Consider the following 56513-nt stretch of genomic DNA (forward strand, 5'->3'; position numbering starts at 1 on the left):
AGGACTTCTGCGCCGGCCAGCAGATGAACCGGCTGTTGCAGGGCGACGTGGGCTCGGGCAAAACCATTGTGGCCTTCATCGCCATGCTGATGGCGGCCGACAATGGGGCCCAAAGTTGCCTGATGGCCCCCACCGAAATCCTGGCCGACCAGCACTACCAGGGCCTGAAGGTGTACGCCGACGCGCTGGGCATCCACTTGGGCAAGCTCACGGGCAGTACCCGCACGGCCCAGCGCCGCGTGCTGCACGAGGAACTGCGCAATGGCACCATGCACATGCTGGTGGGCACCCACGCGCTGCTGGAAGACGTGGTGCAGTTCCGCAACCTGGGCCTGACGATTATGGACGAGCAGCACCGCTTCGGGGTGGCGCAGCGCTCGAAGCTCTGGCAGAAGAACCCGCACGTCATCCCGCACGTGCTGGTGATGACGGCCACGCCCATCCCGCGCACGCTGGCCATGACGCTGTACGGCGACCTCGACGTGAGCGTGATTGACGAGCTGCCGGCCGGCCGCAAGCCCATCGTGACGGTGCACCGCTACGACGCCAACCGCTTGAAAGTGTTCGAGTTTATTCGCCAGCAGGTGCAACTCGGCCGGCAGGCCTACATCGTTTATCCGCTGATTGAGGAATCGGAAACGCTGGACTACAAGGACCTGACCGACGGCTACGAGAGCGTGACGCGCGCCTTCCCGGAGATGCAGATCAGCATGGTGCACGGGCGCATGAAGGCCGAGGAAAAGGACTTCGAGATGGCCCGCTTCGTGAAGCAGGAAACCCAGATTATGGTGGCCACCACCGTAATTGAAGTGGGCGTGAACGTGCCCAACTCGTCGGTGATGGTGATTGAGTCGGCCGAGCGGTTTGGCCTCTCGCAGCTGCACCAGCTGCGGGGCCGCGTGGGCCGCGGGGCCGACCAGAGCTACTGCATCCTCATGTCGGGCTTCAAGCTGAGCAAGGACGCCCGCACCCGCCTTGAAACGATGGTGCGCACCAACAACGGCTTCGAAATTGCCGATATTGACCTAAAACTTAGGGGCCCCGGCGACCTGATGGGCACCCAACAAAGTGGCGTGCTCGACCTGCTCATCGCCGACTTGGCCAAGGACGGGCGCATCCTGAGCGAGAGCCGCGCCGCGGCGCAGTCGCTGCTGGCGGAAGACCCGGACTTGGCCAGGCCCGAGAACGGCAACATCCGCCACCACATCGACAGCCTGCCCGCCACAGCCGTGAACTGGAGCCGGATTAGCTGAGAAACAGACCCAAAAGAAGCGGCCCTCCTGGAGCCGCTTCTTTTGGTTTAAAACAGAGCCAAGGCGCTGGTAATGGGCATTTGCTGCGCGTTGTTGCGCACCAGCAAAATTGAATTATTGGTATTGGGGGTGCGGGAGTTAGCGGGGGCCGTCAGTTCGGAGAATGTAGCGACGGTAACTGGCGGGTTGGGGCGCGACCAGCGCCCGACAATCACGAAACTTAGGAGTAAAAAAAGTTTTCCTATGGTTTTCATACAGTAAAATGCCCTCTGGCATAGAATGAATAATTCTTGGAATATTTACAATCAATCGACCTCTAAATCAATAGGCATCCTTTGCATTGGCAAGTTACGATGTTTGCCGGAAAGGTATGCCCATTTGGATTATACCTTAAACGGTGCCGCTATACGGAAGTTTAATTGTATTGGTTGTATTTATGCTACCTTTTTGTTACCCGCCCGGGGGCCCCGGCTGCCCTGCCCATGTGCCACACGGGCCCCAGGCAAGCACTACATTTGGCTTACGGGCCCGAAGAAGCGGACGGGCTTTCCAGTATTAATCTAATTTTTAATAAATGCGATACCATCGAATTGGTGCTATTATGGTCACGGCGGGGCTGCTGCTTACAATGGCGCCGGCCCGGGCCCAGAAGGTCAAATCCGTTCCGTTCAGCTACCAGCCCGAGCAGGGTGCCGACCGCTACGACAGCCGCGTACCCGTCAAAACGCTGCCGTTAGCCGATGGCAGCGGCTTCATCATTCTGGCCCACCAGGCCAACGGCGGCTACGCCGTGGAGCGCTACGACCAAGCCCTGAAAAAGCAATGGGCCGCCGCTCTCCCCGTGGCCCCCGGCGAAACCGTGGAAGCCTTCGGGCTGGGCCCCGAGCAGGCATGGGTGGTGCTGCACCACACCGACGAAAGCGGCCAGAACCTGACCGTGCACCCAGTGGGCCTGCGCAACGGCCAGCCGGGGCCCCCGGTGGTGCTGGTGGCGGCCCCGGCCCGCGACCGCCGCCCGGGCGTAGCCATTTCGCCCGATGGCGCGCACCTGCTGGCTTTCGCCTACCAAACGCGCGAAGCACAAATCAGGGCCCTGGATGCGACGCTGTTTGACCAGAAGCTGGGCAAGGTGTTGAGCCGGACCTATGACTTCCGGGCTACGCGCGACTTCTTTTCGCCCAACGTGCTGGTGGCCAACGATGGGGCCCAGTTGGTGACGATGATCAGCGACGGCATGAGCAAGCTGACTGTGCGCCGCTACCCGGCCACGCCCGACCTGCCTACCCAGGCCACGCCGGTGCCGGTGCTGGGCGTGCCGGTGGGCGGCATCTTCGGGGGCCGCACCATCCGCATCCGCGACGCGCGGTTCAAGCTGCTGCCCGACGGCCAGCTCTACGCCGCCGCGCTGGTGGCCGACTACGATTCGGGCGAGCTAACGGGCCTAAAAATGGTGCGTTTCGATTTCGACAAGAACGACATTAAGCTGAGCGACGAAGTGCCCTTCGATGCCGCTTACCTAGCCGCCGTGGGACAAGCCACGGGGGCCCCAGCGCCCAAGCGGCTGGAGGACATTTACCTGGCCGACCTACTCCTCACGCCCGAAAAAAACCTCGTGGTGCTAGCCGAGCGCCACTACGAGGAAGGGGGCCCCGAACTGCCGGTGCACGCCCGCGAAATCCACGCCTTCGGCTACAACAGCTTCGCCCGGCCGAGCTGGCACAAGCTGATAGCCAAAGACCAAACGGCCCCGGCCATCGACAGCTACACCGGCATCGGCTTCCGGGCGGCGGTGTTCAACGAAGACATCCAGCTGGTGACGCTGGAAACCCTGGCCGGCAAATCGGATCTGTATTTGCGCCACCTGCCGGCGCTGGGCGGCGTCACCTCGGCCCCGCAGCGCCTGAAATTAAACGTGGCCGACGATAAGCAGCTGGCTTATGTGAAGGACTTTACCACCTGGCTGGGGCCCAAAACCATCATCGGCATCAGCCGCCCCAGCAAGCGCTCCGCTGCCCTGCAACTGAACAGGGTAGAGATAAAATAACCACTTTGCCAAACGCAAAAAGGGCCGCTCCTGAAACCCAGGAGCGGCCCTTTTTGCGTCTAAACCCGCGGCAAAACAGATTCGTCACCGAAATCTGTTCTTACTCGTTAAATCCACTTAATCTGCGGTTCAGACATTAATAGATGTAGTCGTTGGCCTCGATCAGGCCGGCGGCCACGCGGCGGCGGGCATCCTTCACGTTGAAGAGGTCGGCCTTGGTGAAGCGTTTGAGGCCCATGCTCAGCAGGCGCTGCTCATCGCCCTCGGTCATGCTGGCAATGGCTTCCTTACCGGCTTTCTCCACGATGTCGATGGTGTCGGAGAGGTACACGCGGGCCATGTCCAACTCGCGGCTCAGGGCCTCCTCGCCTTTGGTGGCAATTTCCTTCTCCACGCGCAGCAGGGTGCTTTCGGCCACGTAGGTTTTGATGGCCATGTCGGCGATATTAGTCAGCACTTCCTGCTCTTTGGCGAGGGAGTTCATGTACTTCTGCACGGCCGTACCGGCCACCATCAGGATGGCCTTTTTGAGGCCCGCAATGGCTTTTTTCTCGGCGGCAAACGGCGAATCGTCGCTCTCGCCCATGCTCGGGATGGCCAGCAGCTCTTGCTGAACGGCCTGGGCGGGGCCCATCAGGTCGATTTCGCCCTTCAGGCCCTTCTTCAAAATCATGTCCACCGCCAGCATGCGGTTGATTTCGTTGGTGCCCTCGAAGATGCGGTTGATGCGCGAGTCGCGGTAAGCGCGGTCCATCGGGTAGTCGGCCGAGAAGCCGTAGCCGCCGAAAATCTGCACCCCTTCGTCCACCACGTAGTCGAGCACTTCCGAGCCTTCTACTTTCAGCATGGCGCACTCCACGGCGAATTCGCGGGCGGCGCCCAGCAAGGCCTCGTTGCTGCCCTTGCCCTCAGCCAGCAGCCGCTGCTCCATGCGGTAGATGTCGTCGCCGGCGCGGTAAATGGCCGATTCCACGGCGTACATGCGGATGGCCTGCTGAGCCAGCTTGTAGCGAATGGCGCCGAACTTACTGATGGGCAGCTTGAACTGTACCCGCTCGTTGGCGTATTTCACACTGTGGACGGCAGCACTTTTGGCCCCGCCCAGGCAGGCGGCGGCCAGCTTGATGCGGCCGATGTTGAGCACGTTGAAGGCGATGAGGTGGCCCTTGCCAATCTCGCCCAGCACGTTCTCCTTGGGCACCAGCGCGTCGCTGAAAAATACCTGCCGCGTGCTGCTGCCTTTGATGCCCATCTTGTGTTCCTCGTTGCCGAGGCTGAGGCCAGGCGTGTCCTTGTCCACGATGAAGCCGGTGAACTGCTCCCCGTCAATTTTGGCAAACACGATAAACACGTCGGCAAAGCCGCCGTTGGTAATCCACATTTTCTGGCCGTTCAGCACGTAGTGGGTGCCTCCGGCGTTCAGAACGGCCTTGGTTTTGGCCCCCAGCGCGTCGGAGCCCGATCCGGGCTCGGTGAGGCAATAGGCCCCCATCAGGGTGCCGTCGGTGAGGCCGGGCAGGTATTTTTCCTTCTGCGCGTCGTTGCCAAAGTACAGGATGGGCAGCATGGCGATGCCCGTGTGGGCCGCAAAGGCCACCGCAAACGAGTGGCCGCCGCCCACACCTTCCGTCACGCGCAGGGCCGTGGGGAAGTCCATATCCAGGCCCCCAAACTGCTCGGGAATGCTCACGCCGAACAGGCCTTGCTGGCCGGCTTTCGCCATCAGGCCGCGCATGAGGCCCTCCTCGTGGTTGTCGAGGCGCTCCAGCAGCGGCGTTACTTCTTGGGCCACAAAGTCCAGGCAGGTCTGGTACATCAGGCGCTGCTCCTCACTGAAATCGGCCGGCGTGAAAACGTCCTGCGCATCGGTCGGCTTGATGATGAATTCGCCGCCCTTCACGACAGCTTTTTGGGATACTTCCATGACGGTTTTAAGTGAAAAGTTGGAGTAGATGGAGAAGAAAAGTGTTAGGCACGCCTACTATTATGGCGAATAAGGGCCCTAGAAATTTAGTACTGCAAGATAAACAAAATTTGTTAGGCGTGCCGACTATTTGGCAAAAAGAAAACCCCGGAAGTGGGGTGATAAGCTATAGCATTACAGGTATCCAAGTCCCTTATCTTCGATACTTGCTACTTCGGGTAATGATTGTAGGAAAGAAGTCAATATCAAGCGCTGCTCTTCTGTTGGGGTTTTATAGTGTTGGCTTCCATCGAGTATAAATGCGTAGCCCTCAGCACTACCAGCCCGAAAGACAAAAAGCCCTTGTGCATTAGCGAAAGCTGAGAAAATCTCTTTTACCTCATCTGCGCGTCCTTCGGTCAATCCTGGGTGAAACTTACAATTCATCCACCATTGCCGGGTTTTAAACTCCCGAAGTCGCAGCTTCTTGCGCAGTCGCTTTTTCATAAGAACAAGTGGAACAGTCCGTTAAAACAAAAAAGGCTATCATGTTGAGCCTGCCTAAGCTTCTCTAGCGAACGGCGCAGTAGAGATGCTTCAGCAGACTCAGCATGACAGTCTTTTCCTTTTTGCTGGGGGCCCTACTTCAGCAGCTCGTATATGCCGGCCACGCCCTGACCGCCGCCCACGCAGGCCGTGACGATGCCGTATTTCTGGCCCCGGTCGCGCAGTTCGTCGAAGAGCTGGATGGAGAGCTTGGCGCCCGAGCAGCCCAGCGGGTGGCCCAGGGCAATGGCCCCGCCGTTCACGTTTAGCTTCTCGGGGTTGATGCCCAGCTCGCGCACCACGGCCAAGCTCTGCGAAGCGAAGGCCTCGTTCAGCTCGAACAAGTCGATGTCTTCCAGCTTCATGCCGGCTTGCTTGAGGGCTTTCGGCACGGCCTTGATGGGGCCCATGCCCATGATGCGCGGGTCGACGCCCTCGGTGGCGTAGGTGACCATGCGGGCAATGGGCTCCAGGTTTAGCTCCTTCACCATCCGCTCGCTCATCACCAGCACGAAGGCCGCGCCGTCGGAAGTTTGCGACGAGTTACCAGCCGTGACGCTGCCGTTGGCGGCGAAAACCGGGCGCAGCTTGGCTAGGGCTTCGATGGACGTATCGGCGCGGGGGCCCTCGTCGGTGTCCACCACGTAGGAGCGGCTTTTCTTCTTGCCGGTGGCCTGATCGAGGTAGGTTTCCTCCACCGTGATGGGCACAATGCTCTTGGCAAACTTACCTTCCTTGATGGCCTTTATGGCCTTCTGGTGCGAATTGTAGGAGAACTCGTCCTGGTCCTGGCGCGAGATTTTGTAGTCCTGCGCCACGGCTTCGGCCGTCAGGCCCATGCCCATGTAGTAGTCGGGGTGCTCGTTGGCGAGCTTGTAGTTAGGCACCGTTTTCCAGCCCACGGTGGGCACCATGCTCATGCTTTCGGTGCCGCCGGCGATGATGCACTCGGCCATGCCGGCCGTGATTTTGCCCACCGCCATGGCGATGGTTTCCACGCCCGAGCCGCAGTAGCGGTTCACGATAAGGCCCGGCACGTTGATGGGCAGCGCCAGCAGCGAGATGAGGCGGCCCATTTGCAGGCCTTGCTCGGCCTCGGGCACGGCGTTGCCCACAATCACGTCATCGACGCGGCTGGGGTCCAGCGCGGGCACCGACTTGACGAGGTGTTTGATAACCTCAGCGGCCAGGTCGTCGGGGCGGGTGAAGCGGAACACGCCGCGGGGCGCTTTGCCAACGGCCGTGCGGAAGCCAGCTACGATATATGCAGTATTAGCCATAGTATTGGTTCTGATTGAATTAGTTGCGCAGCGGCTTGCCGGTGGTGAGAATGCTCTGAATCCGCTCCAGCGTCTTGCGCTCGCCGCAAAGGCTGAGGAAGGCGTCGCGCTCCAAGTCCAGCAGGTACTGCTCGCTCACCTCGGTGGGCGAACTCAGGTCGCCGCCACACATCACGTAGGCCAATTTATTGGCAATCAGCTCGTCGTGTTTCGAGATGTAGTTGCCCTGTTGCATGGCGTACACGCCGGTGCGGAACATGGCCAGGGCCCCCTTGCCGTGCACCTTCACGTTGGTTTTCTGAGTAGGCTGGGTGTAGCCGGCGTCGGCCAGCTCCAGGGCAGCGGCTTTGGCCTGGGCAATTACGCGGCTGCCGTTAACCACAATTTCGTCGCCCCGGCGCAAAAACCCCAGGTCGAACGCCTCGGCGGCCGAAGTCGAAACCTTGGCCGTGCTGATGGTCATGTAAGTGTTGCGCAGCAGGTTGTATTCGGGTTCACCGTCTTCGTACTTAGCAGCGGTACGCAGCGTCATTTCCTTGGTGCCGCCACCGCCGGGGATCAGGCCCACGCCGAATTCGACCAGGCCCATGTAGGTTTCGGCCGCGGCCACCACCCGGTCGCAGTGCAGGTTCAGCTCGCAGCCGCCGCCCAGGGCCAGGCCGTGGGGGGCCCCCACCACCGGGATGCTACTGTAGCGCAGCCGCATCATGGCCTGCTGGAACTGGCTGATCATCAAGTTCAGCTCATCGAATTCTTGCTCCAGGGCCTGCATGTACACCAGGCCCAGGTTGGCGCCGGCCGAGAAGGCGGGCGCGTCGTTGCCCACCACCAGGCCCCGGTAGCCGCCCTCGGCCATGTCGATGCCCTTGAGCAGGCCCTGAATCACGTCCTGGCCCATGGCGTTCATCTTCGAGTGGAATTCCACGTTCAGAATGCCGTCGCCGAGGTCGATGACGGAGGCGCCGCTGTTTTTCCACAGCACCTTGCCGCTGGCCCGCAAGTTGTCGAGGATGATGAAGTTCTCCACGCCCGGCACCGGTTGGTACTGCTGGCTCTGCTGGTCGTAGAACTCACGCACGCCGGCGGCGTTTATCTTGTAAAAGGCCTGGTGGCCAGCGGCCAGCATTTCCTCTACCCACGGGGCCACGGTGCGGCCGGCGGCTTTAGCCAGGTCGATACCCGCCTGCACGCCCAGCGCATCCCAGGTCTCGTAGGGCCCCAATTCCCAGCCAAAACCGGCGCGCAGGGCGTCGTCAATCTTGTACAGCTCGTCGGCGATTTCGGGCACGCGGTTACTTACGTAGGCGAACAGGCTGCCGAAGCTGAGGCGATAAAACTCGCCGGCCTTGTCCTTGCCCGCCACCAGTACCTTGAAGCGGTCGGCCACCTTGTCGATGGTCTTGGTCATCTCCAAGGTGGCAAACTTCACCTTCTGCGAAGGCTTGTATTCCAGCGTGTTGAGGTCCAAGGCGTGGATTTCCGACTTGCCACCTTCGCCTTTCACCTTCTTGTAGAATCCCTGGCCGGTTTTGTCGCCCAACCACTTATTCTCGCCCATTTTCTTCACGAAATCGGGCAGCACGAACACGTCTTTCGCCTCGTCGTCGGGCAGGCCTTGGGCCAGGCCATTGGCCACGTTGATGGTCGTGTCGAGGCCCACCACGTCGGAAGTGCGCAGCGTGGCAGACTTGGCGTGGCCAATCACAGGGCCCGTCAGCTTGTCGATTTCCTCCACGGTCAGGCCCAGCTTCTGCATGGTTTGCATGGCGTCGAGCAGGGCAAATACGCCCACGCGGTTGGCAATGAAGCCCGGCGTGTCCTTGGCTAGCACGGTGGTTTTGCCCAGGTACAGGTCGCCATAGTGCAGCAGGAAATCAACCACTTCTGGCTTCGTATCGGGCGTCGGAATTACTTCCAGCAGCTTCAGGTAGCGCGGCGGGTTGAAGAAGTGCGTGCCGCAGAAGTGCTGCTTGAAATCGTCGGAGCGGCCCTCGGCCAGCAGGTGAATCGGGATGCCGCTGGTATTGCTCGTGATGAGCGTGCCCTTCTTGCGGAACTGCTCCACCCGCTCGTAGAGGCTCTTTTTGATGTCGAGCCGCTCCACCACCACCTCAATTGTCCAGTCGCAACCGGCAATTTCCTTGAGGTTGTCGTCGAAGTTGCCGGTTTTGATGCGGCTGGCCTCGCTCTTGCGGTAAAGCGGCGAGGGATTGGCAACGATTGCGGCCTGCAACGCGGCGTTCACGATGCGGTTGCGCACGGCGGGGCCCCCAGCTCCAAGCCTTTGGCCTGCTCGGCGGGCAGCAGTTCTTTGGGCGCAATGTCGAGCAGCAGCACCTGCACGCCAATGTTGGCGAAGTGGCAGGCGATGCGCGAGCCCATGACGCCGGAGCCCAAAACGGCTACTTTTTTGATGATTCGTTTCATTCAGTTCGGGTGAATGGGTGGGTTGGCAATTGGGAGCGGCGGGCCGGGGCCCTACGCCGGGTTTTCGAGGCGCAGCGGCTTCAGTTCGAAGCCGTCGAACATGGTTTTACCCTCGATGATGCCCGTAATCTGGGCCGTCACTTTCAGGAACACGTCGAGCTGCGACTGCGGGATTTTCTCCCGGATTTTGGCGTTGAAATGCCGCACCGTCTGGCGCGAAATCTCCTTTTTCTCCAAGCCCAGCGGCGTCAAGAAAATGCGCACCGAGCGTTTGTCCTGCGTATCGGCTTGCTTGTAGATCAGGCCCTTATCCTCCATGCTGCGCAAAATGCGCGTGAGGCTGCGCGTTTCCAGGCCCAGCAAGGGCGCAATTTTGGTGGCCGGAATGCCGTACTCCTGGTCGATGTTGAGCAGCACAAACCCGATGCTGGTCGTGATGTCGTTCTGGGCCGCTTGGGTGTTGTACATCCGCGAAATGGCGTGCCAGGCCACTTTGATGTTGTAATCGACGGTTTCTTCGGGTTTCATGGCGCAGGTTAAGTACGGTAAACTTACGAAAGAATTTGTTCGGCTTGCATACTACTTTCTCAAAAATCTGGGGCCCCGGCGCAGGGGCAGCCCAGCTAAAACAGCCCTTCGATGAGGTCCTTGTTTTTTTCGGTGATGACCTTGCGCTTTACCTTCATGGTGGGCGTCATTTCGCCGGTTTCTACGGTCCACAGCTCGGGCAGGAGCGCAATTTTTTTCAGCTGCTCCCACTGCGCAAAGCTCTCGTTGCATTTGACAACCAGCTCGTGGTAGAGCTTCACTACTTGTTCGTTGCGCACCAGCTCTTCGTTGGGCGCGTCGGGCACGCCATGGCTTTTGCACCAGGCTTTCAGGTCGGGGAAGGAAGGGATGACCAAGGCGGCGGCGTACTTTTTATCAGCCCCCACTACCATTGCCTGCTCGATGAGCGGCTCTTCTTTGAGCTTGCCCTCAATGACTTGCGGGGCAATGTACTTGCCGCCGCTGGTTTTGAACATCTCCTTTTTGCGGTCGGTAATCTTCAAAAACCGGCCGTTCACCAGCTCGCCAATGTCGCCGGTGTGTAGCCAGCCGTCGGCGTCGATGGTTTCGGCCGTGAGCTCGGGCTTGTTGTAGTAGCCCTTCATCACGGAGGCCGAGCGGGTCAGGATTTCGCCGTCGGGTGCAATTTTCACCTCCATGTTATTGATGAGGGGCCCTACGCTGCCGATCATGTTGTTTTCGCGCTCGTAGCCGTTCACGGCAATTACGGGCGAGGTTTCCGTCAGGCCGTAGCCCTCCATTACCCGGATGCCGGCAGCCCAAAACACCCGCGCCAGCCGCGGTTGCAGGGCCCCGCCGCCGCTCACGATGCAGCGCAGGTTACCGCCCAGCGCCTCGCGCCATTTGCTAAAGATGAGCTTATTAGCCACCGCCAGCTCAGTGTTGTACACGAAGCCCTGGTCCTTCTGGGTGTCGTATTTCAGGCCCAAATCCAGGGCCCAGAAGAAGAGCTTGTGCTTGAGGCCGGTTTGCTCGTGGCCCTTGGCCACGATGCGGTCGAACACTTTTTCGAGCAGGCGCGGCACGGTGGTGAAGATTTCGGGCTTCACTTCGCGCAGGTTTTCGGCCACGGTTTCCAGGCTTTCGGCGTAGTAAATGCTCACGCCGCTCATCATGTAGAGGTACGTGACCATGCGCTCGAAAATGTGGCACAGCGGCAGGAAGCTCAGCGCTTTGTCCTGGGGGCCCACAGGCACGAACTCCTTAGAGTTTAGGCAGTTGCTCAGGAGGTTACCGTGGCTAAGCATCACGCCTTTGGGCTGGCCGGTGGTACCGCTGGTGTAGATGAGCGTGAGCAGGTCGTCGGGCTCCACTGCGGCTTTCAGGGGCTCCAGGTCGGCGGGGTTGCCCTGCTGGCCCAATTCCAGCAGCTCGCTGAAGTGCCGGGCCCCGTCTACTTTATCAAACGTGAACACGTTTTCGGCCGGAATATTCAGGCCCGCCGTGGCCTCCTGCACTTTGTGAAACAGCTTTTCATCGGACACGAACACGGCCCGCACGCCGGCGTCGGTGAAAATGTACTTATAATCCTCGACCGTAATGCTGGGGTACATGGGCACGCTGGTGGCCCCTATTTGGGCGATGCCGAAGTCGGCCAGCAGCCACTCGGGCCGGTTCATGCTGATGAGGGCCACTTTATCGCCGCGCTGCAGGCCCAGGGCCCGCAGGCCGAGGCTCACCAGGTTGGCTTGGTCCTGCACCTGTTGGGTGCTGAGGGGGGCCCACTGGCCGTCGATTTTGGCAGCCAGCGCGTCGGTTTTGGCGAACGTGGCGAGCTGGTAGGGCAGGATATCGAAAGAGCGGCGGACGTCCATCAGCGGGTGGGATAGGGCTAGTGCGGGGTGAAACTGCGGTTAAATAAACGAGGTTTTTTGGCGATGGGGCCCCAGCGGGGTGCAACGGCGGCCGGGGCCCCGTTTTAAATTGCCCCAGCCGCCGCGGGAGCGTGTAATTTTGCGGCCCTTGCTTTTGGTATTTTCATGAATCTGGCCCTGTTTTTTGACCCGCTCGCCGACGACGAGCCCGCGGCCACCCCCACCCCGCCCACTACCCTGGCGGCCTACGCCAAGCGCTTCACCGAGGCGTTTCCGGACTGGCGCGGGGCTGACCTGGCCCTCCTTGGCCTCGATGAGTGGCGTGGCGCCGCCGCTGGGGCCACCGGCCGGCTACCACGGCGCCAACTGCGTGCGCGAGCGGTTTTACCAGCTCCAGAAAGGCACGGGGGCCCTGCGGCTCGTCGATTTGGGCAACCTGCGCCCGGGCCTCAGCCTGGAAGACACCTACCAGCGGCTGCGCGAAATTGTGGCCGCACTACTCGAAGCCAACACGGTACCCGTGCTGCTGGGCGGCTCGCACGACCTCGATTACGGCCAGTTTCTGGCCTACGAAACCCAGGAGCGTCCGGTGAGCTTCGCCATCGTGGATGCCCGGCCCGACATGGCCGAGCCGGGCCCCGCCACGCCGGCCGAAACCAGCCACCTGCGCCGCCTGCTGGTGCACGAGCCCAACTACGTGTTCAGCCTGGCCCACCTCGGGCACCAGCAGTACCTCACGCCGCCTGAGGTGCTGCTGGCCCTCGACAAAATGCACTTTGATATGATGAGCGTGGGAGCCATTCGCACCGACCGGCGGCAGGCCGAGCCGCTGGTGCGCCAGGCTGATTTCCTGAGCATCGACCTGGCCGCCCTGCGCTGGACCGACGCACCTGGCTACGCCCCAGCCAACCCCTTCGGCCTCAGCGCCGACGACGCCACGCAGCTGTGCTGGTACGCCGGGCACAGCGAGCAGCTTACGTCGCTGGGCCTCTACGGCTACCGGCCCGAGCACGACGCCCACGGCCTGGCCGCTGCCACGCTGGCCACCATGCTCTGGTACTTCGTGGAAGGCTTTTACCACCGCCGGCCCGAAACCGGCTTCGGCACGTTCCGCTTCCTTACTTATACGGTGGTGCTGCCGGGCAACCCCGATAAGTTGGTGTTCTACAAGTCGCGCCGCGCCGACAAGTGGTGGATGGAGGTGGAAAGCCTCGGCGACAGCACCGTGAAGCGCGTGGTGCCGTGCTCGTACGAAGATTACCTCCACGCCTCGCAGGGCGACTTGCCCGAGCGCTGGATTCGCCTGCAAGCCCTGCTGGGGTAGGAATTTGAGGTGAGATTCGGGGTGGTCCGACGACGGGAAAAGTTACCGGACCACCCACGCCTCCGCCGGGGCCCTAAACGCCAGCCCCTACTGCTGCGTTAGCTACCCATGACCAAAGCCGTTTTTATTGCCGCTGCCGAGCCCTACAGCGGCAAGTCCATCGTTGCGCTGGGGCTGGTGAACATGCTGCTGGGGCAGACCCGCAGGGTAGGTTACTTCAAACCCATTATCGACAACGACCCGGCGGAGCGGTTGGACGCGCACCTCGACACGATGATGCGCCATTTTAAGCTGCCGCTGGCCGTGGCCGATACCTACGCCTACACGCGGCCCGAGGCCCTGCGGCTGATGGAAGCCGGCGCGGAGGGGGCCATGATCGACGCCATCATCCGCAAGTTCAAGCGCTGGGAGGACGATTACGACTTCACGGTAGTGGAAGGCAGCGACTTCTTGGGGCCCGGCACGGCTTTCGAGTTCGACGCCAACGTGTCGATTGCCAAGAACCTGGGCGTGCCGGTTATCCTGGTGGTGTCGGGCGAGGGCAAGAGCACGGCCCAGATCATCAGCGCGGTGCTGACGCTGCTGCACAACTTCGAGGCCCGCGAGGTGCCGGTGCTGCTGGCCGTGGCCAACCGCGTGCCGCCCGCCCAGGCCGCCGACGTGGAAGCCCTGCTGCGCAGCCAGCTGCCGGCCGGCGTGCTGCTGGCCGTCATCCCCGAAGACGCCGACCTGCTGCACCCCACTATGCGCGAAATCCAAGCCGGGCTGGGCGGCCAACTGCTGTTTGGCGCAGCGGGCCTCGACAACCAGGTGGATAACTACATCATCGGGGCCATGCAGGTGCCCAATTTCCTCAATTATCTCACCGACAACGTACTGATTGTGACGCCAGCCGACCGCGGCGACATCATCCTTTGCGCCCTGCAAGCCCACCAGTCGGCCAACTACCCGCGCGTGGCGGGGATCGTGCTCACGGCCCGCGGCGAGCCCGACGCGGCCGTGATGCGCCTGCTCGACGGGCTGTCGGGCGTGGTGCCCATCTTGGCCGTGGACACCGGCACGTTTGCCACCACTACCCGCGTAGGGGCCATTAAGTCGCGCATCACGCCCGATAATCCGAAGAAGATTCAGCTGGCCATCAGCACTTTCGAGCGTTGCGTAGACGTGCGGGCCCTGGAAGAAAAGCTGGCCGGCTTCCAGTCGGTGGGCCTCACGCCGCACATGTTCCAGTACCGGCTGTTGCAATGGGCCAAGCGCCAGCGCCGCCACATCGTGCTGCCCGAAGGCAACGACGACCGGGTACTGCGGGCCGCCGCGCTGCTGCTCCAGCAAGACATTGTGGACCTGACCATTCTGGGCAACCCCGCCGACGTGGCCGCCTCGGCCAAGCGCCTGGGCATCAGCCTGCCCGCGGGCCACGCGAGCATCATCGACCCAGCGGAATCGGCGTACTACGCCGACTATGTGGAGACGTTTTACCAACTGCGCAAGGACAAGGGCGTGAACCAGGATATGGCCCGCGACCTGCTGCGCGACGTGTCGTACTTCGGCTCGATGATGGTGTACCAAGGCCACGCCGACGGCATGGTGTCGGGGGCGGTGCACACTACGCAGCACACGATTCGGCCAGCGTTGCAGTTCATCAAGACCAAGCCGGGCGTATCTGTGGTATCGTCGGTGTTTTTCATGTGCCTACCCGACCGGGTGGCGGTGTTCGGCGACTGCGCTGTAAACCCCAACCCCACCGCCGAGCAGCTGGCCGAAATCGCCATTTCCTCGGCCGACAGCAGCCTGGCGTTTGGCATCGAGCCGCGGGTGGCGATGCTTTCGTACTCGTCGGGTACCTCGGGCGCGGGGGCCGAGGTGGAGAAGGTGCGCCGGGCCACCGAGCTGGTGCGCCAGCTGCGCCCCGGCCTGAAGGTGGAGGGCCCCATCCAGTACGATGCGGCCGTGGACCCACTGGTGGGCCGCCAGAAGCTGCCCGACTCCGAAGTAGCTGGTCAGGCCAGCGTCTTCATCTTCCCCGACCTGAACACCGGCAACAACACCTACAAAGCCGTGCAGCGCGAAACCGGGGCCCTGGCCATCGGCCCGGTGCTGCAAGGCCTGAACAAGCCCGTGAACGACTTAAGCCGCGGCTGCACCGTGGACGACGTATTTAATACGGTGGTCATTACGGCGATTCAGAGCCAGCAGGGGTAGTTACGAGGTGGCCTAAGCGCCTATTTGAATAGACCAAAAACGGCCAATCTGCGCTCGGCGTGACGCTCTTTTCAACATGACAAGACAACTCATGAACATCTTCGTCGTCAACTCTGGCAGCAGCTCCCTCAAATACCAGCTCTTTCGCTGGCCCAACGAGCAGCCGCTGTGCAGCGGGTTGGTGGAGCGCATTGGCTCGGCGCAGGCGGAAATCACGCACCGGGTATTTGACGTGCAAGCCCCAGGGCCCCCGGCCGCCGAGCAGCGCTCCACCCTGGCGGTACCCGACTACGAGGCTGGCCTGCGCGAAGTGGTGCGCCTGCTGACGGACGGGCCCGGGGCCGTTATTGGGGCCCCGGCGGAGGTGGACGTGGTAGGGCACCGCGTGGTGCACGGCGGCGAGTTTTTCACCGGGCCAACGCTTGTTAACGCGGGGGTAAAAGCCAAAATCAAGGAGCTGTTTGGGCTGGCCCCGCTGCACAACCCGGCCAACTACCAGGGCATCGAAGTAGCGGAGCGGCTGTTTCCGGGGACCCGGCAGGTGGCGGTGTTCGACACGGCGTTTCACCAGACGCTGCCCGAATATGCGTTTCGCTACGCGCTGCCCACGGCGCTTTACACCGAGCAGCGCATCCGCAAGTACGGCTTCCACGGCACCAGCCATCAGTACGTGGCGGACCAGGCCACCGCTTATTTGCAAAACCCCGACGCCCGGCTCATCACTATCCACCTCGGCAACGGGTGCAGCATGGCGGCGGTGCGCGGCGGCCGGTCGCTGGATACCAGCATGGGCTTCAGCCCGCTCGCCGGCCTGGTGATGGGTACCCGCTCGGGCGACCTCGACCCCTCAGTGCTGCTGCACCTGCTGGGGCCTCTGGGCTACACCGCCGAGCAGGTGGGCACGCTGCTGAACAAGGAAAGCGGCATGCTGGGCCTCGCTGGCGCCAACGACCTGCGCGACGTGGGCCGGGCCCTGGCGGCCGGCGACGCGCGCGCCGCAAGGGCCCTGGACATCTACGCCTACCGCATCCGCCAGTACATCGGGGCCTACGCGGCGGTGCTTAACGGGCTCGATGCCCTCGTGTTCACGGCCGGGGTAGGCGAGAACGATGCCCTGGTACGGGCCCGCGCCTGCCAGGACCTGGAGTTTTTCGGCCTGGAGCTGGACGCGGCCCGCAACGAGGCCCGCACCCCGGGCCTGCGCGACATTAGCCGGCCCTCGTCGCGGGTTCGAATCCTGGTCATTCCCACCAACGAGGAGTTGGAAATTGCCCGGCAGTGCGCCACGTTGTAGCACCGGCGGGCCCATTACCGGGTTTTCTCCAACTCCCCAAAGACGGCGGCCCGGCGTAATTTTGGGCCCCAACGCCACTCCTGGCGACCGTACCACTTACCCCTCGCATGCTTCCCGAATACACCCGCGGCCAGCTGGCCCTGCGCAACGGCCAGGACCGCGACGAGATTTGGGTGGCCTACCAGGGCCGCATCTACGACGTGGGCCGCTCGCGGCTGTGGAAGCGCGGCAACCACTACGAGCACTGGGCCGGCCAAGACCTGACGCCCGAGCTCGACAAAGACGCCCCGCACAACGCCAAGGTGTTTGACAATTTCCCTGTTATTGGCCTGCTGAAATAACTCTCTTTGCGATGATGACCACCGAAGCACCTTCTGAATTCACCAACCTCGAAACGCTGCCCACCGCTGAGCTGCTGGCCGGCATGAACCGCCTCGACCAGACCGTGCCCCAGGCCGTGGCCCGGGCCCTGCCCCAAATTGGGGCCCTGGTGGAAGCCACCGTGGCCCGGCTGCAAGCTGGCGGGCGCTTGTTCTACATCGGGGCGGGCACCAGCGGACGGCTGGGCGTGGTGGACGCCTCGGAGTGCCCGCCCACGTTTGGCGTGCCGGCCGGGCTAGTGGTGGGCATCATGGCCGGGGGCGACGGCGCCATCCGCCAGGCCGTGGAGGGCGCGGAGGATAACGCCACCCAGGCTTGGGTCGATTTGCAGGCCCACGGCGCCAACGCTAAGGACGTGCTGGTGGGTCTGGCCGCCTCGGGCCGCACGCCCTACGTCATCGGGGGCCTGGAAGCGGCGCGTGCGGCGGGCCTGGCCACGGGCTGCATCGTGTGCAACGCCGGCTCGGGCGTGGCAGCGGCGGCAGAGTTTCCGGTGGAAGTGGTGACGGGCCCCGAGTTCATCACCGGCAGCACGCGCCTCAAGGCTGGCACGGCCCAGAAGCTGGCGCTCAACATGCTCACCACGGCCACCTTCATCCGCCTGGGCCGGGTGAAGGGCAACAAGATGGTGGACATGCAGCTCTCCAACGAGAAGCTGGTGGAGCGCGGCCAGCGCATGCTGATGGACGAGCTGGGCATCGGCCAGCCCGAGGCGGCCGCGCTGCTGGCCCGCCACGGCAGCGTGCGGGCCGCGCTGGGGGCCCTGGGCAAGGCCTGAACCCGGGCCGGAACGCGGAAATGCCTGCGCAGCGTTGGAGCAAGGGGGCCGGTTTTAGCCGGCCCGGCGGAACCGAATGCGTCCTGGCGCGTTTCCAACTTGCTTTCTACCCCGCTTTGCCATGCACACCATCGAGCCTTTCTATAACTGGATTGACCAGTATTCGGCCACCGACGACCCTCAATCGCCCCTCTACGGGGCTGAAAATAGCCTGGAGCTTTTCACCAACAACATCTACGGCTACCTCATTCACCCGCAATGGGATAGCATGGAATCGGACACGCTGTTTCTGAAAATCCTGTTCGCCGATTACGAGGACGGTGTGGCCGTTATCGAGTTCATCGGCGAGTGGAACGACGCTATCGAGAACGACGTGATGCACCTCAAGCGCCACATCGTGGACCCGCTCGTGGCCGAGGGCATCCGCAAATTCATCCTCATCGGTGAGAACGTGTTCAACTTCCACGGGGCCGAGGACGACTACTACGCCGAGTGGTTTGAGGACGTGGAGGATGGCTGGGTGGCCGGCATCAACTTCCAGGACCACGTGCAACGCGAAATGCACCAGTACAATGTGGATAACTACGTGAACTTCGGGGGACAACTCGACGACCTGCCCTGGCGCACGTTGGAGCCGCGCCGCCTTTTTGAAGTCGTGGACGGCCTGTTGCAGCGCCGCTTGAATTAGGGCCCCACGGCCGGGCGACCGGTAGCCCCAGCGGGGCGGCCCAGGTGCCAGGGCCCCAATTAATTTATTTGCCCAAACGAAAGGGGGCCCCACATCAGCTGTGCCCCCTTCTGTATATATAAGCAGCCGAAGCTGGGGCCCTAATTCCGGCGGAGCATGTCGGCCACCGCTTCTACCCACTGCGGCTCCGAGTTCAGCGACGGCACCAACTGCCAGTGGCCGCCGCCAGCTTCTTCGAATAATTCCTTGAATTCTTCGCCCACTTCGATGGTCGTTTCCAGGCAGTCGGCCACGAAGGCGGGGCTGAAGGCCAGCACGTTTTTGATGCCTTTGGCGGGAAATTCCTTCAGCACTTCGTCGGTGTAGGGTTGCAGCCAGGGGTCGCGCAGGCGCTTTGCAAGCGGCTCTGGAAGCTGACGGTGTACTGCTCGGGCTTTAGGCCCAGGCCCGCCGCTATTAGGCGCGACGTGGCGAAGCACTGGGCGCGGTAGCAGTACTGGTTCTGGTCGGTGAGGGTATCGCAGCAGCTACCGAAGCGGCAGTAGTTGGTGGGGTCGCCCTTTTTCACGTGGCGCTCCGGAATGCCGTGGTAGCTGAGCACCACGTGGTCGTAGGGCTGCTTGTCCATTTCGGCCCGGCCCCGCGCCACGATGGAGGCGATGAAGCCCGGCTCGGTGGCAAACTGGCTGATGAAGTTGATGCTGGGCACAATCCACCAGTCTTTCACGAGGGCCATCACCTTCTCCTGTACCGAGCCCGTGCTGGCCGAAGCGTACTGCGGAAACAGCGGCAGCACCACGATGCGCTCCACGGCGGCGGCGCGCAGCTCCTCCAGGGCCTTGGCGATGCTCGGCTTCTGGTAGCGCATGCCGAAGGCCACTACGTAGCCGTCGCCCAGCGCTTCCTGCACTTTCGCCTTCAAATCGAGGCCGTGGAAGAGCAGCGGCGAGCCCCGGTCGGTCCACAACTCCTTGTAAATCTTAGCCGATTTAGGGGCCCGGAGCGGCACCACCAACCCCTGGAACAGTGGGTAGCGGATGGCGGCCGGCATGTCCACCACGCGGCCGTCGGTGAGGAACTCGTTGAGGTAGCGGCGCACGTCGCTGGTTTCGGGCGAGTCGGGCGTGCCGAGATTGACCAGCAGGATGCCGATGCGGCGGGCGGTGATGGTGGCGGCGGCCGCGGCTGGCGTCGGCGCAGCAGTAGTTTCAGGAGCGACGGGGTTCATAGGGCAAAGGTCCGAAGGAATAAGAGCAGATTGATTCAAGCAGCCTTGGCCGCAGCGGCCGCGGCCAAGGCTGCCACGGCGGACGCGAGCTGCGCGGCCAGGGCCGCGTCCGTAAGGGCCCCGGCCGCATCGAGCCGGGCCCGCACGAATAGCACGGCGAAAGAAGCCGCCGGTACCACCGCCGCGCCCAGGGCCCCCAGCGTCAGCAGCAGGCCGGCGCGGGCTTTTTCACCGCCCGCTTCCGAGGGCGAGGCGCTGAGTACGCCGGTGGGCTTGCCGTAGAAGCTACCGGCCGAAACCAGCCAATCGAGGGCATTTTTCAGGCTGCCGGGCATGCCGTATGCGTACTCGGGCGTGGCAATCAGCACGGCATCGGCGGCGCGCACCTGCTCGCGGAGGGCCACTACGGCCGGCGCAACGGGGGCTTCAGGAACATCCAAATCCGGGTTGAAAAGCGGTAGGGCGAGAATATCTTCGTAAAACGTTGCGGAGCTTCTGGGCGAAACAGCGACCATGGCGGCACGCAGGAGTTGGCCAACGGCTGAGTCGGGACGGGGGCTGTCGGAAAAAGCGAGAACGTTCATCAGAGCTGGTCGGGCTTTCGAAACCGCTACGCCGGGAGGATGGTTTGGCCGGCGGCGCGTACTTGCCAACGGATTTTATTTTTCATACCCAATGCCTTCGCCCGACACCCTCGCCGCTTCTTCGCTCAACCTGCTGCTGTGGGCCGCCGGCCAGCGCGGCGCCAGCGTACCGGCCTTATGCCAGGCCATCGGGTTCGACCCCACCACTGCCGCCGGGCCCGATGCCCGCGTGCCCCTCGCCACCATCCAGCGGCTGTGGCCTTTGGCAATAGACGCCACCCGCGACCCGCATTTTGACCTGCACATTGGTGGCCTCGTCAACTTTTCGGCCGCTGGCACGCTCGCTTACGTGCTGATGCACACACCCACCCTCGGCGCGGCCATTGCCCAGCTCTGCCGCTACCAGGACGTGGCCTGCCAGGGCGTGCGCACCTTTCAAACGCCGGCCGCGGAGGGGCCCGGGGGCATTTGGCTGAACCTGGAGCTGACCAGCTCCGCCATCGTGCACCCGTGCTACGTGCTGAACTCGGAGCTGTCAATCTACCTCGCGGCGTTTGGTACACTCACCGGCCAGCCCGTGGTGCCCGGGGCCGTGCAACTGGCCTACCCGCGCCCGGCCGATATACAAGCGCACGAGGAAGCTTTTGGCACGGCGGCTTTGGCATTTGATGCGCCGGTAACCCGGGTGTCGTTCGATGCGGCCACCCTGGCGCTGCCGGTGCTGCACGCCAATCCGGCGCTATTCCCGCTGTTCGAGCAGCACACGGCGGCACTGCTGGCCCAACTTCCGGCCCACCAGCCGCCCACGCTGCCAGAACGGGTGCGGGGCGAAATCGTGCGCCAACTCAAGGGCGAGGCCCCCACGCTGGCCGCCGTGGCCGACCGCCTGTGCCTGGGCGTGCGCACCCTCCAACTCAAGCTCAAGGAGGCCGGCCACACCTACCAGCAGCTCCTCGACCACGTGCGCCGCGACCTGGCCCAGAGCCACTTGCGCGAATCCCAGTTGAGCACCACCGACATTGCCTTCCTGCTCGGCTACTCCGAGCCGAGCGTGTTCGTCCGCTCCTTTAAGAAATGGACGGGGCAGACGCCGGGCGCGTTTCGCCGGTAAATTCCCGGTTGCGGTCGACCCAGTACGCCAGCAACACGAACAGCCACAGCACCTGCGCGCCCCAAGCCAGGGCCCCCACGCTGGCCGGCGGCGGGCTGAAAAGGCTAGCCACGTGCGTCAGCACCAGCAGCGCCACCAGCGCCAGTAAGCCGTAGCGGCCGGCGCCGTTGCGGGGCCGGGTGTGCCGGGCGTATTGCCACAGGCCCGCTCCCAGCAGCGCAAATTCCACTACCTGCGTGGCAGCCAGGTGGTTCCACAGGCCCAGGCCCAGCAGCGGCGAGGCCCCCGGGTACAGCGGCAGGTCGGGCACGTGCACCACTAAATCGAGCAGCCAGTGGCTGGGTACCAGCAGGCCCACCAGTAGGGCCCCGCCGGCGTTGCGCCGCAGCAGCCAGTAAGCCAGGCCCAGCAGCAGGCCCGCCACCAGTTCGCCCACCAAGCTGTGGGTGAAGGGGTAGTACACAAAAGCCAGGGCGTTGGCGGCCGTGGCGTGGGGCACGATGCTCACGCGCTCCACGCCCAAAAGCAGCAGCGTGGGCCACACCAAATCGGCGAGTTGCGTGGCGAGGAACAACGTACCTAGCGACACACGGGGCTGAAGGGTCTTGGTGCCGAAGCCGACGCCGAAATGTCCGAGAAACATGGGGTTTTAGGAAAAGAATGTAAAGCAAAGTACTGTAGGAGAACGGAACAAAGGTCCGGGCCCGCCCCGGGGCCCTCGCTGACGATTTCCGTAAATCGGATTGACCAAAAGCGAAATTCGGCGCGTTCACCCCGGCGCTTGCCAGCCGCTTACTTTAGGGCCCCGTAGCATTTGCGCCGCGCAAGCTGTACCTTTGCGCCCTCATTATCAAATCTATCCCTCTGTGAATCCCGAACTTAAGCCCCACCGGGCCGGCTTTGTAAGCATCATCGGCAAGCCCAACGTGGGCAAGTCGACGCTGATGAACGCCCTGGTGGGCGAGCGGCTCAGCATCGTCACCAGCAAGGCCCAGACCACCCGCCACCGCATCCTCGGCATCCTCAACGGGGCCGATTTCCAGCTTATCTACTCTGACACGCCCGGCATCATCCAGCCCAAGTACGAGCTGCACAACGCCATGATGGCCTTCGTGTACTCGTCGCTGGAAGACGCCGACGTGGTACTCTTCGTGACGGACATCTACGAGAAGTACGACGAGGAGCCCGTGGTGGAGCGCCTGCGCAAGATGGTGGATACACCCATTATCCTGCTGGTCAATAAAATAGACCAAGCCGACCAGGCCGCCGTGGAAGCTAAACTGGCCTATTGGCAGGAGCAGCTGCCCAACGCCACCGAGGTACTGCCCATCTCGGCGCTCAACGCCTTCGGCACCGAGCGGGTGCTGGAGTCGGTGCTCGAAAAGCTGCCCGTCCACCCCGAGTATTACCCTAAAGACGAGCTGACCGACAAGCCGGAGCGCTTTTTCGCCGCCGAAATGGTGCGCGAGAAAATCTTCAAGCTATACAAAAAGGAGATTCCTTACAGCTGCGAAGTCACGGTTGAGGAGTTCAAGGAAGAGGAAAACATCATCCACATTCGCGGCGTCATCTACGTGGAGCGCGCCAGCCAGAAGGGCATCGTCATCGGCAAAGGCGGCGAGGCCCTGAAAAAAGTGGGCACCTGGGCCCGCGAGGACATGGAGAAGTTCTTCAACAAAAAAGTGTTCCTCGAAATGCACGTGAAAGTGAACGAGAACTGGCGCACCGACCCCAAGGCCCTGAGCCGGTTCGGGTACCAGTAAGTCATTTAGGTATTTGGGACCTGTTGTCATTGCGAGCGCAACGCAGTGGAGCGCAGCAATCTTTCCTTCAGTTTGCATCCCGAATCTTCTTGGTTGCCGAAAAGCGGGTTAGTGGCAGAGAAGATTGCCGCACTCCACTGCGTTGCGCTCGCAATGACAGACGATTACCAAGCACCAACTATTAAGTACCACACCACCTTCCGACCATCCTTTAATCAAATAACCCCGGGTACTGCCGAAACTGGTCGGGCCGGCGGCTGGGGCCCCCATTTTTATGAGTAATACCATCGCCATTGTGGGGCGGCCCAACGTGGGCAAATCCACCCTATTCAACCGCCTCGTGGGCCAGCGCAAGGCCATCATGGACAACGAGAGCGGCGTGACGCGCGACCGCCACTACGGCCACGGCGACTGGATCGGCAAGAACTTCACCGTGATTGATACCGGCGGCTACGTGCACGGCTCGGACGATATTTTCGAAGGCGAAATTCGCAAGCAGGTGAAACTGGCCATCGACGAGGCCGACGTAGTGCTGTTCATGGTGGACGCCGACGCCGGCGTGCACGGCCTTGACGAAGAATTTGCGCAAGTACTGCGGCCATACTTGGGCAAAAAGCCGATTCTGCTGGTGGCCAACAAGGCCGATACCAACGCCCGGGCCCACGCCAGCGGCGAGTTCTATTCTTTGGGCATGGGTGACGGCGAAATCTTCGCCATCAGCAGCGCCAACGGCCACGGCACGGGCGAGCTGCTCGACGAAGCAGTGAGCTACTTCCCCGAGGCCGGCGAGGAAGAGCCCGACTCGGGCATCCCAAAAATTGCTGTGGTGGGCCGCCCCAACGTGGGCAAGTCCAGCTTCGTGAACCTGCTGCTGGGCACCGACCGCAGCATCGTGACCGACATTGCCGGCACCACGCGCGACGCCATTTCGACCCGCTACAACGTGTTCGGCAACGACTTCATCCTGGTGGACACGGCCGGGTTGCGCCGCAAAGCCAAGGTGAGCGAGGACATCGAGTTCTACGCCAACATGCGCAGCCTGAGGGCCTTGGAGGAGTGCGACGTGTGCGTGGTGCTTATCGACGCCACCCGCGGCATCGAGTCACAGGACGTGAACATCATCGGCCTGGCCGACAAGAACCGCAAGGGCGTCGTGATTCTGGTGAACAAATGGGACCTGGTGGAGAACAAGGAAACCAACACCACCAAGGAGTTCGAGGAGAAAATCTACTCCAAGCTGGCTCCTATTGCCTACCCGCCCATCGTGTTCATCTCGGTGCTCACCAAGCAGCGCGTGCACAAGGCCATCGAGACGGCCGTGCAGGTGTTCGAAAACAAGCGCCGCAAAATCCCAACCTCGCAGCTCAACGACGTGATGCTGAAGGAGATTGAGCGCTACCCGCCGCCAGCCCTCAAGGGCAAACTGGTGCGCATCAAGTACGTGACGCAGCTGCCCACGCACAACCCGGTGTTTGCCTTCTTCTGCAACCTGCCGCAGTACGTGCAGGACAGCTACGCCCGCTACCTGGAGAACCGGATGCGCGAGCACTTCGACTTCAAGGGCGTACCGATTGGCATTGTGTTCCGCAAGAAATAATTTTTTCTATACCGGAGGTTACCTTTTGGGCCCCGGGGTATAAAGCGTCGAATTTGGCACTTGGCTTGGCCAACTGCTGAGTTCATCAACCCAAAATTTCACCCTTACCTAACTTTCTTTCAAGATGAAAAAATTCCTGTTCCTCGCCCTGGCTGCCGGTTCGCTCTCGTTCACCGCTTGCGACAGCAAAAAAGAAGATAATATGGAAGCCCAAGGCGACGCCATCAAGGACGCCGGCGAAACTAAAGCTGACGCCATGGAGAACAAGGCTGATGCCGTTCGTGACTCGGCTGATGCCAAAGGCGAAGCTGTAGGCGACCAGGCCGACAAAATGGACCCGGCCGGTACCACCACCACCACCACCGAGGTGAAAAAGTAATTTCGGTTCACACCGGAATTAAAAAAGGCCGCTTCCTTCGGGGAGCGGCCTTTTTTGGGTTTATTATTTCCATTTACAGCGCCTCCCCCAGCGTCCCATCCAGCGCCTGGCGCATGGCTGCGGCGTAGGCGGGCGTCAGCAATTCCTCGGCGTAGGCGGGATAGGCAGCCACGGCCGCCTCGGTGAGCGACGGCATGAATAAGCTGCGCGCTTCGGCGTCGAGCGTTGCCAGGCGCAGCGGCAGCAGCACCCGCTTGGGCCCCGGGGCCCCGGTGAACTGAGCATCGAGGTAGCGCACCTGCTCGGCGTCGGCATCGACGAGCAACTCCGACACCGTGCCCAGGACCGTGCCGCTGGCGCCGCGCACAGCCCAGCCGCGCACGTCGGGGTGGCCATCGGCTACTTCAAAATCGGGTAAATCGCGCAGGCGGCGCAGGCTCATTCTGGGTTCCATAAGAAAAATCAGGAAGCGGGCGGCGTGTTTTCAGCTTGCAACAGGGCCCCCACGGCTTGCAAAAAGGCGTGGTTCTGCTGCTGCTCATCGGCGGTATCATCGCGGCCCGACAGTTGCCCGGCCTGCTGCACCAGGCGCGCGGACTCGTCGCCGAGGGCCGGGTACGCGCGCTGCTGCACGGCGCGGAGCAGGTTGGCGGCCGCCACGAGGCCTGGGCGCAGGCTGGCATGCGCGTCGCCATCGGCCAGGCGGGCGGTGGCGCTGGTCAGGTTGTCGCGCTGCTCGCGCACCGTGGGGTCGTCGCGCAGGTCGGCACGGTCGGCCAACGCCGAGAGTTGTGGCACCAGCAGCAGCAGGTGGCCCCGGGTGGTACTCGAATCGGGCGCGGCGGCGGGGCCAGTGGCCGTGGTATCGGGCCCCAGCGAATCGGCGGGTGCAGCCGGGATTGGCGCGGTGGGCGCTTCGGTGGCCGGCGGGGCGGGCTCGTCGGCTGGTGCGGGGCGTAGGTACCAGTACGCGCCCAGCGTGAGGGCCAGGGCGGCCAGGGCCACCAGCAGCCAAGGGCTCAGCGGTTTTTTCTTGCGTTGAATAGGAATTTCGGCCACGGCAGCGGGAAGGTCGGGGGAGGATTGCGAGACCTTCAACGCAAAAAAACGCAAACCAGCCGAGTAGGTCGCGCTGCTACCACCAGGGCGGGGCCCCATCCTGCCCCAGCAGCAAGCAAAAAGGGCGAATTTTCACGCCCTTAGCAACCGGCCAGCAGTACCTTATAAGTAAGTATGTGGGGCCCCAGGGGAAAAACGATACCACCGCCGCATCGCAGGCGGCGGCTCCGGTTGCGGCCCGCGACACAGCTGGCAAGCGCAGTGCCGGCCACGCCAGGCAATGGGGACCAACGGGTAGTAGCCCCGGGGCCCCAATGGGCACGCAAATTCCGTTGTTCCTCTATATTGCCGGCTGGCCGCCACTTGCGGCCCGGCTTTCTACCCGCCATGCCCACTCCTACCGAGCGCCTCCTGGCCGACCTGCAGGCCCGGGGCCTGCTACTGCCCGCCCAGGCCACCGCCCTAGCCGATTACGAGCGCCAGCGCCCTTTTTCGCTTTACTACGAGCTGCGGGCCCTGCTGTACCTCGGCGTCACGCTGCTCAGCGGGGGCCTGGGCGTGCTTGTTTACCAGAATATTGAGCACATTGGGCACGGGGTGGTGGTGGCCGGCATGGCGGCCCTCACGGCGGCCTGCCTGGGCTACGCGGCCCGGCACCGGCCGGCGTTTACCTAGACCCAGGCCCCTAGCCCGGGCCTGTTGCCCGAGTACCTGCTGCTGCTCGGTTGCCTGCTGTTTCTAGCGCTGGAGGGCTACTTGCAGGCCCAATACCAGCTATTTGGCACCCGCTACGGACTGGCGGCGGCCTTGCCCGCGGCGCTGTTTTTTGGCATCGCCTACGGGTTCGACCACCGGGGCGTGCTTTCGCTGGCCATCACGGCGCTGGCCTTGTGGGTGGGCGTGAGCGCCGCCCCGCTCGCCGCCTTCACCAACAGCGATTTTGCGGCCGCGGCCCTAAGCACGCCGGCCGTATTGCTGGGCCTGGCGCTGCTGGCCGTGGGGCTGTGGTCGGACGTGACGCGGCACAAGGCCCATTTTGCGTTTGCCTACGTGTCGCTGGGCGGCAACCTGGCCCTCTTTGCCCTCACCGCCAGCCTGTTCTCATCTTACGGACTGCCCCACGCCGGGGCCCCGCCGCTGCTGCTAGCCGTGTGTGCCAGCCTCATCTGGTACGCCCGCCGCAGCCAGTCGTACCTGTTTTTGCTGATGGGTGCGGTGTTCGGCTACATCGGGGTCACGTACCTGCTATTTGAAGTATTGGGGTCGGAAATTGGCTTTTTACTGGGCACACTGTATTTCCCGGCCAGTGCCATCGGCGTGGCGCTGCTACTTATTAATATGAAGCGCTTTCTGAACATTTCGCCCAAGCCATGAGCTTCAAAGCCTACCCTACCGCTTGGGCCCTGCACGAAGCCGTGCGGGCCGCCACCACGCGCTGGCACTAGCAGCACCTGCTCACCGATGCCCAGCAAATTGCGATTGAAGCCGCGTACCCGCTCGATTTTTTTCGGCTGGGCTGGCTGTTGCGCCTGGTGCTGTTCATTTTCATGGGCATTGGCTGCGCCACCGCCACGGGCTTTGTGCTGATGCTAATGGGTCTCCACAACAGCCAGTTTGACATTGCCATCGGTAGCATCGTATGCGTCGCCGGGAGCCTGGCAACCCTGGAGCTAACCATCAAAAACTCCAAACCCTACCATGCCGGCTACGATAACGCGCTGCTGTACGCCGCGTTGCTGGCCCTGTTGGTACTGGGGGCCGACGGGCTACAAGGCATTTTTGGGGGCCCGGATTTTGATAGCATTGCTGATCCGCGGCTGCGGCCACTACTGTTATTCGCCGGGGCCCTATTGGCCGCCGCCACGGTGCACTACGCCGACCGGGGCACGGCCGCGGCGGGCTTTATGACCGGCTTGCTGCTCATTGCCAACCTGGTGCTGCCGCTCGCGTTGGGAAGGGCCCTGCTCCCGTTTCTGCTGATGCTGGCCGCCGCTGGCACCGGCTGGCTGCTGCGCCGACTGGCCCAGCGGCCCGACTATTTTTACTACCGCACTTGCCTGCAAACCGTGAAAGCGCTGGCGCTGGCCGTTTTTTATCTGGGCGGCAACTACCTGGTGGTACGCGAAGGTAACGCCGCCGTGGGCCACCTACCCTTCGCCCCGCAAATTCCCTTCGCCCCGCTTTTCTACGCTTTCACTGCCCTCATCCCGTTGGCCTACCTGTACTACGGCCTGCGCCGCCACGACCGTTTGGTGCTGGTAATGGGCTTATTAGCCGTAACGTTTTCCGTGTTCACGCTGCGCTACTACCGCACACTGCTGCCTCCGGCCGTGGCCGCCACCCTCGCCGGGGCCCTGCTGCTGGCCGTGGCGGCCGCCGCACTCCGCTATCTGCGCACCCCGCGCCACGGCCTCACCGCGGCCCCCTACGAGGAAGCTACCCCACTGTTCAATCTGGAGTCGCTCGTCGTGGCCCAGTACAACGTGCCGGGCCACGCCCCCGCGGCCGGCTTCGAGTTCGGGGGCGGCGACTCGGGTGGCGGCGGGGCCACCGGGCAATTTTGACCGTTACGCGCCCACCGGCTGGTACAGCTTAGCCAGGTGCTCCACGGCGTAGTCCACCTCGTCGGCGGTATTCATTTTGCTAATTGAGAAGCGCACCGTGGCCCGGTCAGGGTTGGTGCCCAGGGCCTCCAGCACGTGCGAGCCGGCCTGGGCCCCACTCGTGCAAGCCGAACCACCAGAAGCGGCTATCTTACTAATATCAAGGTTAAAGAGCAGCATTTCGCTGATGGCCGACGGTGGCAGGCTCACGCTGAGCACCGTGTAGAGGCTGCAATTAGGATCGGCCGAGCAGCCGTTGAACTGCACGTCGGCCACTTGGGCCCGCAGCTGCTCAATGAAGCGGTTTTTCAGCCCTTGTACGTGGGCACGGTGGGCCCCCATATCGCGGTAAGCAATTTCCAGGGCCTTGGCCAGGCCCACAATGCCGTACACGTTTTCGGTGCCCGCCCGCACGTTGCGCTCCTGCGAGCCCCCGTGGATGAACGGCACCGACTGCGTGCCCGGCCGGGTGTACAAGAAGCCTACCCCTTTGGGCCCGTGGAACTTATGCGCCGAGCCCACCAGAAAATGGTTTTGCAGCGCCTGCACGTTGTGCCGGTAGTGGCCCATCGTCTGCACCGTATCAGTATGGAAAACGGCGTCGTGCCCGGCGCATAGGGCCCCCAAAGCTTCAACATCGTTCAGGTTGCCGATTTCATTGTTGCCATGCATTAGGCTCACCAGGCTGCGCGGGTGCGTGGCCAGCAGTTCGTCGAGGTGGGCCAGATCGAGGCGGCCCTGGGCGTCGTGGCGCACGTAACTCAGCTCAACGTCGCCGGCTTTGGCCAGGGCTTGCATCGGGTGCAGCACCGCGTGGTGCTCCAGCCGCGACGTGACGGCGTGGCGCAACCCCAGGGCCCGCACGCTGCCAAAAATGGCCGCGTTGTCGGCCTCAGTGCCACCGCTGGTGAAGGATATTTCGGCCGGCGCCGCCCCAAGCAAGTGGGCCACCGTTTTGCGCGCGTTTTCGATGGCGGCGCGCACCTGGCGCCCCGGCCCATGCAAGCTGCTGGGGTTGCCATAATGCTGGCTCAGAAAAGGCAGCATGGCCTCCAGCACCTCGGGGTCAAGGGGCGTGGTAGCGGCATTGTCGAAATAAGCGTGCATGAGCAAAACCGTTATTTATGAGTAACTAATAATGGATGAGCGGCGGCTGGCAACCCGCCCTGGGGCCCCGTTGCCGGCCGCCGCCCACTCGTTACTAATTGGTTATTTTAAGCCTTCACGGCAATAATTTCCTTAATGTCAGCAATAATTTTCTGAGCCAAATGGTCGGCCGTGCTGCTCGATTCTGACTCCGCGTAAATGCGGATGATGGGCTCGGTGTTTGATTTACGCAGGTGCACCCATTCCTTGTCAAACTCGATTTTCACGCCGTCGATGGTGTTCACCGGCTGTTTAGCGTAGCGCTTTTCCATTTGCACCAACACCTCATCGGTGTCAATTTCCGGAGTCAGCTCAATCTTGTTCTTGGAGATAAAATAGCTTGGGTACGAGGCCCGTAGCCGCGACGTGGTGAGACCCGATTTTGCCAAGTGCGTCAGGAATAATGCAATGCCCACCAGTGCGTCGCGCCCGTAGTGTAGCTCAGGGTAAATAATGCCGCCGTTGCCTTCGCCGCCAATTACGGCGCCGTTCTCCTTCATTTTGGTTACTACGTTCACCTCGCCTACGGCGGCGGCGGCGTACTGGCCCCCGTGCCGCTCGGTCACGTCGCGCAGGGCGCGGGTGCTGCTCAGGTTGCTCACGGTATTGCCGCCGCCCAGGGCCCCCAGCACGTAGTCGGCCACGGCTACCAAGGTATATTCTTCGCCAAACATCTCGCCATTTTCGCTCACCAGGGCCAAGCGGTCCACGTCAGGGTCTACTACGATGCCGAGGTCGAACGAGCCTTTTTCCAACACTTTGGCGATGTCGCGCAGGTGCTCGGGCAGCGGCTCGGGGTTGTGGGCAAAGTCGCCGGTGGGCTCACAATGCAACTTCTCCACCACCGTCACGCCCAGGGCCTCCAGCAGCTGCGGCACGGCAAAGCCGCCCGATGAATTCACCGCATCCACCACCACCCGGAAGTTCCGGGCCCGCACGGCTTCCACATCCACCAGCGGCAGCGCCACCACGGCCGCAATGTGCCGGGCCAGGAAATCATCGTCAGTCGTGTACTGCCCCAGCTTGCCAATAGGCGCAAACTCAAATTCCTCACGCTCAGCCAAAGCCAGTACTTGCTGCCCGGCGGCGTCAGACAAGAACTCGCCATCGGCGTTGAGCAGCTTCAGTGCGTTCCATTGCTTGGGGTTGTGCGAGGCAGTGAGGATGATGCCGCCGGCCGCCCGCTTGGCAGTAACCGCCATTTCCACGGTGGGCGTGGTGCTCAGGCCCAGGTCTACCACGTCGAGGCCCAGGCCTTGCAGAGTAGCGGCCACGAGCTGGCTCACTACGGGCCCCGAAATACGGGCGTCGCGGCCGATGACGACCGTGCGCGCCGCCGTAGACTGCGCCATTACCCAAGTGCCATAGGCAGCGGCGTATTTCACTACATCGAGGGGAGTAAGGCCTTGGCCGACCGGCCCGCCGATGGTGCCGCGGATGCCAGAGATAGATTTAATGAGAGTCACTGAACTAGGAATATAAAGGGGGGCAAAAATACGCAACCGCGCCGGGTTAAGTCCGGTTCGGTCTATCTTTGAAACGATGGAAAACCACCCGCCTGCCCCCGGGGCCCTGCCGGGGCCCACCCGCCGCCCGGCCCAGTTGGCGGCTTTTGGTCGCTTGCTCGACGTACTCGACCGCCTGCGCACCGAATGCCCCTGGGATAAAAAACAGACGTTGCAGAGCCTACGCCACCTCACCATCGAGGAAACGTACGAAATCAGCGACGCCATTTTGCGCGACGACTTACCCGATTTGAAGAAGGAGTTGGGCGACGTGATGCTGCACTTGTTGTTCTACGCCCGCATTGCCGCCGAGCAAGAAGCCTTCGACATTGCCGACGTGCTCAACGCTCAGTGCGAGAAGCTCATTTTCCGTCACCCACACATTTACGGCGACGTGCAGGCAGACGATGAGGCCACCGTGAAGCGTAATTGGGAGCAGCTCAAGCTCCAAGAGAAGGGCAATGCTGGCGTGCTGAGCGGCGTACCCGTGTCGCTGCCCGCCCTCGTAAAGGCCATGCGCATTCAGGAAAAAGCGCGCGGCGCCGGCTTCGATTGGGACAATCCGGCCCAGGTGTGGGCCAAAGTGCAAGAGGAGCTGGGCGAGTTTGGGGACGAGTATGGGCACGGGCAGCCCGACAAAATGCAGGCCGAGCGCGCTACTGATGAATTTGGTGACCTTTTATTTTCACTTGTCAACTTTGCCCGCTTCGCCGGCATCAATCCCGAGGAGGCGTTGGAGCGCACCAACCGCAAGTTTATCAGTCGCTTTCAGCACCTTGAAGGTGCTACCGCAGCTGATGGCCACCGCCTCGCTGATTTGTCTTTAACCCAGATGAACGAGTACTGGGAAGCAGCAAAACGCCAGTTGGCGGCCCCCATTATTGCTTCTTCCGCAAAAAAATAGCTTTCTTGCACACCTCAACCACCTGTTGCAAGGCTGCCCAAACGGTTTTTTCTTTGGCTGCCCCAAAGATTTTGGTTAGGTTTGTCCAGCTGAATTATCGTTTGACTTTCTTTCAGCGCCAGTTCTTTCTCTTCTTCAACCTCGTTTTTGGGCACCCAACCCATAGCACCACATAAGCAAGGCCACTTTTGTTTTCTTGTTTCACTTGCCTTAGCTTTTTCACTTTTTTTCTTTAATTTTTACCTCTTCCCAACCCCCCAACCCAAACCTTTCGGAATAATGGAACAGAAAAATGCCCTCAACACGAGCCCCCGGCCCAACACCCCGGCCGCTCCTAAGGCTGCGGCCGCCGAGAAAAGCAGCGGGGGTGCCTCGCTGTTCTCCGTCATCGCAATCATCCTGTGCTTCGTCGTTGCCTACGTCGTTTTCAAATTTGTCCTCGGTAGCGGCAGCAATTTCCAAGGCGGCGTCAACACCAACGCGCCCCTCCCGGGCAACATGCTGGGTACGGTATACAGCGGCGGTAACATTGTGCCAATCCTGATTACGTTGTTCCTGTGCGTTATCACTTTCTCGATTGAGCGTCTGCTCACCATTTCGCGTGCCAAGGGCTCCCAGAGCATCGAAGGTTTCGTACGCAGCGTTCGTCAGAAGCTGAACGCTAACGATATCAACGGGGCCATTGCCGCTTGCGACCAGCAGAAAGGTTCCGTAGCCAACGTGGTGAAATCTGGCTTGTTGAAATACAAGGAGATGACGACCGAGCGCGGCATGAACAACGACCAGAAGGTGTTGGCCATCCAGAAAGAAATCGAGGAAACTACTGCCCTCGAATTGCCCATGCTGGAGAAAAACCTGGTAATTATCTCCACGATTGCTTCGGTTGCCACACTGGTAGGCTTGCTCGGCACGGTGTTCGGTATGATCAGCGCCTTCTCGGCCCTTGCTCAAGCCGGTTCACCTGACGCTGTGAAGCTAGCCAACGGTATCTCGGAAGCTTTGATCAACACGGCTTTCGGCATCGGCACCTCGGCCCTGGCTATCATTGCCTACAACTACTTCACCAGCAAGATTGACGAGTTGACCTACAGCATTGATGAAGCCGGCTTCAGCATCGTGCAAACCTTCGGCCAGCACACCACAACCCAGACGGCCAACGTCTAAGTTGTTGTCATTCACCGACGCACTAAAACATAGGGAATGCCGTTTACTACGGCATTCCTTTTTTAACCCCACCGCACAATGCCTAAAGTAAAACCGCACCGCACCTCGCCGTCGCTAGACATGACGCCGATGGTGGACTTGGCTTTTCTGTTGGTGACGTTCTTCATGCTGACGACTAAGTTTTCGCCTGAAGAAACCGTCGTGGTAGACACTCCTTCGTCAACGTCGGACATCAAACTGCCGGAGAGCAACGTTATTACGCTGACGATAGACAAGAACAAGCGCGTGTTCTTCGGCGTAGACGACGATAAAACAAAGGTTGCTATGTTGCAAAAGGTTGGCGCTAAATACGGCGTAACCTTTGATGCTGCCCAGACCCGGGCCTTTGGCAACATGACCAACTTCGGGGTTCCCATCGGCCAGTTGGGCTCGCTGCTGAGCATGGACTCTGACGGCCGCAAGGCAGTTGCTAAGTCCGAGCCCGGCATCCCCATGGATTCGCTTAACAATCAGCTTATTGACTGGGTTTTGGAGGCGCGTAAAGCAAACCTGACGCTTTTCAAAAAGCCGACGTACATCGCCATTAAAGGCGATGGTGATGCCGATGTACCGACGGTGCAGCAGGTAATCAAGGTGCTGCAAGAGAAGGATATTAACCGCTTCAACCTCATTACTGACTTGGAGAACAAGCCGGTGGTGGCTAAGTAAGGCGGTTTACCCAGTAACCCACCCACTAGTATCTAACTAGAAACCATGGCAGAAATACAAGGAAAAGCCGATTCCGGTGGCAAAGGAGGGAAAAAGCGGGCCAAAAAAATGTCGACCAAAATCGACATGACACCGATGGTGGACTTGGCTTTTTTGCTTCTCACTTTCTTTATGCTCACCACCACGTTTGCTAAACCCAACGTGATGCAGTTGACAATGCCAGTGAAGGAGAAAAACGAAGATGAGCAAACTAAGCTCAAAGAATCGGAAGCATTCACCATCATCATGGGCGAGAATAACAAGGTGTATTATTACGCCGGTATGAACTCTGCCGAAGCTCCTGCTGAAGTAAAGGTTACCAACTACGGCGCCAATGGCATCCGCCAGGTTATCCTGGATCGACAGCGGGTACAGCCCAAAACGGTAATTCTCATCAAGCCTGACGATAAAGCCGTGTATAAAAACATGGTTGATATCCTCGACGAGATGAACATCACCAATCAGAAGAAATACGCATTGGTGGCCGTCGCCAAGTCCGACCAAGAACTTATTAAGAAATCCGGGCTATGATGAACTCCGCACAAATCGCCCAGTCCAGCTTAGACGACATCGTATTTGAGGGCCGCAACAAAAATTACGGTGCCTACGTGTTGCGCCAGATATATGGCCGCAACGTTACTCGGTCGTTGATCATTGCGACGGCACTGTTTGCGTTATTGATAGCGTTCCCGCTCATCGCGCAGTACATCAAAAGCCGTCAGCCAAAGGAGGACGTTAAGAAAAACCTCACGGAGAACGTGCTAATGGACGCTCCGCCGCTGGACGACACCAAGCCACCGCCCCCCAAGCTTACCACCATTAAGTTCACCCCCCCGGTGATCAAGAAGGACAATGAAGTGAAGCAGGAGGAAGTGCCGGACCAGGAGGAATTGAAAGAGAAAACTGTCGCTACAGTAACCGTTAAAGGCAATACTGATGTGCAGGACCTATCTGAACTCTCAGGAGACGGTGATAAGGTGGTAGCTGAAGTAGTGGACACTAAGGTGTACCAGTACGTAGAGCAAATGCCGCAGCTTCCGGGTGGCGGTGGCAACGCTGCCATCGTGGCCGCCATCCAGAAGAATACCAAATACCCGCGCATGGCCCAGAACAACGGGGTTGAAGGCCGGATCTTTGTAAGCTTCACGGTGAACGCCGAGGGTGACGTTTCGGATGTGAAAGTGGTGAAAGGCCTAGGCTCCGGCTTGGACGAAGAGACGATTCGGGCGGTAAAAACCCTACCCAAATTCATCCCGGGCAAGCAGAACGGCCGAGCCGTGAGCGTATCCTTCACGGTGCCAATTACCTTTAAAATCCAGTAGATTTTGTTAGAGCTTGTGCTCGCAGCATTTTGTAAAACCCCGGACGGAGCCATGGCCCGGCCGGGGTTTTTGCATATTATGGAAGTCACCGGATGAATTTTAAGGGCCCTGCAATGATTTATAATAGTAATTTTTGATTTCTTTGCACGTTGGTCAGTCAGCGTATGAGGAATGAACCGAACCTTTTGGCGAGACAGAACGGTTTTAGCTGATTCCAACCCGGCTTTTGGGGCCGTTTCCAATTTGCTCGATGATTAACACTTCCACCACTGAAGAGCGCCTCGGACAGAAGCCGCGCCACATTGTGCGCTACTTCATGCTATTCATGTCATTGGTGTACATGGGAATGGGGGCCTGGCTGGCCTGGACGGTGAGCCAACCAGCTAATCCCGTGACCATGCACTTTTCCCAAATTGGCCTAACAGGCAACCGCTTGCGACTGCTGGGGCTGGTTTTCATCATTTACGGCTTGGTACGCTTTGTGCGTAGCTACCGTGTCAACTTCCGCTCTTCCTCTATTCCTGATTCTGATGATTTTTCCAACCGCTAAGCCTGCTTTCTTCCTTACCGTGCTGGCTGGCGGCTGGCTATTGATGGCCGGCTGCCAATCAAACAGCGAAAACGGCGCCACCGATACTGCCGTCAGCGGCAATGTATTAGTGGGGGTTGATGAGACGTTTGCACCCATCCTACAGGCGCAGGTCGACACGTTTGGTAAGTTGTATCCGGATGCGCACGTCAAAATGCAGTTTGAGCCGGAGGAAAATGTGATGGTGGACTTGCTGAATGATAAAATAAAAGTGGCAGTGGTTGCCCGCGAACTGAATGCGGAGGAGATTGCCTCTTTTGCCAAACAAACTATCGTTCCCCGTACCACGCGCATCGGCATTGATGGCCTAGCCATCGTTTTGCATCCATCCAATCCGGATTCAATGCTAACAATTAATCAGCTACGTGACATTTTCACCGGCAAGAGCACGACTTGGAGTCAGATCAGCAACCAGAAAAAGCTGGGCGACATCAATATTGTATTCGATGCCAGTCGCAGTAGCACTGCTCGCTTCATGCGCGACTCGCTTACCAAAGGGACCCCACTGACCACGCGGGTGTTCGCGGCTTCTTCCAATCCAGCTTTGCTCGATTACGTATCGAATCATCCGAATGCAATTGGTGTAGTAGGGGTGAATTGGATATCCGACCACGACGATCCGGCGGCCATGAAGTTTCTGCAAAAGGTGCACGTGGCCAGCATTACGGCCCGGCCCAATCCGCAGCCCGACGATTTCATCCAGCCATATCAAGTCAACTTAGCCCAGAAGACACCGGAACAATTAGCCAAGTACCCCGAGCTGCAGAACTATCCTTTGCGCCGCAACCTGTACATCATCAACCGGGAAGCACGCAGTGGCTTGGGCAGCGGTTTTGCTGCATTTGTAGCGGGTAAAAACGGCCAGCTGATATTTCAAAAATCTGGGTTGTTGCCCGCCCAGATGCAAGCGCGGGTGGTGACTACTCCCAAACGTTAGTCGCTGTTTTGCGTAAAATTTATTAACTCTTCTTTTTTCACCATCCCTCCCCCAATGAGTTTCAAGCCCTGGAAACAGCCCCTGCTCGCTGCCGCCGCTTTGGTAGCCGGTACTACGGCGGCCACCGCCCAAACCAACAATGTGCAAACCTTAATTCAGCACGAGCGCTTCAATGAGGCCAAGGCCGCGCTGGGCCAAGGTAGCACGCCGGAGAATGCTTTCGAACTAGGCCGCATCTATCAGCTTCGGGACATGCCTGATTCGGCGGCTTTCTTCTTCAACAAAGCCAGTGGCAGTTCGCCTTTTGGCCAGGTGGCTGCTGGCCGTGCTTTGCTGGCCAAAGGCCAGATAGCCCCGGCTGATGCGCAATTTGACGCAGCGGCAAAGGCTACCAAGAACAAAGACGCCAAGGTGCTGACCATGATTGCTCAGGCTTACGCTGAGACGTCTGATGTAAAGAACGTTGACAAAGCCGTGACGTTTGTTAACAGCGCTCAGACCGCGAATAAGGGCAAAGTAGACCCGGCTCTAATGTTGGCTCGGGGCCAAATGTATATGAACACCGAGCAGGGCGGTGGCGAAGCTATGAACAGCTTTGACCAGGCAATTGCGGCTAACCCCAGCTACGCGCCGGCCTACTACGAGAAAGGTGTGCTGGACGTGCGCGCTCGTAACTACAACGAGGCCCGTACGAACCTCAACAAAGCCGTTGAGCTGGACCCGAGCTACGCGCCTGCCTACCGCGAGTTGGCCGACATGTATTACTACGCTGGCCAGTACGATCAGGCGCTGAGCACGTTCCAGAAATACGTAGGCCTGTCGGAGAAATCTCCGCGCACCGATGCGCAATACGCTTCCTTCCTGTACCTGACGAAGAAGTACCCAGAGGCACTCACGGCGGTGAATACGTCGCTGCAGAACGACCCGACTAACCTCACCATGAATCGCTTGAAGGCGTACTTGCTGTACGAAACCAACGATTACGCAGGAGCGGCCACGGCCATGGATTCGTATATGAAAATGGTACCTGCCGGTAAGGTTCTCCCCGAAGACTACTCTTACCAGGGCCGTATTCTGGCGCGGGCGGGCCGGCCGGATGAGGGCATCGCCGTGCTGCAAAAAGCCATTACGGCAACGACTGATGCCGAGAAGAAAGCTGACTTGCAAGATGCTTTGGCAACGGCCTACACCAGCAAGAAGGATTACGCTGCGGCCATTGGTATCTATAAGTCGAAAATTGCCGCTGCCACCGACAAGAGTGACTTGACAGATGTATTCCGCTTGGCCTCGGCGTATGACAACGCCAAGAAGTACACCGAAGCGGACAGCGTGTACAACGTTATCCTGACGGCTAAGCCGACTTACGGCCCCGGCTTCTTGGCTCGGGCCCGCACGAATAACAACTTGGACCCTGATTCGAAGAAAGGATTGGCCAAGCCGTATTACGAGAATTACGTTGAGCTGTCAAAAGCGGAAGGTGCTGATCCGGCTAAATTCCGCAGTGGCTTGATCGAATCGAACTACTACCTCGGGGTATACACGCTACAAGTGAAGGATGACAAGGCTGGCGCAAGTGCTTATTTCCAGAAAGTACTGGAAATTGACCCAGCCAACAAAGAGGCTAAAAATGCACTGGACATCATTAATGCCAAGCCCCGGCCTACGACCACAAGGAAGACCACTACCGTCAAGAAGAAGTAGTCTTCAGGTTAGGTAAAAGGTAAAGGGGCCCCGGTGCAACAATGCGCCGGGGCCCCTTTTGCTTGCGCAACGCGTAGCTATTACTGGGCAGCGTATCCCTCCCATTTGGCTAGTGCAGCGGCAAAATCGGCGGGCAACTCTGCTTCAAAGAATAATTCCTCGTTTGTGGTAGGTTGCACAAAACCCAGCGACTGGGCGTGCAAAGCCTGCCGGGGCAGCAGCTGAAAGGTATTCTCCACAAAGGCGCGGTAGCTGGCCGTGTTGGGGCCCACCCGGATGCGGTTGCCGCCGTAGGTGGCATCATTGAAGAGCGGGTGGCCCAGGTACTGCATGTGGGCCCTGATCTGATGAGTGCGGCCAGTTTCGAGCACGCAACTGATGAGTGTAACGGGACCGTAGCTGCGCAACACTTCGTAGTGCGTAACAGCCGCCTTACCCTGCTCGCCACCGGGGTACACTGCCTGCACCTTGCGGTCGCGTATGCTACGCCCAATGTGTCCCTGCACAGTGCCTTTAGCCTCCTTGGGTGTGCCCCACACAAGGGCTACATAGCGCCGCCGAATGGTGTGGTGGAAGAATTGCAGCGACAGGTGCGTCATGGCAAATTCCGTTTTGCCAATCACCAACAGCCCCGAAGTATCTTTATCGATGCGGTGCACTAGGCCCGGGCGAATCTCACCGTTGCGGCCCGTGGGCAGGTTGGCCAAGTGGTGGGCTAGGCCATTAACGAGCGTACCCTGCCAGTGCCCAAAGGCCGGATGCACCACCATGCCAGGCGGCTTATTTACGATGAGCAGGTCGGCATCTTCGTAAGGAATGTCTAGGTCCATGGGCTCGGGCACGACGTTGCCCGTGCGCGGCGGCTCAGGCAGCGTCACGGTGATGGTGTCCAGCGGCTTGATGCGGTAGTTGGGCTTTACCACCTGGCCGTTCACGTGCACGGCTTCGGCCCGAATGGCTTCTTGCACTTTGTTGCGTGAAGTGTTACCCAGGCGGTGCAGCAAGAACTTATCAATGCGCAGCAGCTCCTGGCCACGGTCCACTACAATGCGGTGGTGCTCGTACAACTCGTCGCCGCCTTCGGCATCGTCGGCATCAATCTCGGGGCCCTGTTCGGCTTCGCTCATGGTAACAGAAAAATGTGTCAACAAAAAGGCCAGGGCTTACGCCCTGGCCTTTTGCGTTTGCAAGCGCGAGTTGCTTACTTCTTGCTTTTAGTTTTGGTTTTGGTTGCGGCGGGAGCAGCCACAGGGGCAGCCGGCGTAGTTATAACGCCCGTGGTTGGGCCTGCTTTCAGCGGGGCCGGAGCGGTAGGCGTGATGCCCATTTTCTTCAGCACAATTTCCGAGATGTCGCCTTCTTTGGGGCCGTGCAGCAAGGTCGGGGTATCACCGTCCGAATTTAGCACGTAAGTGTAGCCGTTCTCAGTAGCCACGTCATCAATCGTCTTTTGCAGCTTGTCGAGGGCCGGACGCAGCAAGCTTTGCTGCTTCTGCTGCAACGACTGCTCGGCGCTGCGCTGGAACTCCTGGATGGACTGCTGCAAACCGGTTAGCTCTTTTTCTTTGTCGGCCTTCACCACATCGGTCATCGTGTTGGCGCTCTTCTGGTAAGCATCCAGCTTACCTTGGTACTCAGTGTACTTGCTCTTCATCTGAGCCGCCAACTGTTCGTTGTAGGTTTTCAGGCTCGACTCGATTTGCTTACTCTCGGGCATCTGGCTCAGCACGTACTGCACGCTGGTGTAACCAATTTTCAGTGGGGCCTGGGCTTGGGCAGCGTTAGCGCCCAGGGTGCCGGCGGTGAGCAGAGCGGCGGCCAACGTCAAGCGGAGGGTTTTCACGGGATTCATCAAGGGAAAATTTTCAGAGAAAGTGTAGATACAAAGGTAGTTATTTTGGGCTCTTCCTCACCGCACGGCTAGGCTTGGCCTTAACGGGCAGATCGGGAGTGCCCGAATCTGATTCGAACGCCGGGTCGGTAGGCGCTGTTTTAGGCGGCGTCACCGTCTTCACGGGGCCTTTGGTACCGGGCTGGTTGCGGTCTTCAGCAGCCAAGCCCAGTTCCTCCAGTACAAATTCGGTGTAGTCGTATGTAGGGTTGGTGTACAGCAAGGTCAAATCGCCGGCTTTATCGATTACCATCGCCAGCTGCTTTTTCTTGGCCACCTTTTCGATGGCCTCGAACACCTTGTCCTGCACCGGCTTATTTAGCTCTTGGCGCTTCTTGAATAGTTGGCCTTCGTAGCCAAACTGCTTGTTCTGGTAAGCCTTCGCCTCCTGCTCCTTCAGCAGAATCTCGTCCTGCCGCTTCTTTTTCATCTGCTCGGTCAGTACCACCTCCTCGTCGTGGTAAGTGCTTCGCAGCCGATCCAATTCCTTTTTCTGCGCTTCAATTTCCTTCTGCCACGTCGTCGAGAAGGTATTCAACTCTTGTTGTGCCTTGGCGAAATCAGGCATTTTGGCCATGATGAACTCCGAGTCGACCCACCCGAACTTCTGGGCCTGGGCCCCGGGCCGCCAGTAGCAGCCCCACCAACACGCCCCAAAAACCTATTTTCATGCGCATTGAACAAAGGGAGCGGCCACTAAGTGCCCGCTAAACTAGCGGATCTGCTGGCCGATGATAAAGTGGAAGTGGTTGAAGTCCTGCTTGGTGTTCGTATTCGGCTGCGGAACCACCGAGTCGAAGCCGTGGCCAAAGTCAAACCCTAGCAAACCGAATGCCGACATGAAAATCCGGGCCCCTACACCCACCGAGCGGTACAACTTGTAAGGGTTGTAATTATTGTAAGTATCGAACGAATTGCCGGCCTCAGCAAAGCCCAGCACGTACACCGTCGCCGCCGGGTTTAGGCTGACGGGGTAGCGCATCTCCAGCACATACTTATTGTAAATAATGCCCCCGCTCTGGTTCGCTTGTGCCGTTGGAATGGCGTAGGAGGCGTTAGGGTCGTCGTAGCCGCGCAGGCCAATGTAGTCGGTACCCACAATGAAGTTACCGCCACCGTTGTAGCCGAGGCCGGCACCACCCATCTTGAAGCGCTCAAACGGACCAATGTCGCGCTTGCCGTACGAACCCAGGAAGCCAAAGTGGGCCCTAGTGTTCAGCACCAGTTTGCCCACGATGGGCGTAAACCACGAGGCATCGAACATCCACTTGTGGAATTCCAGCCACTGGTTAGCATCGGGGTGGGCCCCCGGGAAGACGGAGTACGGCGGCGTCAAACTCAGGCTTAAGCTCAGCGACGAGCCCCGGCGCGTGTAAGTCGGGTTGTCAATACTGTTGCGCGAGAGCGTCGTGTTAAGGGTAATGTTATTGAACGTACCGGTGGCCGCACCACTGGTTAGCAGTGAGTAGTTCTGCGTCTGGTAGTGGCTGTACGAAAGCGAGTTGCTCAGCGTAAAGTAGTCATCCGGCACCCGCAGCTGGCGGCCCAGGCCCACCGTGGCGCTGTTTACCTTGATGAAACTACTCGTATTGGCATCGAACGTAGTACCGAGGCGGCTGATGCTGCGGTTCAAGCTGAACGAGAGCGAGTTTGGCCGGCGGCCACCCAGCCAGGGCTCCGTGAAGGAGAGTGAGTAGGCCTGGTACTGGAAGCCGTTGGCCTGAATGTTGAGGGCCAAGCGCTGGCCGTCACCGGCGGGCACTGGCGTCCAGTTGCGCAGTGTGCCGGCTTTGCGCAGTGAAAAGTTATTGAAAACCAGGCCCACCGTACCGATAAAGCCGGCGTAGCCGCCCCAGCCGCCCGAAAGCGTCACTTGGTCCGAAGGCTTCTCCACTACCGTGTAGTTGATGTCCACCGTGCCATCGGCCTGGTTGGGAATGGGGTTGATGCCCACTTTTTCGGGATCGAAGTAGCCCAAGGTAGCCAGTTCGCGGTTGGAGCGAATGAGTAGCTCGCGGTTAAACTTGTCGCCCGGCAGAGTCCGGATGGCGCGGCGCACCACGTGGTCGCTGGTTTTGGTATTGCCCGCAATATTGATTTCCTTAACGTGCGCCTGCACCCCTTCGGTCAGGCGCATCTCAATGTCAATCGAATCACCTTCTACCTTCTTCTCTACCGGCTCAATCTGAAAGAACAGGTAACCATCGTTCATGTAGAGCGACGTAACGTCTTGGCCCGTTGGGTTATAATTCAGGCGCTTGTCCAGCGTTTCCTTGCTATAAGGGCTACCTGACCGGATGCCCAGCACCCCCGACAACGTTTTGTCATCGTAGAGGTAGTTGCCATTCCAAGTGATGTGGCGGAAATAGTACTTGGGACCCTCATCCACTTTGATGGTCAAAGCCAATCCTTTATCGTCGCGAACCAAAGTATCGCCCACAACAATGGCATCGCGGTAGCCTTCGGCGTTGTAGAATTCGATTAGCTTTTTCTTGTCCTCTTCGTATTCTGCCCGCTGGAACTTGCCCGGGGTCAGAAATTTGTATGGCTTGCGCTCTTTGGTTTTCTTCAGCTTGCCCTTCAGCTTGTAATCCGAAAAAGCATTATTGCCTTCAAACGTAATGTCATGGATGCGGACCTTACTGCCCTTATCTACGTTGATGCGCAGGGCTACGCTGTTGGACAACGAGGAATCCGGCACTTGCAGAATATTTACTTTAGTGTCCAGGTAGCCTTTGTTAACGTAGAATTTGCGCACCTGCGTGCGGGTGTTGTTAAGTAATGCATCAGTCACCACCTTGCCCCGGATCAGGGTAATCTTTTTGGTTAGTTCTTCCGTTTTGCCTTTGCTCAAGCCATCGAAGGTGAATTTTGATAAGCGCGGCCGCTCTTTCAGCGTAAAATCCAGGAAAATCTTGTCGCCTTCAATGCGGGCGATGGTTACGTTCACATCGCCTAGGATGCCCTGGGCCCAAAGCTTGCGGATGGCTTTACCAATTTCTTCGCCCGGGATGGTGATGTTATCACCTATTCGTAGCCCCGACAAGCCAACCAAGGTATTGGGGTCAAGGTAGCGGGTACCGCTCACTGTAATGCCGCCCAGCACGTATTTTTTGGGTTCGTCAGCCCCCCCCGCTGGACGCACGCCTGGGTTCTGGGCCTGAGCCACGCCCAAGCTCGCCATCACCAACCACCATAGCAGTAGAAACCAAGAAAAATTACGCACTGAAATTATGAATTGAATAAAACACTAGGAAACAGCGATCTGCTCGCTGGTTTTGCCAAAGCGCCGCTCGCGCCGCTGATACGCTCGGATGGCATCTTGCAAATGCTCGCGCCGGAAATCAGGCCACAGCAAGTCGGTGATGTAGAGTTCGGTATAAGCCAACTGCCACAGCATGAAGTTACTAATGCGCTGCTCGCCACTGGTGCGGATAAGTAATTCAGGATCAGGAATGCCCACCGTGGAGAGGTAGCTTGCGATGCTGGCTTCGCTCACATCGGCGGGCTGCACCCGGCCCGCTGCCACATCGACTGCCAAACGACGGGCCGCCTGGGCTAGGTCCCAGCGGCCACTATAGCTCAGGGCCAGCACCAAAGTCATGCGGGTACCGGCTTTAGTCAGCTCCTGGGCCTCGGCCAACTCCCGCTGGCAACCTACCGGTAGGCTAGCCGTATCGCCGATGGACTGTAAGCGAATGCTGTTCTTAAGCAGAATGGGTGTCTCTTGGCGGATGGTATGAACCAGCAGCTGCATTAAAGCCATTACTTCAAGCGCCGGACGATTCCAATTCTCGGTAGAGAAAGCGTACAGCGTCAAGTATTTAACTCCAAGCTGCGCGGCTTCTTCCACTGTTTCGCGCACAGCCTTGATGGCACTCTGGTGCCCGAACACCCGAAGGCCTCCGCGTTGTTTGGCCCAGCGGCCATTTCCGTCCATTATGACGGCCACGTGCGCGGGAATGTTAAGGGAGTCGATTTCGGCCCGGCCGGTCATCGTTGCGGTTTTGATATAAGAGGCCGCAAGTTACGAAGACGGTTGCATCTGCCAGCCGTGGCGCCACCGGGCAGGGGCCCCAGCCCTTGATCTTACACAAAAAAAGCCCACCACCGTGCTATTATTTAGCACGGTGGCGGGCTCTTAAGTAGCTGCTGGCCTACTTCAACAGTTGCTTATTGTTTTTGTATTGTGGCGGGCAATGCACCTTATAGAAGGTGTAGGAAACACTAAGGCCACTGTAATAATACCAGTCGTTATCGTGCAGGTTTACTAGCAGAGGGTCCTGATCACCCAAGTTATCGAGCTTATCGCTAAATGTTTTGCGCACCCCCACCTCTAAGCCTAGGTTGATGTGCTGCGACAACGCATACTTCAGTCCAGCCCCGGCCGGAATGGCAATGCCAAAGTGCCCACCCGAGCGGTTATAGTCGGGCCCAAGGGCTTGGTTGGTCGATTGGGTGCGGGTGTTTGCGTAGTACCCTCCCACGCCGATGAACAAATAGGGCGTGAAATGAATCTTTTGTTTGCGGGCGTGATAATCCATGAAGTTGTACTCCATGGCCACGGCTGCTTCCAATACGCTGCCCTTCATGTTGGAACCCCGGTAGGACTGCAAAGGAGGTACGCCGCCCTCTTCGCCGGTTACGTTGGCATCATCGGCCCGCAACAAGCCAGCCAAAAAGCTACCTCGCAACGTTATCGGTGCCGACACATCACGGCGATAGAAAGCGGTGATGGCCGGGCGGTTGTTGCCGAATTGATACTGCGGGGAGATTTCGCCCCGGTAATTGGTTAAGCCCAAGCCCAGGCCCAGCTCGCTGGTAGTTTGGGTTTCAATCTGGGCTTGCGCCGAGGAGCAAAAAAACGCACCCCCTGCCTGCACGAGGCAAACAAGGAGTGCGCAACGAAATGCATTAACTATCATCAAGCTAAATAAGGCACTGAGCGCTGGCCAGCAGGAGCAGGCAGGGTTGCTTAGCGGAATTTCGGGTTTTTAATACGGGGCGTCAAGATGTAATTCAACGACAAGCCGGTTACTGTGTACCAATCCGTCTTGTTCTGACCACGCTTAACCCCGGGAGCAAACCCACTGAAGTCTCCCGTATTGCTTCTAGTTACCGAAGTTGCTGGGTTGGTACCCCCAAAGTAGGCGGCTTGGCCCGTCAGATTGGGCGCGTAGTTGCCGTTCACGTCATCGAGATAGCCGGTGAAAGTCTTGCGGATGCCGAATTCCAGGCTAGCATCGAAGTTGCGGTTGATGCGGTAGCGCACACCGCCGCCAAATGGAATAGCAACCTGAAAGCGGCTGTAATCGACGCCTTCGGTAGCCAGTGGTTGCAACGGCACGTAGTTACCGTTGGCGTCGCGGCCCTTCGGATTGTGGTGGAAACCCGCTACGCCAGCAAAAACATACGGTACAAAGTCCGGACGCTTCAGATAGTTGTTACGGTTCTGGATAAGGTCAACGATGACCACACCCGAAAGCTCCACGATATCGTTCTGAAAGTTGGCGTTGCGGTTATAGCGGTACCGAGCATTCTGGTCAGCAGCGTCAGCAGCCGTGGCATCATCGCCATTGATGCGGCCGTAGGATAGTCCTACGCGACCTGATATCCGGGGAAAGAAGCGGCGGGTCAGGGTCACACCCACATTGGGGCGGGTATTGTTGAATCGAAAACTGGAGAACCCGGTACTGGGAGCCAAGTCACCGAAGTAATTCATGGCATTAATATTAAAGCCGACTGAATTGTACTGCTTGCGCTTGTTAAACTGCTGCGCATCGGCCCGCGAAGAACCGAGCAACGCCAGTCCCACCAGCAGAGTAGTGGAATATGTGAAGATATGTTTCATAAGGCAACAAAAGTGAATAGCGTAGGTCGTGGGCGAAGCGGAAAAGTACCAATAACGGACTCTCAGATGTTTACAAAAGTAGAGACTGTTTGGAACTAAAAAAAATTTATGGACAATTTTCAGACTCGTGGTAATTTATTAACCTAACACGGAGCTGGGGTTACGGCGGTCAAGCCCCCAGTTCAACTTGCTCCGAAGTGTGCTCAAAAAGTTTACGTGGTTGAGCTTAACCAACCGCGCGCAGAAGCTTTCGCGTCGCACTGCCATCTGCACATTGGCATCGACGGAGATGGAACGAGAGTCAAGTGAAAGCATGTAGTTGGAGCTACGACCCTCTATTTCAAAGGAAAGCACACTCTGATTGGACACCACGAGGGGCCGCACGTTCAGGTTGTGGGGGCATACGGGCGCAATGATAAAATTGTTGGTTTGGGGAACTAATACTGGACCCCCACAACTCAGCGAATAGCCCGTGGAGCCCGTGGGCGTGGCCACCACGAGTCCGTCGGCCCAGTACGAATTCAGGTACTCACCATCGATGTAAGTATGCACGGCAATCATCGAAGCCGAGTCTCCCTTTAAAATACTAAATTCATTCAACCCAAAGTTCAACCCACCGAACACGTCCGGGTCGGTATCGACGCGAATCAGGCTGCGGTCGTCGAACACGAAATGGCCTTTGTAGAGGGCGTCGATGGCCTGGCCGATGCCGTCGGGGGTGACGGTGGCCAGGAAGCCCAAGCGGCCGGTGTGGATGCCCAAAATAGGAATTTGCAGGGCCCCCACGTAAGTCACCGTATCGAGCAGAGTACCATCGCCGCCAATGCTGAGCACGAAATTGGTGCCCCGCAACGAGTCGCCGCGGCGGAAGCTGGTGGTGTTGTCGGGCAGGCGCAGGGTGTTGTCGAGGTAGGTGCGGAAGGATTCCACGATGCGCACTTCGGCGTGGCGGGCGGCCAGGTCGTCGAGCAGGGCCTGGATGGCCGGGGCAGCTTCCTCTGCGAAGGGCTTGCCGAGGATGGCGAATTTCATGCGGTTGGGAATGGTGGGTGATGCGAAGATGGGGCCCGGCGCGGCTCCGCAGGGCCCGGGGCCCCGGCGGTGGCCTTAAATGGGAAAGGCGCTGCGAAAGAAATACCCCGCCTGGCCCAGGCCGTTCAAGGTGTATTCAAGGGTGAACACCCGGTCGTAGTACGTGACCAGGTGCAGACCGAGGCCCGCGGAGCGCAGCAGGTGGTTGGGCAGCTGGTTGCCGAATGGGGCCCCGGGGGCCACCACGTAGCCCGCATCGGCAAATAGGTTGAGGTAGGCGACCAGCGGAATGGTGTTGATTTTGGAATTTTTGATGCCGGCCAAGTGGATTTCGCTGGCGTTGAAAAGCCGGTAGCTGAGGCCCTGCTGCACGAGGCCGTAGTGGCGGCCGTCGACGACGTAGGCATCGTAGCCGCGCACCAGCGCGTCGTCGTTGCCCAGGGCCCTGGCATCGGCGTAGGCCAGGGCCTGGGTGAGGCGCGCTTGCCCTTTCAGCCCGAAGGCGTAGTAGAACCGGTGGCCCAGCGAAAAGTAGTGATTGTACACCAGCCGCAGGGTGGTGAGGGCCGGCAGGTCGGGGTTCAGGAAAACGCGGTGCGCCAGCAGGCCCTGGGCGTATTGCCCGGTGAGTGGGTAGGCGAAGGTATTGCGCTGGTTGAGGGTGCTGACGAGACTGAAATCGAGGAACTCGCGCGCGGTACGGCTCAGGAAATAATTGGCATTGTCGAAGTTCACCGAGTCCAATATCTGCTCGCGGTGGTATGAGGCATCGAGAGCGGTGAGGAACTGCACGGTGTGGCGCAAGCGCAGGCCCCCCGAGGCGTAGAGCCGCTGAATGGCGTAGGCATCGGCGGGGCGGTAGGCTTGCAGGCGGTCGTCGAAGGTGCGAAAATCGACGGAGCGACTTTGTGAGAAAGAGAAGCCCCCGCCCACGCCCACGCGGCGCGTGCGGCCCAAGCCGGGGGCTTCGTAAAACACCTCGTACTTGGGGTTGAAGCCCAGCTGCAAGTTGGCCGTCAGCTGCTCGTTGCGGCCCCGGAAGTTGTTGCGCACTAAGTGCAGGCCGTAATCGAGGCGCCGCCAGCGGTCGGGCCGATCGAGCCACGACCGGAAGTTGCGGTCGGCGATGGAGAAGATCGGGACCGGAAACGTGTAGAGCCGCTCCTGCACCACAAACAGCAGCAGCAGCTCGCCGTTGCCCTGGCAGCTGGCCTGCACCAGCACCGTGTGGAAAAGCTGGAGGTTGAACAGCCGGCGGCGGTTGGCTTCGAGGCGGGCCGGCAGCTCGGCCAGGTCCAGCGTATCGCCCTCGCGGACGTCCAACTCAGCCCGCAAAATGCGTTCGCGCGTGACGCGGTTGCCCACCAATAGCACAATGGACACGCGGGCCCGGGCGGGGCCCCTACGCAGGGCAGGATGCGCACCAACGTATCGCTGGGGGCCACCACGGGGGGCAGGGCGCGGATGGCGCGCAGGGGCAGCGTATCGGCCGGGGCGGGCCCCGGGCCGGCCAGCCAGCCCAGCAAAATCAATAGAACGCCCAGCACCCGTTTCCCGCTACACGCTCAGGTAGCGCAGCAGGCCGTCGTAGCGCTCCTGCTCGTCCTCGCTCACCTCGGCCGAGCCGCTGAACTGCGCCGTGACCACGTAGCCGAACCGCTCGAGCGTGGCCACGATGCGGGCCAGGTTGTCGGTGTTCAGCTTGAGGGTGAGGCGGATGCGGTACGGATCCAGCTCATCGGGCATGGTGTAGGCATTCACAATTTTGGCGTTGTTCTCCTCCACGTAGCGGCTGATTTGCGAGAGCGAGTAGTCGCGCTCGGCCATGCTGAGCACCAGGATGCCACCCTGGCCGGGGCCCGAAGCCTGGGGCCCAAAGGCCGCCAGCGCGTCGGCCACCGTCACCACGCCCACGTAGGCGTCGTCCTCGTCCACCACCGGCACCAGCTGGAGCTTGTTCTCGATGGCCAGCTCCACCACCTTGAAAAAGTGCTGGTCGGGCCGCACCACGGTTTCGCGGAAGCCCAGCGTGAGCTCCGAAAGCAGCGCCTCGGGGTTGTCAAAGTCGGCCAAATCGGCTTCCGTCACTAGGCCGCGGTACTGGCGCTCGGTCAGTACTGGCAGCTGGCCCACCCGAAACTCATCGAGCCACCGGGCAGCTTTGCCCAGCGAGTCGGTGCCCTTGAGGGGCGGAATCATTTCGTTGAGTAAATCTTCGGCGAGCATGGCTTGCATAGGGCGGGGCGAAAACACGCGGCGCCAAAGCTGGACGCCCGTAGGATGAATGAACGGGAATAAGGCAACCTGTATTCAGTCGGTAGCAATAATTGGGGAAGCGATAGGCGGCAAGTTGGGGGGCCCCGGGCCGCCGGACCCTGGGCCCCCCATGCAAAAATTGCGCCGGGCTGGCGCGTCAGGCCAAAACGGCGGGCTGCGGCTCTGTGCGGCGCAGGAACCGGCGCAGGTAGGCGTTGAAAGCGGCGGGGCGCTCCATCATCGGGGCGTGGCAGCAATGGTCGAGGAAGGCCAGCTCGGCCCCGGGCAGTAGGCGGGCAAAGTCGTGGGCCACCGGCGGCGGGGTGATGGTATCATTCAGGCCCCAGACCAGCAGCACCGGCACCGTGATGCGGTGCAGCTCTTTGGTGAGGTTGTGGCGCTGGGCCGAGCGCGCAATGGCGATGATGCGCAGGCACTTGGAGTTGGAGTTGGTGATGCGAAAAATCTCATCTACCAGTTCCTTGGTGGCCACGGCGGGGTCGTAGAAGGTATACGCCACCCGCTCCTGCACGAAGCCGTAGTTGCCGCGCTTCGGGAACGAGCCGCCCATGCCGTCCTCAAACAAGCCGCTGCTGCCCGTGAGCACCAGCCGGCTCACCCGGGCCGGGTTGTCGAGGGTATACACCAAGGCCACGTGGCCGCCCAGCGAGTTGCCGAGCACCGTGAAGGCCGGCGGCAAATCCAGGGCCCCCACGAAGCCCTCGACGTAGCGCGCCAGGCCCGGTACGCCGGCCTGCGCCAGCGGCATGTCATAAATGGGCAGCAGCGGGATGAGCACGCGGTAGTGCGGCCGGAAGGCGTCCACCACGTCGGCCCAGTTGCTGAGGGCCCCGAACAGGCCGTGCAGCAGGAGCAGCACGGGGCCCTCGCCTTCGTCGACGTACTCGTAGCCTTGGCGGTGGTGGGTCTGCAATTCCATGGAAATGATACTAACCGGCCACGGGGGGTACGGGTTTTGCAATGTTACAAAAGCGGAGCCAATTGCCCAACATCGCCAATCCGTCGGGCGTGAGCAGGGCTTCGGGATGAAACTGCACTCCGAATAGCGGCCACGTGGCATGGCGCAGGGCCATCAGCTCGGGCGGACCGGGGCCCCCGGTGGTGTGGGCCAGCGCTACCAGCGCCGGGGGCAGCGGCTCGCGCAGCACCAGCGAGTGGTAGCGCGTAACGGGCACGACGGCCGGCAGGCCCGCCGCCAGCGCCGCCCCCGGGGCCCATGCTACATCTGATACTTTGCCGTGCATGGGCCGGGCTGCCCGCCCCAGCTCGGCCCCAAAAAACTCGCCCAGCGCCTGGTGGCCCAGGCACACGCCCAGCATGGGCACCCGGGCGTGGTAGTGGGCAATAACGGCCGGCATGACACCCGCCGCCGCCGGCACCCCGGGCCCCGGCGAAAGCACGATGCCGTCCCAAGCCGTTTGTTGCAGCTCGGCCAGCGGCACGTCGTTGCGGCGCACCACCACCGCGGCCCCCAGCTGGCGCAGGTAATCGGCCAGGGTGTGGGTGAAGGAATCGAAGTTGTCGAGCAGCAGCAGGGGCACGCTAATTCGTCGGGTGGGTAAAGGCGGTTTTCATGCGCGTGAGCAGGCCCTTGGCCACGGGCAGCACGTAGGCCGTGGTGCGCAGCGCCAGCGGCGTGGCCTGCCGCACCACGGGCAGCACCTGCGAGCCGGCCACCACCTGGGGCCCCAGCAGCGGCAGCCCGGCCAGGCCGGTGCCGTGCAGCAGCAGGCTCAGGCCGAGCAGCCACTTGAGCAGGCCCGCCGTCCCGCCCAACAGGCTATCCAGGAAGCCCAGCGGGGTGAGGTGCAGGGCAGTTTTTAGCAGGCTGCCCAGCCAGTGCACTCCCCACAGTATCAGCCCGAACACCAGCGCGAACGAGACCAGCGGCAGTAGTCCGTAGGCCTCGCCCACGTAGTGCCGCACCACCGGCACCGTGGCCGTGAGCAGGCTGAGGCCCCCCACCACGGCCAGCACGAAGGCCAGCAGCGAGGCCACCTCCAGCACCAGCCCGCGCCGGAACCCCTTCACGGCCCCCACGCCAAGCACCAGCAGCAAGAGCAAGTCGAGGGCCGTCATTTATTCAATGAGTGAGGTGGTAAGTCGGTGAATTGGTGATTGGTGAAGGAGTGAATTACGACTAGGTGAGGCCCTCATGCTGAGCGCAGCAGAGCGAAGTCGAAGCATCTCTACTGCCTAACTAATTAATGATTACTGCTACAGGAGAGATGCTTCGACTTCGCTCGGCATGACGACCTGACGATTTTCTCAACAGCCTCGCCAACTCACTCATTCACAACTCACCAAACGACGCTATTGGTTGGTGTTGTTTAGCAGGTTGCTGACGACTTGCGAAATCATTTTGCCGTCGGCCTGGCCGCTTAGCTCGCGGGCGGCTACGCCCATCACCTTGCCTAAATCGGACGGGCCCTGGGCCCCTACGCGCTGGATGATGTGCACGAGGCGCTCGACCAAATCGGCCTCGGTGAGCTGCTGGGGCAGGTATTCTTCGATGATGGCCAGTTCGGCCAGCTCGTTGCTTTCGAGCTCGGAGCGAAACTGCTCCTTGTAGATGGTGGCGGCGTCGCGGCGCTGCTTGGCGGCTTTGTTGAGGAGCTTCAGCTCGGCATCGGGCGTAAGGGCCGCGCCCTGGGCCCCTTCGGCGGTTTCGGCCAGCATAATCTGCGACTTGAGGGAGCGCAGCGTGGTGAGGCGCACCTTGTCTTTGGCCAGCATGGCTTGCTTGATGGCGGCGTCGAGGGTTTCTTTGAGGGGCATGGCCAGGGAATTGGGATGAAGATGAGCACGCGGGGCCCGGGGGCCCCGCCTACTGGCGTAAAATTACGCTGTAGCGGGCCAGCCGCGCCTTTAAGCCCCCGCGCCGCCCGCCAGGGCCACCAGCAGCGCCTGGGGCTGGTCAAGGTACAGCGCCAGCCGGCGCACGATGCGGCGCGTGCCGTAGGGCCCCGCCACCACCACGGGCGCGGCAAATGTGAGCAGCACGTTGGGGCTGGCCAGCAGCACCTTGGCGGCGTTCAGGGTATCGGGCGCGGAGGCCGGGGCCTCGCGGATGGCCGTGGCCACCACCGCGGCGCGGGGCACCGCCACCTGCCACGCAAAACCCACCCGCACCACCAGCGCCTGGGGCCCCAGCAACAGCGGGCACAGCCGCACGGCGTGGGTGTGGGCCACCAAAAGCAGCACGGTGTACAGGCTGGCCAGCGTGAGCCAGTTGGCCGCTACCGGGTGCCAGTGGCCCAGCACGAGGTGCGCGGCGGCGGTTTCGATGAGCGTGAGAAAGCCCACCGTCGCCATCAGGGCTACGAAGCCCGACTCGCGGTGGCCGCTGAAGGCGGCGTGGGCCGGGTGCGCCTCCACCGGGGCCCACCAGCCCAGCACGGCGTAGCGTAGCATGTTGATTTCGGCCACCAGCACCACGCCCGGCAGGCCCAGCACTTGCTCCACGGCCCGGCCCAGGCTGGGGCCCCAGCTCAGCTCCTGCCGGGCGGCGCGGTAGGCCCGCCACAGGCGCCGGGCGCGGGCAGCGGCGGCCAGCAGCGCCGCGCCTTCTAGCAGCGCGGGCAGGAAGGCCAGGGCCCGCAGGGGCTGCTGCCGGCTGGCGGGCAGCAGCCAGAACGCCAGCGCCAGGCAGGCCCCCACCATCGCCCCCACTGTGCTGAAGGACAAGCCGTAGTGCCGCACCACCAGCCAGTAGAACAGCGCCGGCACCACCACCAGCAAATCGAACACCACGGCCGCCGGAAGCGCGGGGTGCTGGTAAAAAACGGCCCGCGTGGTAACGACGTGCTCGGTGGCGATGATGGCCAGCGCCAGCCCGGCAAACAGCAGCAGCGGGCGCAGGCGCGGGGCAACGGGGAAGGCGGCGGTCATCAGAAAACGGGGGGAGTGGCAAACGCCGGGGCCGGCCGCCGGTTGTGCTGGAAGCAGGAACGGCCCGACCTTCGCGGCCGCGTCCTTTCGCCAGCAATATACCCCCCGCCCTGCCATGACCAAGCTCAGCGTCAACATCAACAAAATTGCCACCCTGCGCAACGCCCGGGGGCCCCACGCCCGCCCCGATTTGCTGCAAGCCGCCCGCGACATCGAGCGCTTCGGGGCCGAGGGCATCACGGTGCACCCGCGGCCCGACGAGCGCCACATCCGCTACCAGGACGTGCACGACCTGCGCGCCATCGTGACTACGGAGCTGAACGTGGAGGGCAACCCCACCCCCGATTTCCTGGCCCTGGTGCGCGCCGTGCGCCCCGCCCAGGTAACGCTGGTGCCCGATGCGCCCGACGCCGTAACATCCAACGCGGGCTGGGATACGATTCTGCACCAGGCATTTCTGCGCGATGTGGTGGCCGAGCTGCACGCCCACGGCAGCCGCGTCAGCATTTTCCTCGACACCGACTTGGCCCTCGTGGACGCAGCCGCTACCACCGGCACCGACCGCATCGAGCTCTACACCGAAGCCTACGCCCGGCAGTACGCCGCCGGCCACGAGGCCGCCGTGGGGCCCTACCGCACCGCTGCCGCCCATGCCGGCCGCCTGGGCCTGGGCGTGAACGCCGGCCACGACCTCGACCTCGACAACTTGGCCTACCTGCACCAGCAGCTGCCCGAGCTGGACGAGGTGAGCATCGGCCACGCGCTGGTGGCCGATGCGCTGTACCTGGGCCTGGAAAACACTGTGCAACTGTATAAGCGCCAGCTACGCTAGCCGGGCTTCGTGCCAAGGGGCCCCGGGCGCTGGGCCCCAGCCCCGGCTGGCGCTGGCCGCTGGCCGCCAAGCGCCTGGCGTTTGGCAGGGCAAAAGCCGCATTTCTCCTATCTTTAGCCAGAGCCGCATTTTTCATATTTCTTCTCCATTTTTTTATGTTAAAACCGCTACTCTTTGCCGCCGCGCCCGCCTGGGCCCGGCGGGCCTTGTTGGCGCTGGCCTTGCTGCCGGCCGTGGGGGCCCAGGCCCAGTCGATTCCCTACACCCCCAGCGGCGCCACGAACGTGGCCGGCACCTACACCGACCTGGCCGCCACGGGCACCCCCATTGCCACGGCCAACACCGACGACGCCAACTCGGCGGCCCAGAACATTGGGTTCACGTTTAATTTTAACGGCGCGGCCTTCACGCAGTTTGTGCTGAACACCAACGGCTTCGTGCGGCTGGGGCCCGACGCGCCTTCAGCAGTTGGGCTGTTCCTGAGCGAAACAACCAACGCCGTCGACCCCATCCTCAGCCAGGCCGCGGCCGACGTCAACATCCTGGCCCCGTTCAACTTCGACCTGACGGCCGGCAGCGGCGCGGGGGGCCCCGAGTACCGGCTGGCCACCACCGGTACAGCGCCCAACCGCGTGTGCACCGTGCAGTGGAAAAACGTGAGCGACAAGGCCGCCACCACGGCCACGCAATACGCCAACTTCAGCTTCCAGCTCAAGCTTTACGAGGGCAGCAATGCCGTGGAGTTTGTATATGGGCCCACAGTGGCGGGCACGGGTATGGCCGACGTGCGCTTCCCGGTCATCGGCATCAAGGGCTCGGGATTCAGCGACGGCCAAACGGTGCTGGCCGAAAAGCCGCAGTCGGGCCTGCCGTGGTCGGCCGCCACGTTCCGCACCGGCTACTACGCCAACGACGGCACCAACATCCTCTACACCCACAACTACCGCGCCGACGTGGCCCCCGACCTGGGCCGTACCTACCGCTTCACGGCCACGCCCCTGGCCGTAGCCGTTTACACGCTGGGCAAGGCCGCTACCTATGCCTCGCCCCTGGCCGCGCAGGCGGGCGTGGTCAACTACTCGAACGCCACCCTCACCAACCTGCCGGTAACGCTGACCGTGAGCGGCACCACCTCGTTCACCAACACGCAAACCGTGGCCTCGCTGGCGCCCGGCGCGGCGGTGCTGGTCACGTTCCCGGCCTTTCCCATCACGGCCACCAGCGGCACCAATACCCTGACGGTAACCGTGCCGGCCACGGCCACCACCCCGGCCCTGTCGCAGGCCGTTACCCAAACGCTGTCGGCCGCTGACCTGAGCTTCCTCACAGCCGACCCAACTTTGGGCGCGGGCCTGACCACGGCGGGCAGCGTGCTAGCCGTGGGCTACCAGGTGGGCGCGGCCGTGCTCACCACCGTCACGCCCACCTTCGTAGACGCGGGCGCGGCCGGCTCCACGTACCAGGTAGTGGTGTACGGAGCCACCGCCGCGGGCCAGCCCGGGGCGGCGCTGTACACGTCGCCCACCCGGCCCCGGCCCGCCGCCGGGGGCCCCGATGCGGTGGCCATCCCCAGCACGCCGGTTAGCGGCAAGTTCTTCGTAGGCGTGCGCACCCTCGGCGCCGACAACATCGGCCTGGGTTACCAGGACGAGATGCCGCTGCTGCGCCCCGCCACGTTCTATATCACCAACGACGGCACCACCTGGGTCGACATCAGCAGCCTGGGCAGCCTCAACTCGCGCCTGGCTGTGGACGTGACGCTGGGCCCCGGCGCCACCTGTGCCCCCGTTACGGCCCTCAGCGCCATGCCCACCGGCGCCACTACGGCCACGGTGGCCTTCGCGGCCGGCAGCGGCAACACCAGCTACACCGTGACCTACACGCCCGCCGGAGGCA

General features: G+C 61.0%; 53 protein-coding genes and 2 pseudogenes (1 of these 55 running past the window's edge). 25 read left to right on the forward strand and 30 right to left on the reverse strand.

Features of this window, described 5'->3' with window-relative positions; translation table 11 throughout:
- Positions 1–1253, forward strand: a 1253-nt coding sequence (locus BEN49_RS08075) for an ATP-dependent DNA helicase RecG (RefSeq protein WP_141765631.1), incomplete at its 5' end; no start/stop codon positions are given.
- A gap of 47 nt (positions 1254–1300) precedes the next feature.
- Here the strand turns inward: BEN49_RS08075 and BEN49_RS27720 are convergent.
- A complete protein-coding gene (locus BEN49_RS27720; RefSeq protein ID WP_158022794.1) occupies positions 1301–1468 on the reverse strand; it encodes a hypothetical protein in 168 nt (55 codons plus the stop codon).
- A 359-nt stretch (positions 1469–1827) separates the two neighbouring features.
- Between BEN49_RS27720 and BEN49_RS08080 the strand changes: the two genes are divergently transcribed.
- The gene (locus BEN49_RS08080) at positions 1828–3297 is read left to right on the forward strand and encodes a hypothetical protein (protein ID WP_125916638.1); all 1470 of its coding nucleotides are present in this window, start codon (positions 1828–1830) and stop codon (positions 3295–3297) included.
- A 136-nt stretch (positions 3298–3433) separates the two neighbouring features.
- Here BEN49_RS08080 and BEN49_RS08085 read toward each other — a convergent pair whose 3' ends face one another.
- The 6 genes and pseudogenes from BEN49_RS08085 to BEN49_RS08105 form a co-directional block, all read right to left on the reverse strand.
- Positions 3434–5221 carry an acyl-CoA dehydrogenase FadE gene (locus BEN49_RS08085; protein WP_070742532.1) on the reverse strand — a complete coding sequence of 596 codons (1788 nt, stop codon included), beginning with the start codon at positions 5219–5221 and terminating at the stop codon, positions 3434–3436.
- A 174-nt stretch (positions 5222–5395) separates the two neighbouring features.
- On the reverse strand, positions 5396–5707 hold the full coding sequence (locus BEN49_RS25530; protein WP_083325906.1) for a 50S ribosome-binding protein YggL: 312 nt from the start codon (positions 5705–5707) through the stop codon (positions 5396–5398).
- A 134-nt stretch (positions 5708–5841) separates the two neighbouring features.
- Complete coding sequence (locus BEN49_RS08090; RefSeq protein ID WP_070742533.1) at positions 5842–7026, reverse strand: acetyl-CoA C-acyltransferase; 1185 nt, start codon at positions 7024–7026, stop codon at positions 5842–5844.
- A 19-nt stretch (positions 7027–7045) separates the two neighbouring features.
- A pseudogene (locus BEN49_RS08095) lies at positions 7046–9453 on the reverse strand (3-hydroxyacyl-CoA dehydrogenase/enoyl-CoA hydratase family protein).
- A 51-nt stretch (positions 9454–9504) separates the two neighbouring features.
- A complete protein-coding gene (locus tag BEN49_RS08100; RefSeq protein ID WP_070742534.1) occupies positions 9505–9981 on the reverse strand; it encodes a MarR family winged helix-turn-helix transcriptional regulator in 477 nt (158 codons plus the stop codon).
- A 95-nt stretch (positions 9982–10076) separates the two neighbouring features.
- The gene (locus BEN49_RS08105) at positions 10077–11837 is read right to left on the reverse strand and encodes an AMP-dependent synthetase/ligase (RefSeq protein ID WP_070742535.1); all 1761 of its coding nucleotides are present in this window, start codon (positions 11835–11837) and stop codon (positions 10077–10079) included.
- A 313-nt stretch (positions 11838–12150) separates the two neighbouring features.
- Between BEN49_RS08105 and BEN49_RS08110 the strand changes: the two genes are divergently transcribed.
- The 6 genes from BEN49_RS08110 to BEN49_RS08135 all read left to right on the forward strand — a co-directional run bounded on the left by BEN49_RS08110 (position 12151) and on the right by BEN49_RS08135 (position 18504).
- Positions 12151–13161 carry a formimidoylglutamase gene (locus BEN49_RS08110; RefSeq protein ID WP_239691871.1) on the forward strand — a complete coding sequence of 337 codons (1011 nt, stop codon included), beginning with the start codon at positions 12151–12153 and terminating at the stop codon, positions 13159–13161.
- A 108-nt stretch (positions 13162–13269) separates the two neighbouring features.
- Positions 13270–15363: a phosphate acetyltransferase gene (gene pta / locus BEN49_RS08115; RefSeq protein WP_070742536.1), complete on the forward strand. Its 2094-nt coding sequence runs from the start codon at positions 13270–13272 to the stop codon at positions 15361–15363.
- A 76-nt stretch (positions 15364–15439) separates the two neighbouring features.
- A complete protein-coding gene (locus tag BEN49_RS08120; RefSeq protein WP_317040418.1) occupies positions 15440–16657 on the forward strand; it encodes an acetate/propionate family kinase in 1218 nt (405 codons plus the stop codon).
- 107 nt (positions 16658–16764) lie between these two features.
- Positions 16765–16998: a cytochrome b5 domain-containing protein gene (locus BEN49_RS08125; protein WP_070742538.1), complete on the forward strand. Its 234-nt coding sequence runs from the start codon at positions 16765–16767 to the stop codon at positions 16996–16998.
- 14 nt (positions 16999–17012) lie between these two features.
- Positions 17013–17816, forward strand: a complete 804-nt coding sequence (gene murQ, locus BEN49_RS08130) for an N-acetylmuramic acid 6-phosphate etherase (RefSeq protein WP_083325907.1) — start codon at positions 17013–17015, stop codon at positions 17814–17816.
- A gap of 121 nt (positions 17817–17937) precedes the next feature.
- Positions 17938–18504: a hypothetical protein gene (locus BEN49_RS08135; protein WP_070742540.1), complete on the forward strand. Its 567-nt coding sequence runs from the start codon at positions 17938–17940 to the stop codon at positions 18502–18504.
- A 140-nt stretch (positions 18505–18644) separates the two neighbouring features.
- Here the strand turns inward: BEN49_RS08135 and hemH are convergent.
- Both hemH and BEN49_RS08145 read right to left on the reverse strand, forming a co-directional pair.
- Positions 18645–19732 (reverse strand): annotated as a pseudogene (gene hemH / locus BEN49_RS08140) (ferrochelatase).
- A 35-nt stretch (positions 19733–19767) separates the two neighbouring features.
- A complete protein-coding gene (locus BEN49_RS08145) occupies positions 19768–20316 on the reverse strand; it encodes an NADPH-dependent FMN reductase (protein WP_070742541.1) in 549 nt (182 codons plus the stop codon).
- Positions 20317–20407: 91 nt separating this feature from the next.
- Between BEN49_RS08145 and BEN49_RS08150 the strand changes: the two genes are divergently transcribed.
- Entirely contained in the window at positions 20408–21427 is a 1020-nt protein-coding gene (locus tag BEN49_RS08150) for an AraC family transcriptional regulator (RefSeq protein ID WP_070742542.1), read from the forward strand.
- On the opposite strand, the gene BEN49_RS08155 is transcribed toward BEN49_RS08150, so the two are convergent.
- On the reverse strand, positions 21384–22070 hold the full coding sequence (locus tag BEN49_RS08155) for a hypothetical protein (RefSeq protein WP_070742543.1): 687 nt from the start codon (positions 22068–22070) through the stop codon (positions 21384–21386). The genes BEN49_RS08150 and BEN49_RS08155 overlap by 44 nt on opposite strands.
- A gap of 223 nt (positions 22071–22293) precedes the next feature.
- Here BEN49_RS08155 and era point away from each other — a divergent pair, with 223 nt between their 5' ends.
- The 3 genes from era to BEN49_RS08170 all read left to right on the forward strand — a co-directional run bounded on the left by era (position 22294) and on the right by BEN49_RS08170 (position 25166).
- The gene (gene era / locus BEN49_RS08160; protein WP_070742544.1) at positions 22294–23190 is read left to right on the forward strand and encodes a GTPase Era; all 897 of its coding nucleotides are present in this window, start codon (positions 22294–22296) and stop codon (positions 23188–23190) included.
- Positions 23191–23464: 274 nt separating this feature from the next.
- Positions 23465–24787: a ribosome biogenesis GTPase Der gene (der, locus tag BEN49_RS08165; RefSeq protein WP_070742545.1), complete on the forward strand. Its 1323-nt coding sequence runs from the start codon at positions 23465–23467 to the stop codon at positions 24785–24787.
- 124 nt (positions 24788–24911) lie between these two features.
- Entirely contained in the window at positions 24912–25166 is a 255-nt protein-coding gene (locus BEN49_RS08170) for a hypothetical protein (RefSeq protein ID WP_070742546.1), read from the forward strand.
- Between the two features lie 73 nt (positions 25167–25239).
- On the opposite strand, the gene BEN49_RS08175 is transcribed toward BEN49_RS08170, so the two are convergent.
- Both BEN49_RS08175 and BEN49_RS08180 read right to left on the reverse strand, forming a co-directional pair.
- Positions 25240–25620, reverse strand: a complete 381-nt coding sequence (locus BEN49_RS08175) for a PRC-barrel domain-containing protein (RefSeq protein ID WP_083325908.1) — start codon at positions 25618–25620, stop codon at positions 25240–25242.
- An 8-nt stretch (positions 25621–25628) separates the two neighbouring features.
- Positions 25629–26225, reverse strand: coding sequence for a hypothetical protein (locus tag BEN49_RS08180; RefSeq protein ID WP_125916640.1), 597 nt, complete (start codon positions 26223–26225; stop codon positions 25629–25631).
- A 387-nt stretch (positions 26226–26612) separates the two neighbouring features.
- Here BEN49_RS08180 and BEN49_RS27725 point away from each other — a divergent pair, with 387 nt between their 5' ends.
- From BEN49_RS27725 to BEN49_RS08190, 3 genes are all read left to right on the forward strand, one after another.
- A complete protein-coding gene (locus tag BEN49_RS27725; protein WP_158022795.1) occupies positions 26613–26900 on the forward strand; it encodes a DUF2157 domain-containing protein in 288 nt (95 codons plus the stop codon).
- Positions 26901–26924: 24 nt separating this feature from the next.
- On the forward strand, positions 26925–27599 hold the full coding sequence (locus BEN49_RS08185; protein WP_083325910.1) for a hypothetical protein: 675 nt from the start codon (positions 26925–26927) through the stop codon (positions 27597–27599).
- 149 nt (positions 27600–27748) lie between these two features.
- Complete coding sequence (locus BEN49_RS08190; protein WP_070742549.1) at positions 27749–28789, forward strand: hypothetical protein; 1041 nt, start codon at positions 27749–27751, stop codon at positions 28787–28789.
- Positions 28790–28792: 3 nt separating this feature from the next.
- Here BEN49_RS08190 and BEN49_RS08195 read toward each other — a convergent pair whose 3' ends face one another.
- Positions 28793–29935 carry a cysteine desulfurase family protein gene (locus tag BEN49_RS08195; protein WP_070742550.1) on the reverse strand — a complete coding sequence of 381 codons (1143 nt, stop codon included), beginning with the start codon at positions 29933–29935 and terminating at the stop codon, positions 28793–28795.
- A gap of 107 nt (positions 29936–30042) precedes the next feature.
- Positions 30043–31440, reverse strand: a complete 1398-nt coding sequence (gene glmM, locus BEN49_RS08200; RefSeq protein WP_070742551.1) for a phosphoglucosamine mutase — start codon at positions 31438–31440, stop codon at positions 30043–30045.
- A gap of 76 nt (positions 31441–31516) precedes the next feature.
- On the opposite strand from glmM, the gene mazG reads away from it, so the two are divergent.
- Entirely contained in the window at positions 31517–32383 is an 867-nt protein-coding gene (mazG, locus tag BEN49_RS08205; protein ID WP_070742552.1) for a nucleoside triphosphate pyrophosphohydrolase, read from the forward strand.
- Positions 32384–32397: 14 nt separating this feature from the next.
- On the opposite strand, the gene BEN49_RS27730 is transcribed toward mazG, so the two are convergent.
- The gene (locus BEN49_RS27730) at positions 32398–32547 is read right to left on the reverse strand and encodes a hypothetical protein (RefSeq protein WP_158022796.1); all 150 of its coding nucleotides are present in this window, start codon (positions 32545–32547) and stop codon (positions 32398–32400) included.
- A 115-nt stretch (positions 32548–32662) separates the two neighbouring features.
- On the opposite strand from BEN49_RS27730, the gene BEN49_RS08210 reads away from it, so the two are divergent.
- The 7 genes from BEN49_RS08210 to BEN49_RS08240 all read left to right on the forward strand — a co-directional run bounded on the left by BEN49_RS08210 (position 32663) and on the right by BEN49_RS08240 (position 38843).
- On the forward strand, positions 32663–33547 hold the full coding sequence (locus BEN49_RS08210; protein ID WP_070742553.1) for a MotA/TolQ/ExbB proton channel family protein: 885 nt from the start codon (positions 32663–32665) through the stop codon (positions 33545–33547).
- A gap of 78 nt (positions 33548–33625) precedes the next feature.
- Positions 33626–34255 (forward strand): ExbD/TolR family protein, encoded by a 630-nt coding sequence (locus tag BEN49_RS08215; RefSeq protein WP_070742554.1) that lies wholly within the window; start codon positions 33626–33628, stop codon positions 34253–34255.
- Between the two features lie 45 nt (positions 34256–34300).
- Positions 34301–34825: an ExbD/TolR family protein gene (locus BEN49_RS08220; protein WP_070742555.1), complete on the forward strand. Its 525-nt coding sequence runs from the start codon at positions 34301–34303 to the stop codon at positions 34823–34825.
- On the forward strand, positions 34822–35616 hold the full coding sequence (locus BEN49_RS08225) for an energy transducer TonB (protein WP_239691872.1): 795 nt from the start codon (positions 34822–34824) through the stop codon (positions 35614–35616). Before BEN49_RS08220 ends, BEN49_RS08225 begins: the two co-directional genes overlap by 4 nt.
- Before the next feature lie 250 nt (positions 35617–35866).
- Complete coding sequence (locus BEN49_RS08230; RefSeq protein ID WP_070742557.1) at positions 35867–36166, forward strand: hypothetical protein; 300 nt, start codon at positions 35867–35869, stop codon at positions 36164–36166.
- Positions 36147–37142 (forward strand): PstS family phosphate ABC transporter substrate-binding protein, encoded by a 996-nt coding sequence (locus BEN49_RS08235; RefSeq protein ID WP_070742558.1) that lies wholly within the window; start codon positions 36147–36149, stop codon positions 37140–37142. Before BEN49_RS08230 ends, BEN49_RS08235 begins: the two co-directional genes overlap by 20 nt.
- Positions 37143–37196: 54 nt before the next feature.
- A complete protein-coding gene (locus BEN49_RS08240) occupies positions 37197–38843 on the forward strand; it encodes a tetratricopeptide repeat protein (protein ID WP_070742559.1) in 1647 nt (548 codons plus the stop codon).
- 80 nt (positions 38844–38923) lie between these two features.
- Here the strand turns inward: BEN49_RS08240 and BEN49_RS08245 are convergent, their stop codons facing one another.
- The 15 genes from BEN49_RS08245 to BEN49_RS08315 all read right to left on the reverse strand — a co-directional run bounded on the left by BEN49_RS08245 (position 38924) and on the right by BEN49_RS08315 (position 53785).
- On the reverse strand, positions 38924–39970 hold the full coding sequence (locus tag BEN49_RS08245) for an RluA family pseudouridine synthase (protein ID WP_070742560.1): 1047 nt from the start codon (positions 39968–39970) through the stop codon (positions 38924–38926).
- Positions 39971–40044: 74 nt separating this feature from the next.
- A complete protein-coding gene (locus tag BEN49_RS08250) occupies positions 40045–40695 on the reverse strand; it encodes an OmpH/Skp family outer membrane protein (RefSeq protein ID WP_070742561.1) in 651 nt (216 codons plus the stop codon).
- Between the two features lie 40 nt (positions 40696–40735).
- A complete protein-coding gene (locus BEN49_RS08255) occupies positions 40736–41311 on the reverse strand; it encodes an OmpH/Skp family outer membrane protein (protein ID WP_083325911.1) in 576 nt (191 codons plus the stop codon).
- A gap of 135 nt (positions 41312–41446) precedes the next feature.
- Positions 41447–43960, reverse strand: a complete 2514-nt coding sequence (gene bamA / locus BEN49_RS08260) for an outer membrane protein assembly factor BamA (RefSeq protein ID WP_239691874.1) — start codon at positions 43958–43960, stop codon at positions 41447–41449.
- A gap of 24 nt (positions 43961–43984) precedes the next feature.
- The gene (gene uppS / locus BEN49_RS08265; protein WP_070742563.1) at positions 43985–44731 is read right to left on the reverse strand and encodes an undecaprenyl pyrophosphate synthase; all 747 of its coding nucleotides are present in this window, start codon (positions 44729–44731) and stop codon (positions 43985–43987) included.
- Positions 44732–44891: 160 nt separating this feature from the next.
- Positions 44892–45659 carry a type IX secretion system protein PorG gene (porG, locus tag BEN49_RS08270; protein ID WP_070742564.1) on the reverse strand — a complete coding sequence of 256 codons (768 nt, stop codon included), beginning with the start codon at positions 45657–45659 and terminating at the stop codon, positions 44892–44894.
- Positions 45660–45709: 50 nt separating this feature from the next.
- Positions 45710–46585, reverse strand: coding sequence for a DUF6089 family protein (locus BEN49_RS08275; protein WP_070742565.1), 876 nt, complete (start codon positions 46583–46585; stop codon positions 45710–45712).
- Positions 46586–46723: 138 nt separating this feature from the next.
- Complete coding sequence (locus tag BEN49_RS08280; RefSeq protein WP_070742566.1) at positions 46724–47617, reverse strand: NAD kinase; 894 nt, start codon at positions 47615–47617, stop codon at positions 46724–46726.
- Between the two features lie 75 nt (positions 47618–47692).
- The gene (locus BEN49_RS08285; protein ID WP_070742567.1) at positions 47693–49000 is read right to left on the reverse strand and encodes a BamA/TamA family outer membrane protein; all 1308 of its coding nucleotides are present in this window, start codon (positions 48998–49000) and stop codon (positions 47693–47695) included.
- 174 nt (positions 49001–49174) lie between these two features.
- On the reverse strand, positions 49175–49852 hold the full coding sequence (locus tag BEN49_RS08290) for a CBS domain-containing protein (protein ID WP_083325913.1): 678 nt from the start codon (positions 49850–49852) through the stop codon (positions 49175–49177).
- A 178-nt stretch (positions 49853–50030) separates the two neighbouring features.
- Positions 50031–50813 carry an alpha/beta fold hydrolase gene (locus BEN49_RS08295; protein ID WP_070742568.1) on the reverse strand — a complete coding sequence of 261 codons (783 nt, stop codon included), beginning with the start codon at positions 50811–50813 and terminating at the stop codon, positions 50031–50033.
- Between the two features lie 10 nt (positions 50814–50823).
- Positions 50824–51435: an anthranilate synthase component II gene (locus tag BEN49_RS08300; RefSeq protein ID WP_070742569.1), complete on the reverse strand. Its 612-nt coding sequence runs from the start codon at positions 51433–51435 to the stop codon at positions 50824–50826.
- Position 51436: 1 nt separating this feature from the next.
- A complete protein-coding gene (locus tag BEN49_RS08305; RefSeq protein ID WP_070742570.1) occupies positions 51437–51973 on the reverse strand; it encodes a CvpA family protein in 537 nt (178 codons plus the stop codon).
- A 234-nt stretch (positions 51974–52207) separates the two neighbouring features.
- Entirely contained in the window at positions 52208–52672 is a 465-nt protein-coding gene (locus tag BEN49_RS08310; RefSeq protein ID WP_070742571.1) for a GatB/YqeY domain-containing protein, read from the reverse strand.
- 90 nt (positions 52673–52762) lie between these two features.
- Entirely contained in the window at positions 52763–53785 is a 1023-nt protein-coding gene (locus BEN49_RS08315) for a hypothetical protein (protein WP_070742572.1), read from the reverse strand.
- 115 nt (positions 53786–53900) lie between these two features.
- On the opposite strand from BEN49_RS08315, the gene BEN49_RS08320 reads away from it, so the two are divergent.
- A complete protein-coding gene (locus BEN49_RS08320; RefSeq protein ID WP_070742573.1) occupies positions 53901–54617 on the forward strand; it encodes a pyridoxine 5'-phosphate synthase in 717 nt (238 codons plus the stop codon).
- Positions 54618–54772: 155 nt separating this feature from the next.
- Positions 54773–56513, forward strand: partial view of an NIDO-like domain-containing protein gene (locus tag BEN49_RS08325; protein WP_070742574.1) — the 5' portion only. Its footprint extends 428 nt past the window's final position; only the first 1741 of its 2169 coding nucleotides appear in the window; the start codon lies at positions 54773–54775; its stop codon lies off the right edge, out of view.

The organism is Hymenobacter coccineus, assembly GCF_001816125.1.
Taxonomy (GTDB): Bacteria; Bacteroidota; Bacteroidia; order Cytophagales; family Hymenobacteraceae; genus Hymenobacter; species Hymenobacter coccineus.

Coding starts and splice junctions, on each gene's coding strand:
- BEN49_RS08080 (WP_125916638.1), top strand. CDS start 1,828: ATGCGATACCATCGAATTGGTGCTATTATGGTCACGGCGGGGCTGCTG.
- BEN49_RS08085 (WP_070742532.1), bottom strand. CDS start 5,221: ATGGAAGTATCCCAAAAAGCTGTCGTGAAGGGCGGCGAATTCATCATC.
- BEN49_RS25530 (WP_083325906.1), bottom strand. CDS start 5,707: ATGAAAAAGCGACTGCGCAAGAAGCTGCGACTTCGGGAGTTTAAAACC.
- BEN49_RS08090 (WP_070742533.1), bottom strand. CDS start 7,026: ATGGCTAATACTGCATATATCGTAGCTGGCTTCCGCACGGCCGTTGGC.
- BEN49_RS08100 (WP_070742534.1), bottom strand. CDS start 9,981: ATGAAACCCGAAGAAACCGTCGATTACAACATCAAAGTGGCCTGGCAC.
- BEN49_RS08105 (WP_070742535.1), bottom strand. CDS start 11,837: ATGGACGTCCGCCGCTCTTTCGATATCCTGCCCTACCAGCTCGCCACG.
- BEN49_RS08110 (WP_239691871.1), top strand. CDS start 12,151: ATGAGTGGCGTGGCGCCGCCGCTGGGGCCACCGGCCGGCTACCACGGC.
- pta (WP_070742536.1), top strand. CDS start 13,270: ATGACCAAAGCCGTTTTTATTGCCGCTGCCGAGCCCTACAGCGGCAAG.
- BEN49_RS08120 (WP_317040418.1), top strand. CDS start 15,440: ATGACAAGACAACTCATGAACATCTTCGTCGTCAACTCTGGCAGCAGC.
- BEN49_RS08125 (WP_070742538.1), top strand. CDS start 16,765: ATGCTTCCCGAATACACCCGCGGCCAGCTGGCCCTGCGCAACGGCCAG.
- murQ (WP_083325907.1), top strand. CDS start 17,013: ATGACCACCGAAGCACCTTCTGAATTCACCAACCTCGAAACGCTGCCC.
- BEN49_RS08135 (WP_070742540.1), top strand. CDS start 17,938: ATGCACACCATCGAGCCTTTCTATAACTGGATTGACCAGTATTCGGCC.
- BEN49_RS08145 (WP_070742541.1), bottom strand. CDS start 20,316: ATGAACGTTCTCGCTTTTTCCGACAGCCCCCGTCCCGACTCAGCCGTT.
- BEN49_RS08150 (WP_070742542.1), top strand. CDS start 20,408: ATGCCTTCGCCCGACACCCTCGCCGCTTCTTCGCTCAACCTGCTGCTG.
- BEN49_RS08155 (WP_070742543.1), bottom strand. CDS start 22,070: ATGTTTCTCGGACATTTCGGCGTCGGCTTCGGCACCAAGACCCTTCAG.
- der (WP_070742545.1), top strand. CDS start 23,465: ATGAGTAATACCATCGCCATTGTGGGGCGGCCCAACGTGGGCAAATCC.
- BEN49_RS08170 (WP_070742546.1), top strand. CDS start 24,912: ATGAAAAAATTCCTGTTCCTCGCCCTGGCTGCCGGTTCGCTCTCGTTC.
- BEN49_RS08175 (WP_083325908.1), bottom strand. CDS start 25,620: ATGGAACCCAGAATGAGCCTGCGCCGCCTGCGCGATTTACCCGATTTT.
- BEN49_RS27725 (WP_158022795.1), top strand. CDS start 26,613: ATGCCCACTCCTACCGAGCGCCTCCTGGCCGACCTGCAGGCCCGGGGC.
- BEN49_RS08195 (WP_070742550.1), bottom strand. CDS start 29,935: ATGCACGCTTATTTCGACAATGCCGCTACCACGCCCCTTGACCCCGAG.
- mazG (WP_070742552.1), top strand. CDS start 31,517: ATGGAAAACCACCCGCCTGCCCCCGGGGCCCTGCCGGGGCCCACCCGC.
- BEN49_RS27730 (WP_158022796.1), bottom strand. CDS start 32,547: ATGGGTTGGGTGCCCAAAAACGAGGTTGAAGAAGAGAAAGAACTGGCG.
- BEN49_RS08210 (WP_070742553.1), top strand. CDS start 32,663: ATGGAACAGAAAAATGCCCTCAACACGAGCCCCCGGCCCAACACCCCG.
- BEN49_RS08215 (WP_070742554.1), top strand. CDS start 33,626: ATGCCTAAAGTAAAACCGCACCGCACCTCGCCGTCGCTAGACATGACG.
- BEN49_RS08220 (WP_070742555.1), top strand. CDS start 34,301: ATGGCAGAAATACAAGGAAAAGCCGATTCCGGTGGCAAAGGAGGGAAA.
- BEN49_RS08225 (WP_239691872.1), top strand. CDS start 34,822: ATGATGAACTCCGCACAAATCGCCCAGTCCAGCTTAGACGACATCGTA.
- BEN49_RS08230 (WP_070742557.1), top strand. CDS start 35,867: ATGATTAACACTTCCACCACTGAAGAGCGCCTCGGACAGAAGCCGCGC.
- BEN49_RS08235 (WP_070742558.1), top strand. CDS start 36,147: ATGATTTTTCCAACCGCTAAGCCTGCTTTCTTCCTTACCGTGCTGGCT.
- BEN49_RS08240 (WP_070742559.1), top strand. CDS start 37,197: ATGAGTTTCAAGCCCTGGAAACAGCCCCTGCTCGCTGCCGCCGCTTTG.
- BEN49_RS08245 (WP_070742560.1), bottom strand. CDS start 39,970: ATGAGCGAAGCCGAACAGGGCCCCGAGATTGATGCCGACGATGCCGAA.
- BEN49_RS08250 (WP_070742561.1), bottom strand. CDS start 40,695: ATGAATCCCGTGAAAACCCTCCGCTTGACGTTGGCCGCCGCTCTGCTC.
- BEN49_RS08255 (WP_083325911.1), bottom strand. CDS start 41,311: ATGGCCAAAATGCCTGATTTCGCCAAGGCACAACAAGAGTTGAATACC.
- uppS (WP_070742563.1), bottom strand. CDS start 44,731: ATGACCGGCCGGGCCGAAATCGACTCCCTTAACATTCCCGCGCACGTG.
- porG (WP_070742564.1), bottom strand. CDS start 45,659: ATGATAGTTAATGCATTTCGTTGCGCACTCCTTGTTTGCCTCGTGCAG.
- BEN49_RS08275 (WP_070742565.1), bottom strand. CDS start 46,585: ATGAAACATATCTTCACATATTCCACTACTCTGCTGGTGGGACTGGCG.
- BEN49_RS08280 (WP_070742566.1), bottom strand. CDS start 47,617: ATGAAATTCGCCATCCTCGGCAAGCCCTTCGCAGAGGAAGCTGCCCCG.
- BEN49_RS08290 (WP_083325913.1), bottom strand. CDS start 49,852: ATGCAAGCCATGCTCGCCGAAGATTTACTCAACGAAATGATTCCGCCC.
- BEN49_RS08295 (WP_070742568.1), bottom strand. CDS start 50,813: ATGGAATTGCAGACCCACCACCGCCAAGGCTACGAGTACGTCGACGAA.
- BEN49_RS08305 (WP_070742570.1), bottom strand. CDS start 51,973: ATGACGGCCCTCGACTTGCTCTTGCTGCTGGTGCTTGGCGTGGGGGCC.
- BEN49_RS08310 (WP_070742571.1), bottom strand. CDS start 52,672: ATGCCCCTCAAAGAAACCCTCGACGCCGCCATCAAGCAAGCCATGCTG.
- BEN49_RS08315 (WP_070742572.1), bottom strand. CDS start 53,785: ATGACCGCCGCCTTCCCCGTTGCCCCGCGCCTGCGCCCGCTGCTGCTG.
- BEN49_RS08320 (WP_070742573.1), top strand. CDS start 53,901: ATGACCAAGCTCAGCGTCAACATCAACAAAATTGCCACCCTGCGCAAC.